We start from the raw sequence: 57671 nt of genomic DNA, 5'->3' as shown, positions 1-57671 counted from the left end.
TACTTCGCCGGATTCACCGCGATCTTCTTCATCTTCACGCTGTACCTGCAGAACGGACTCGGCTACAGCGCGCTCGGCGCCGGCCTGGCCATCGCCCCGTTCTCGGTGGGGTCGGGGGTGGCGGCCATCATCGGCGGGCGGATCGTCTCCAGGTTCGGCCGCCCGCTGGTCGCCGCAGGGCTCGGCGTGGTCACGGCCGGGCTCGCGGCCGCGTGGCTCGCGGTGGAGCTGGTGCCCGGGACGGGCGCGGGGTGGGCGACCGCGCTGCCGCTGCTCGTCGCCGGGTTCGGCAGCGGCCTGGTCATCTCGCCGAACCAGGCGATCACGCTGTCGGAGGTGCACCACGCCGAGGGCGGCAGCGCCGCGGGCGTCCTGCAGACCGGGCAGCGCGTCGGCACCGCCGCCGGCGTCGCCTGGGTCGGGACGGTGTTCTTCGAGACCGTCGCGGGGTCGGGCGACTGGGCCGCGGCGTTCCGCCACGGGCTCCTCGTCGTCCTCGCGTTCGTCGTCGCGGCGCTGGCGGCGGCGGCCGCCAACGTGCCCGGCGGCCGCCGCCGCGGGCGCCGCCCGCGCCCCGGCTAGCGCCGCGCCCGCGGCCCCGCCCGCACCGCCGCGCGCAGGGCCAGCCCGAGCACGGCGCCCGCACCGAGCACGGCGCCGCCGAGGGCCAGGTTCTGCCGCCTGATCCGGGCGGGGATCCGCGCGTACGGCATCGTCGAGAACGACACCAGCTCGTAGCGGGACACGTAGCGCCCCGCCAGCCGCCGCTCCAGCGCGTGCTGCGCCGCCTGCTTCGCCCGGTACACCGGCGACGACACCCGGTCCCGCATCTCGACGAAGTTGTCGAGCGCCATCTCGGCGATGGCGTCCGTGTTGGACTTCCGCCGCTCCTGGTAGCGGGCCAGCGCGCGCGCCCAGTCGCCGCCGGTCTCGTCCAGGCACCGGTCGATCTCGATGCAGTCCTCGAACGCGCAGTTGGCGCCCTGCCCGAAGAACGGGACGATCGCGTGCGCGGCGTCGCCGAGCAGCGCGACGGACGCGCCGGCGCCCCGCCGCACCCACGGCTCGCACCGGACGGTCACCAGCGACCCGACCGGGTTCCGCTCGTAGTCCTCCACCAGGCCGGGCATCAGGCCCGCGACGTCCGGATAGTGCTCGGCGAAGTACGCGGTGATCTCGCCGGGGGTCCGCAGCGCGGCGAAGTCGCCCCGCGGCCAGAACAGCGTGCAGGTGAACGACCGGTCGAGGTTCGGCAGCGCGATCATCATGGACGTCCCGCGCGGCCAGATGTGCAGCGCGTCCGGATCGAGCGCGAAGTCCCCGTTCCGCGGCGGGACGGTCAGCTCCTTGTAGGCGTGCTCGAGGAAGTCCGCGTCGTCGTGCGCGAGCCGCAGCGACCGCCGCACCGCGCTGAACGCGCCGTCCCCGGCCAGCACGACGCCCGCCGGCTCCGGTCCGGCGCCCTCGAGCAGCACCGCGCCCGACTCGGCGTCCACGCCGGTGACCCGCTCGCCGAACCGCAGCGCGACCCCGGGGATCTCCTCCGCGGTGTCGAGCAGGAACCGGTTCAGCTCCGCCCGGCCGATGGAGTTGATGGCCCGCGCGCGGTCCGCGCTGTACGGCTGGAAGTTCGGCTCGCCGCCCTTCGGGTGCACCATGCGCCCGTGCATGGGCAGCGCGTGCTCGAGCGCCCGCTCGCGCAGCCCCACCTGCTCCAGCGCCGCGAGGCCGCGCGCCGAGATCGCCAGGTTGATCGACCGGCCCCGCTCGGCGCCCGCGACGCGCGGGTCGGGCCGCCGCTCGTACACCGTCACCGCGATCCCGCGCCGTCCGAGCAGCACCGCCAGCAGGCACCCGGCCAGCCCGGCGCCGACGATCGCGACCCGCTCCCCGTCAGCCGCCATGGGACGCTTCCCCCGCCGGCGCCGCGTCCCCGGCGGGCTCCGTCTGCGACCGGACCTCCCACAGGTCCGGGAACGCGGGCGCGAACAGCGTCGAGCGCAGGTAGTCGGCGCCCGCCGAACCCCCCGTGCCGACCTTCGCGCCGATCGTCCGCTCCACCATCTTCAAATGCCGGTACCGCCACTCCTGGACGCCCTCGTCCACGTCGACGAGCGCCTCGCAGACCTCGGCGGCCGGGCCGCTCTCGTCCGCGTACACCTCCAGGAGCGCGCGCTGCACCCGCGGGTCGGGCTCCCAGGGCTCGGCGAAGTCCCGCTCGAGCGCGGACTCCGGGATCGCGTACCCGCGCCCGGCGAGGTAGCGCAGCAGGGAGTCCAGCAGGGACGGGCGGGACGCCGCCGCGCGCAGCCGCTCGTCGCCGCGCAGGTCCGACGCGGGGAAGGCGCGCCGCCCGAGCACCGCCTCCAGCTCGCGGAACTGGTCGCTCTGGAAGCCGCTGGAGCTGCCGAGCTCGTCGCGGAACGCGGCGAACTGCCGGGGCGTCATCGTCTCCAGCACGTCCAGCTGCCCGACCACCGTCTTGAGGATCTTGGCGATCCGGCGCGCGGTGTGCAGGGAGCCCCCGCTGTTGCCCTCCTCGAGGCGGCGCTGGAGCAGCGCGGCCTCGTGCAGGATCTGCTTGAACCACAGCTCGTACACCTGGTGGATGATCACGAACAGCAGCTCGTCGTGCGCGTCGGTCTTCGGCTCCTGGCACGACAGCAGCCGATCCAGTCGCAGGTACCCGCCGTACGTCATCGTCGGCGAATCCGCCATCACCGCCTCCTTGCGATCGCACGGATGTGACCCGCAGCATAAGGGAACGCCCATCGGGGCCCGGCACCCCGGTAAGCCCCACATACCCGGCATACCGCCCGGACGCGGGTCCGCGCCCGGGTTTGATGTCGCCGCCCTGTGGCAGGATCGTGCTGTGACCGGCAAGTCCTCCACCGACCAGCACCTGCGCGACCTCGCGCTGCTGCGCAGGGTCCGCGACCGCATCGACCGCGAGTACGCGCAGCCGCTGGACGTCGAGGCCCTCGCGCGCGGCGCGAACATGTCCGCGGGGCACCTCAGCCGCCGGTTCCGGAGCGCCTACGGCGAATCGCCGTACAGCTACCTGATGACGCGGCGCATCGAGCGCGCGATGGCGCTGCTGCGGCGCGGCGACCTCAGCGTCACCGACGTCTGCTTCGCGGTGGGGTGCTCGTCGCTGGGCACCTTCAGCACCCGCTTCACCGAACTGGTCGGGATCCCGCCGAGCGTCTACCGGGCCCGCGCGGCGGAGGCCACGGCGGGGATGCCGCCGTGCGTGGCCAAGCAGGTGACGAGACCGGTCAGGAATCGAGAAGCTTCCGTCGCCCGGTCCGCCTAGCGTGACGGCATGGACGTCACCATTTCCTCGAGCTTCCTTCCGCACGACGACGCCGACGCGGCGCTGGCGTTCTACCGCGACGCCCTCGGGTTCGAGGTCCGCAAGGACATCGGCTACGAGGGCATGCGGTGGATCACGGTCGGCCCGCCCGGGCAGCCCGGCACGTCGATCGTGCTGTACCCGCCGTCGGCCGACCCCGGCGTCACCGACGACGAGCGCCGCATGATCGCCGAGATGATGGCCAAGGGCACGTTCGCGAGCATCCTGCTGGCGGCGCCCGACGTCGACGGCGTCTTCGCGCGGCTGCGGGCCGTCGACGCCGAGGTCGTCCAGGAGCCGACCGACCAGCCCTACGGCGTCCGGGACTGCGCCTTCCGCGACCCCGCGGGCAACATGGTCCGCATCCAGGAGGCGGACTGAGCGCCCCGGACGGGGCCGGAGGCGGGATCCGGCGATCAGGTGCACAATGACCGTCGCCGCGACCGCGCCGATGAGGCCGGCGCCCGCCGAGGCGACGCAGACGGGGCCGCGACGGCGGCCCCGCCCGACATGATGGAGACACGATGACCAAGGCCCCGAGGACGGACGCCCCGGACGCCCCGGAGGCGCCGTCGGCCGCGTCGCACGCCGCCGACAGCCACGACATGATCCGCGTGCACGGCGCCCGCGTGAACAACCTCAAGGACGTCACCGTCGAGATCCCGAAGCGCCGGCTGACGGTGTTCACCGGGGTCTCCGGCTCGGGCAAGAGCTCGCTCGTGTTCGGCACCATCGCCGCGGAGTCGCAGCGGCTGATCAACGAGACCTACAGCGCGTTCGTGCAGGGGTTCATGCCGACGCCGGCGCGGCCCGAGGTCGACGTGCTGGACGGGCTGACGACCGCGATCATCGTCGACCAGGAGCGGATGGGCGCCGACCCCCGGTCCACGGTCGGCACCGCCACCGACACCAACGCGATGCTGCGCATCCTGTTCAGCCGGCTGGGCGAGCCGCACGTCGGGCCGCCCGCCGCGTTCGCGTTCAACGTGCCGTCGGTCCGGGCGAGCGGCGCGATCACGGTGGAGCGCGGCGACGGCAGCAAGGCCGTGAAGGCCACCTTCTCCCGCACCGGCGGCATGTGCACCCGCTGCGAGGGGCGGGGCAGCGTCAACGACATCGACCTCTCCCAGCTCTACGACGACTCGAAGTCGATCTCCGAGGGGGCGTTCACCATCCCCGGCTGGAAGTCGGACAGCTGGTGGACGGTGCGGACGTACGCCGAGTCGGGGCTGCTCGACCCGGACAAGCCGATCCGGGACTTCACGAAGAAGGAGATGCGGGACTTCCTCTACCACGAGCCGATCAAGGTGAAGGTGGAGGGGGCGAACCTCACCTACGAGGGGCTGATCCCCCGGATCCAGAAGTCGTTCCTGTCCAAGGACCGGGAGGCGATGCAGCCGCACATCCGCGCGTTCGTGGACCGGGCGGTCACGTTCACCGTCTGCCCCGAGTGCGGCGGCACCCGGCTCACCGAGGCGGCCCGGTCGTCGAAGGTCAAGGGGATCAGCATCGCGGAGGCGTGCGCGATGGAGATCCGCGACCTCGCCGAGTGGGTCCGCGGCCTGGACGAGCCGTCGGTGGCGCCGCTGCTCGCGGCGCTGCAGGGGACGCTCGACTCGTTCGTCCAGATCGGGCTCGGCTACCTCTCGCTGGAGCGCCCGGCGGGCACGCTGTCGGGCGGCGAGGCGCAGCGCACCAAGATGATCCGCCACCTCGGGTCCTCCCTCACCGACGTCACCTACGTCTTCGACGAGCCGACCATCGGCCTGCACCCGCACGACATCCAGCGGATGAACGACCTGCTGCTGCGGCTGCGGGACAAGGGCAACACCGTGCTCGTCGTGGAGCACAAGCCGGAGACGATCGCCATCGCCGACCACGTCGTCGACCTCGGTCCCGGCGCGGGTACGGCGGGCGGCACCGTCTGCTACGAGGGCACCGTCGAGGGGCTGCGGGCGGGGGACACCGTCACCGGGCGCCACTACGACGACCGGGCGCGGCTGAAGGAGGCGGTGCGCGAGCCGACCGGCAAGCTGGAGATCCGCGGGGCGGACGCCCACAACCTCCAGGACGTCGACGTCGACATCCCGCTGGGCGTGCTCACCGTCGTGACCGGCGTCGCGGGGTCGGGCAAGAGCTCGCTGGTGCACGGGTCGATCCCGGCCGGCGAGGGCGTGGTGGCGGTCGACCAGGGCGCCATCAAGGGGTCGCGGCGGAGCAACCCGGCGACCTACACCGGGCTGCTCGACCCGATCCGCAAGGCGTTCGCGAAGGCCAACGGCGTGAAGCCCGCGCTGTTCAGCGCGAACTCCGAGGGCGCGTGCCCCGAGTGCAAGGGCGCGGGCGTCGTCTACACCGACCTCGGGATGATGGCCGGGGTCGCCTCGGTCTGCGACGTGTGCGAGGGGCGGCGGTTCGCGGCGGCCGTCCTGGAGTACCGGTTCGGCGGCCGCGACATCTCCGAGGTCCTCGCGATGTCGGTGACCGACGCCGAGGAGTTCTTCGGCGCGGGGGAGGGCCGGATCCCGGCGGCGCACAAGATCGTGCGGCGGCTCGCCGACGTCGGGCTCGGCTACCTCACCCTCGGCCAGCCGCTCACCACGCTGTCCGGCGGCGAGCGGCAGCGGCTCAAGCTCGCCGTGCACATGGGCGATAAGGGCGGGATCTACGTCCTGGACGAGCCGACGTCGGGCCTGCACCTCGCCGACGTCGAGCAGCTGCTCGGCCTGCTCGACCGGCTGGTCGAGTCCGGCAAGTCGGTCATCGTCGTCGAGCACCACCAGGCCGTGATGGCGCACGCCGACTGGATCATCGATCTCGGGCCCGGCGCCGGCCACGACGGCGGCCGGATCGTCTTCGAGGGGACCCCGGCCGACCTGGTGGCCGCCCGCTCCACGCTCACCGGCGAGCACCTCGCGGCCTACGTCGGCGCCTGACCTGCGGTCCCCCCGCCGTCCGCGCCGGTCGGCCCCGGGCGGCGGGGGCGGCGGTCAGTCCTCGACGTCGCCGGTGACGCGGCGGACGGGGTGGAGGGCGGCGCGGATGGCGGCGGCCCCCTCGGCGGGCAGGCCGGCGATCCCGAAGCCGGACGCGTTCAGCGCGGCCGTCGCGTCCTCGGCGAGGTCGCGGCCCGCGGGGGTGATGGTCGCGAGGACGACGCGGCGGTCGTCGGGGGAGGGGGCGCGGCCGACGAGGCCGCGGCCCTCGAGCCGTCCGATCACGTTGGTGACCGAGGCGGGGTGGACCATGAGCCGGGTGCCCATCTTGCCCATCGGGAGGGTGCCGGAGCGGGCGAACGCCAGCAGGCGCAGCGCCTCGTAGGCGGCGAACGTGAGACCGTACGGCTTGAGGACGGCCTCGATGCGGCTCAGCAGGAGCTGCTGGGCGCGCATCACCGAGGTGACGGCCGCCATGTGGTCGGCGTGCTCGGGCCAGCGGGCGCTCCACTGGCGGTGGGCCTCGGCGATGGGGTCGGGGGCGGGCATCGCACCACCGTATGTCGTCTTGACCGATTCGCGCACGGAAACTATTTTAGCTTCCAAATATTGGATGTCCAAGGGTCCACGGTCGGCCCGAGGGGCGGGGGTGGAGACGGTGACGGGTTCCTCCGGGGAACTGCACGTTCCGGTGCATCCGGTGCGGTTCGTGACGGCGGCGGCGCTGTTCGACGGGCACGACGCGGCCATCAACATCATGCGGCGCATCCTGCAGGCGCAGGGCGCCGAGGTGGTGCACCTGGGGCACGACAGGTCGGTGCGCGAGGTCGTCGACGCCGTGCTGGAGGAGGACGCCCAGGGCGTCGCGATCAGCTCCTACCAGGGCGGGCACGTCGAGTACTTCGAGTTCCTCTCGCGCAGCCTCAAGGAGGCCGGCGCCGAGCAGGTGCGGGTGTTCGGCGGCGGCGGGGGCGTCATCGTGCACGAGGAGATCGCCCGGCTGGCGGCCTCGGACGTGCGGATCTTCTCCCCGGAGGACGGGCAGCGCCTCGGCCTCCCCGGCATGATCAACGAGCTGGTCCGGGACTGCGACGTCGACCTCGCCGCCGAGCCCGCGACCGCCGACGCCGTCATCGCGGGGGACCGGCGCGCCCTCGCCCGGACGATCACCTGCCTGCAGGCCGGGCGGCTCCCGGACGCCGACCGCGCCGCGCTCGCCGACGCCGCGGCGGCCCGCACCGTCCCGGTCCTCGGCATCACCGGCACCGGCGGGTCCGGCAAGTCCTCCCTCACCGACGAGCTGGTGCGGCGGTTCCGCGTCGACCGGCGCGACGGGCTCCGCGTCGCCGTCCTGGCGGTGGACCCGACCCGGCGGCGCGGCGGCGGCGCCCTGCTCGGCGACCGCATCCGGATGAACGCCCTGGACGGCGACCGCGTGTTCTTCCGCTCGCTGGCCACCCGCGGCGCCCGCGAACTGCCCGACGGCACCGCCGACATCATCGCCGCCTGCAAGGCCGCCGGATACGACCTGGTGATCCTGGAGACGCCCGGCATCGGGCAGGGCGACGCCGCGATCGTCCCGCTCGTCGACACGTCGCTGTACGTGATGACGCCCGAGTTCGGCGCCGCGTCCCAGCTCGAGAAGATCGACATGCTCGACTTCGCCGACGTCGTCGCGATCAACAAGTTCGAGCGGCGCGGGGCGCGCGACGCGCTGCGCGACGTCTCGCGCCAGCTCGTCCGCAACCGGGAGGCGTTCGGCAGCCGCCCCGAGGACATGCCGGTGTTCGGGACCAGTGCCGCGACGTTCGACGACGACGGCGTCACCGCCCTCTACCGGCACCTCGGCGGGCTCCTCGCCGAGCACGGGCTGCCGGCCGCGGACGGCGTGCTGCCGGAGGTCGACACCAAGGTCTCGACCGGCGCCGCCACCGTCATCCCGCCGAACCGCGTCCGGTACCTGTCGGAGATCGCCGACACCGTCCGCGGCTACCACGCCGAGACCGAGCGGCAGATGGCGGCCGTCCGGCGGGTGCAGCGGCTCGCCGAGGTCCGCGCCGAGCTCACCGACGCCGCCGAGGTCGAGGAGCTGCTCGAGCGGGCCCGCCGGGACGTCGACCCCCGCGACGCCGCGCTGCTCGAGGAGTGGCCGTCGGTCGTGGAGTCCTACTCCGGGGACGAGCAGGTCGTGCGGATCCGCGACCGGGAGCTGCGCACGCCGCTGACCCGCGAGTCCCTGTCGGGCAGCCGCATCCCCCGCGTCGCCCTGCCCCGCTTCACCGACCACGGCGAGCTGCTGCGGTTCCTGCGCAACGAGAACCTCCCCGGGAAGTTCCCGTTCACCGCCGGGGTCTTCCCGTTCAAGCGCGACAACGAGGACCCGGCGCGGATGTTCGCCGGGGAGGGCGACCCGTTCCGCACCAACCGCCGCTTCAAGCTCCTGTCGGAGGGGCAGCCCGCGACCCGGCTGTCCACCGCGTTCGACTCCGTCACCCTCTACGGCCGCGACCCCGACGAGCGTCCCGACGTCTACGGCAAGGTCGGCACGTCCGGCGTGTCCATCGCGACGCTGGACGACATGAAGGCCCTCTATGACGGCTTCGACCTGTCCTCGCCCACCACCTCGGTGTCGATGACGATCAACGGCCCGGCGCCGACGATCCTGGCGTTCTTCCTCAACGCCGCCATCGACCAGGGCCTCGACCGGTTCCGCGAGGAGGAGGGCCGCGAGCCGTCCGGCGCCGAGGCCGCGGAGATCCGCGCGCGGGTCCTGTCGACCGTCCGCGGCACGGTGCAGGCCGACATCCTCAAGGAGGACCAGGGGCAGAACACCTGCATCTTCTCCACCGAGTTCTCCCTGCGGATGATGGGCGACATCCAGGAGTGGTTCATCGCCAACCGCGTCCGCAACTTCTACTCGGTGTCGATCTCCGGCTACCACATCGCCGAGGCCGGCGCGAACCCCATCAGCCAGCTCGCGTTCACGCTCGCCAACGGGTTCACCTACGTCGAGTCCTACCTGGCGCGCGGCATGGACGTCGACGACTTCGCGCCCAACCTGTCGTTCTTCTTCTCCAACGGCATGGACCCCGAGTACAGCGTCCTCGGCCGCGTCGCCCGCCGCATCTGGGCCGTGGCCATGCGCGACCGGTACGGAGCCAACGAGCGCAGCCAGAAGCTCAAGTACCACGTGCAGACGTCCGGGCGCTCCCTGCACGCGCAGGAGATGCACTTCAACGACATCCGCACCACGCTGCAGGCCCTCATCGCCGTCTACGACAACTGCAACAGCCTGCACACCAACGCCTACGACGAGGCCGTCACGACGCCCACCGCCGAGTCCGTCCGCCGCGCCCTCGCCATCCAGATGATCATCAACCGGGAGTGGGGCCTGGCGATGAACGAGAACCCGCTGCAGGGCTCGTTCATCATCGACGAGCTGACCGACCTCGTCGAGGAGGCGGTGCTGACGGAGTTCGACCGGATCAGCGAGCGCGGCGGCGTGCTCGGCGCGATGGAGACCGGCTACCAGCGCGGCCGCATCCAGGACGAGTCGATCCTGTACGAGCACCGCAAGCACGACGGGTCCCTGCCGATCATCGGCGTGAACACGTTCCGCGCCCCGGACGGCGGCGACGGGACGCCCGACACGATCGAGCTCGCCCGCGCCACCGAGGAGGAGAAGCGCTCGCAGCTCGAGCGGGTCCGCGCCCACCGGGCGGCGCACCGCGACGAGTCCGGCGCGGCCCTCGCCGCCCTGCAGGACGCGGCCCGCTCCGGCGGCAACGTGTTCGCCGTCCTGATGGACGCCGCGCGGGTCTGCACCCTCCAGCAGATCACCGACGCGTTCTTCGAGGTCGGCGGCCAGTACCGCCGCAACGTATGACGGCTCCGCGGGGACCGGCGGGCGTTCCGCGCGACGACACCGGCCACCCGGTCCCCGTCCCGGACCGGGTGCGCCGCGTCGTGTCGATCGTCCCGTCCCTCACCGAGACCGTCGCGGCCGCCGCGCCCGGCCTGCTCGCCGGCGCCACCGACTGGTGCACGCACCCCGCGGACCTGGACGTCCCGCGCGTCCGCGGCACCAAGAACCCCGACGTGGACCGCATCGCCGCCCTGCGCCCGGACGTCGTCGTCGGCAACACCGAGGAGAACCGGCCCGCCGACGTCGACGCCCTGCGCGCCGCCGGTATCCCCGTGTGGATGACGCGGATCCGGACGGTCGAGGAGGCCCTCGGCTCGCTGCGCCGCATGCTCGCCGAGGGCTGCCGCGTCCCCGTCCCGTCCTGGCTGGACGACGCCGACCGGGCGTGGGCCGCCACCGCGCCCGGCCCGCCGCGCGCCGCGGTCGTCCCGATCTGGCGGCGCCCGTGGATGGTCGTCGGGCGCGACACCTTCACCGGCGACGTCCTCGCCCGCCTCGGCGTCGCGAACGTCTACGCCGACCACCCGGAGCGGTACCCGAAGATCCCGATCGGCGAGCTGAACGCGTCGGGGGCCGACCTCGTCGTCCTGCCGAACGAGCCGTACCGGTTCACCGCCGACGACGGCCCCGAGGCGTTCCCCGGCCTCGACTGCGTCCTCGTCGACGGCCGGCACCTCACCTGGTACGGGCCGTCGCTGGTCGACGCGCCGCGCGTGCTGGCGGAGCGGCTGGCCCGCTGACCCGGGCCGCGGCGGTCAGGGCGCCGCCGCGCGCCGGTGGTGCGCGACCGCGACGGCCGCGGTCAGCAGCCCGTCCGCCGTCGTGACGTCCACGCCGGTCAGCGCGTGCACGCGGGCCAGCCGGTTGTCGACGGTGTTGGGGTGCACGCCCAGCGCGCGGGCGGCGCCGCGCCGGTCGAGGTCCCGCGCGAAGTAGGCCAGCAGCGTCTCCCACAGCTCGGCGCGGCCCGCCAGCGGCGCCATCGCCGCGAGCAGGACGGGCGCGGCCCGCGAGTCGGCGCCGAGGTGGTACTCCAGCGCCACGTCCGCCAGCCGGTACGCGCCGGGCGGGCGGCCGGTGCCGCGCACGATCCGCAGGATCCGGCGCGCCGCGGCGGCCGCCGCCGGCGCCTCCCCGGGCGCCCGGACCGGCTCGGCGGCCAGCGTGACCGGCCCGCCCGCGGCCCGCCCGACCCGCTCGGCGAGCACCCCGGCGTCCACCTCGGCGTCCAGCGCCCCGGTGAGCAGCAGGACGCCGCCGGACGCGCGCAGGTCGGCGGGCGGCTCGGCACCGTAGAGCCGCTCCAGGGCGTCCAGGATCCGCCGGGCCCGGCGGTGCGCCGTGACGCGCCGCGCCGCCGGGTCGACCTCGTCCGCCGCGGCGGGCGGCGGCTCCGGCGGCAGCTCCACGACCACGAGGGTGAGCACGGCGGGCACCTCGCCCTGGAAGTGGGCGACCAGCGGGGACGGGTCCCCGGCGAGCAGCGCGGACACGACCCGGGCGCCGTCGCGGGCGTACTCGGCGGCCGCGGTGCGGGCGTGCTCGTCGTACCCCGCGGCGCCCGCCTCCTGGAGGGCGTCGTTCACGTCGTGGGCGCGCCGCATCGCGGGGGCGAGCGCCGCCGGCGCGTCCGCGAGGGCCGCGCCCAGCTCGTCCCACAGCGCGTTCAGGCAGCCGTGCAGCGCCCGGATGTACTCCTGGAACGGCACCCCCTCCGCCGCCCGCTCGCGGGCGCGTTCCCGCACGAGCCGCAGGTCCTCCTCCCGGACGTCGCGGTCCAGCAGCGAGCCGAGCATGAGCCGCAGCGTCAGCCGGCACGTGCTCGCCATGACCGTCTGGAGCTGGAGGGGGATCCGGTCCCCGTACAGCGGCGAGCGCGCGGCGTAGTCCGCGACCACCGCGCGCGCCAGCGTCGGCACGCGGGGTTCCAGCCGCCGCACGACCCCGGCGTAGCCCTCGGTCACGCGCACCTCCGTTTCTGTGAATCGTCACAGCATATTGAGCCGTGCGCTGTGCCGGATCCGGATGGTGGGGGCCGGTCCGCGTCGCGAGCCTGGTGTGCACGTGGAAGGAGGCCACCGCCTTGCCCGACACCGGCTCGTCCCCGACCGTCCTGTACGAAGCGGCGCACGGCGTCGCGACGATCACTCTCAACCGCCCCGGGCGCCGCAACGCGCTGTCCCGCGAACTGTCGGCCGCCCTGACCGCCGCCCTGGAGGAGGCCGCGGGCGACGACGCCGTCCGCGCCGTGGTGCTCACCGGCGCCGGCGGGGCGTTCTGCGTCGGCGCCGACCTCGCGGGCGCCCCCGGGACCCGCGCCCTGACCGGCACGTCGCCGGACGGCGACCGCACCCGGCTGCTCGCGGGCACCCGCAACGCCGTGCTGCTGCACGAGATGCCCAAGCCCGTCGTCGCCGCGGTCCCGGGCGCCTGCGCGGGCGCCGGGCTGGCGCTCGCGCTGGCCTGCGACCTGCGGTACGCCGCCGGCACCGCCGTGTTCAACACCGCGTTCGTGGACGCCGGCCTGCCCGGCGACCTCGGCACGGCCTGGTTCCTGACCCGCGCGGCCGGTCCCGCCCGCGCCCGCGAGCTGCTCCTGCTGCCCGGCCGGCTCGACGCGCGGGCCGCGGCGGACGCGGGGCTGCTGCACGGCGTCGTCCCGCCGGACGCCCTCGCCGCGCACGCCGCCGGGATCGCCGCGCGGCTCGCCGCGAAGGCGCCGCTGGCCGTCGCCGACGCCAAGCGCGGCCTGCTCGACGCGCAGACCCTCCCGCTGGGCGACTACCTGCGCGCGGAGGCCGACCGGATGGTCCGCTGCGCCCACAGCGCCGACGCCCGCGAGGCCGCCGCCGCGTTCCTGGACAAGCGCGCCCCGCGCTTCGAGGGCCGGTGAGCGGCATGGCCGGAACGAGCGGAACGAGCGGAACGGAGGAAACGGCCGGGACGGGCGGGACGGGCGCGGGCGCGCCGCTCGCCGGGACCAGGGTCGTCGACTTCGGCCAGTACATCGCGGTCCCCGGCGGCACCCAGACGCTCGCCGACCTCGGCGCGGACGTGATCAAGGTGGAGCCGCCGGGCGGCGACCAGGCCCGCGGCATCGGCGCCTACGGCGAGGCGATCATGCGCGGCTACAACCGGGGGAAGCGCGCCGTCGTGCTCGACCTGCGCGACCCCGCCGACCGGGCCGCGGCGCTGCGGCTCGCCGCGTCCGCCGACGTGGTCGCGCAGAACCTGCGGCCCGGCGTGCTCGCCCGCTTCGGGCTCGGACCCGCCGACGTCCGCGCCGTCAACCCCCGCGCCGTGTACCTCACCGTCACCGGCTTCGGCACCGGCGGCCCGTCGCGCGCCCGTCCCGGCCTGGACATCGCCGCGCAGGCCGAGAGCGGCATCATGGCCGTCACCGGCGCCGCGGACGGCGAGCCGCAGCGCGTCGGGTTCCCCGTCGTTGACCACGCGGCGGCGCTGGTGGTCGCGCAGGCGGTCCTGGCCGCGCTGCTGCGCCGCGAGCGGACCGGCGAGGGCGACGAGATCGAGGTGTCCCTGCTGGAGGTCGCCGTCCACCTGCAGACGGTCAACTGGGGCGAGTACGGCGTGACCGGCGCCGAGCCCGTCCGCACGGGCAACGGGCAGCCGAGCGCGGCGCCCGCCGCCGACGTGGTCGGCACCGCCGACGGCGCCGTCGTCGTCTCCGCCTACACCCGGGAGCGGTTCGCCCGGCTGTGCGAGCTGATCGGCCGCCCGGACATGGCCGCCGACCCGCGGTTCGCCGACAACGCCGCGCGCGTCGCGCACCGCCCCCTGCTGCTGGCCGCGCTGAGCGCGGCGTTCGGCGCGATGACCTCCGAGGAGGCCGTCGGGACGCTGGCCGCCGCCGGGATCGTCGCGGGCGCCGTCCGCGGCTACCGCGCGGTCCGCACCGCCCCGGACGTCGCGGCGTCCGGCGTCTTCGTGCCCGCGACCGCCGCCGACGGCACCCCGTACGAGGTGCCCGGCCTGCCCTACCGGTCCGTCCGGTACGGGCGCCACGCGGCGCCCGGCCGCGTGCCGGCCCTCGGCGAGCACCACGACGCCGTCCTCGCCGAACTGGACGGGACCGGCCCCGCCGCCGGACCGGACGCCGGACCGGACGCCGCCGGACCGGACGGGCGCGGCTGACGGCCGTCCCGTACCCTCCCACCCCTCGGAGACCTCATGGCTGTGAAAGACCGGGCCCGCGCGGCCCGCGACGACGGTGCCCGCGCGACGCGCCGGCGCGGCTGGACGATCACCGTCCTGTTCCTGCTGTTCATGCTCATCAACTTCGCCGACAAGGCCGTCACCGGCCTCGCCGGCGTCGAGATCAAGCGCGACCTCGGGCTGAGCGCCGAGCAGTTCGGGCTCGTGCAGAGCAGCTTCTTCTGGCTGTTCGCGGTCGGCGCCGTCGTCGTCGGCGGGCTCAGCGACCGGATCCGGGCCCGCTGGCTCGTCGCGGGCCTGATGGCGGTGTGGTGCCTGAGCCTGCTGCCGCTCGCCGCGCCGATCGGCCTCGGCATGCTGATGGCCTGCCGCATCCTGCTCGGCTTCGCCGAGGGCCCGGCCGCCGCGCTCGCCAACCGCGTCGTGCACACCTGGTTCCCCGCCCGCGAGCGCGGCCTGCCCAGCTCGGTCGTCATCACCGGCGCCGCGCTCGGCCCGCTGCTGGCCGCCCCGACCCTGAGCTGGGTCATCGACGCCTACTCGTGGCATGCCGCGTTCCTCGTCCTGGCGGCGGCCGGGGCGCTGTGGCTGGTGCTGTGGCTCCTGCTCGGCGGCGAGGGCCCCGAGGGCACGGCGGCCGAGGAGCCGTCCGGCGCGGAGGCGGACCGCCTGCCCGCACGGGTCCCGTACCGGACGCTCCTCACGTCCGGGACCGTGCTCGGCCTGACCGCCCTCGCGTTCTTCTCCTACATGAGCACGACGCTGAAGGTGAGCTGGCTGCCGGTCTACCTCGAGGAGGGCCTGGCGTACGACTCCCGCACCGCGGGCCTCCTGGTCGCCTTCCCGTACGCGGCGGCCGTGGTGCTGACGCTCGCCGTCGGCTGGTACTCGGGACGGCTGGTGCGGCGCGGCGTGCCGAGCCGCCTCGCGCGCGGCGCGCTGTCCGGGGCGCTCATCGCCGCGTCCGGGGCGTCGATGGTGCTGTTCACCCAGCTCGACCGGGGCTGGCTCCAGATGGCGTTCCTGACGTTGGCGTTCTCCCTCAACACCTCGGCGTGGGGCATCGTCGTCGCGGCCCTGTCGGACGTCGTCCCGCGCGCCCAGCGGGGAACGGTGCTCGGCGCGTTCATCGCCGTCTACAGCATGGGCGGGGTGCTCGCCCCGATGATGCTCGGCGGGTTCGTGGGCTCCGCCGCGACCGAGGCCGACGGGTACGGCACCGGGTTCCTCGTCACCGGCGTGGCCATGCTGGCCGGCGTGCTGGCGGCGCTGCCGTTCGTCGACCCCGAGCGCGACGCGCGCGGGTTCGCGAGGTTCGCCGCGGACGAGGGGAGCGACCGGTGACGCTCGCGATCACCCCGGAGCGGCGGGCGCTGCGCGAGGCGCTGCGCGACCTGCTCGCCCGCGCCTGCCCGCCCGCGGCGGTCCTCGCGGCCATGGAGACGCCGGACGGCACCGACCGCGCCCTGTGGGACGTCCTGTCCCGGGAGCTGGGGCTGCCCGGCCTGCTCGTCCCCGAGGACCTGGGCGGCGCCGGACTCGGCCTCCCCGAGCTCGTCGTCGTGCAGGAGGAGCTGGGACGGGTGCTCCCGTGCGTCCCCGCGTTCTCGACCGCCGTGCTCGCGCCGCTCGTCCTGCTGCACGCCGCCCCGGCGAGCGGCGCCGCGCGCGACCGCCTCGCCCGGATCGCGGCGGGCGGGACGACGGTCGCCGTGGCCCTCGGCGACGACCCGTCCCGCTGGGGCGGCGGGTACGGCGACGTGACCGCCGCGCCCGCGGGCGCCCTCACCGGGTGGGCGTCGTACGTACCGGACGGCCACATCGCCGACGTCCTGCTGGTCACCGCCCGCGACCCCGGCGGCGCGACCGCGCTGTACGAGGTCGACGCGCGCGAAGCCGTCCGGTCCGTGCTGCCCGCGCTGGACCTGACCCGCCCGATGGCGCGGATCGTGCTGCGGGACGCCCCCGGACGCCTCCTCGCCCGCGGCGCCGGGGACGGGCTCGCGCGGGCGCTCGACCTCGCCCTCGTCGCGCTGGCCGCCGAGCACGTCGGCGGCGCCCGGCGCTGCCTGGACCTCGGCGTGCGGCACGCCGGGACGCGGGAGCAGTTCGGCCGCCCGATCGGAGCGTTCCAGGGGGTCAAGCACCTGTGCGCCGACATGCTCCGCGCCATCGAGCCCGCGTGCTCGGCCGTCCGCCACGCCGCCGCCTGCGACCCCGCCGACCTGCCCGAGCAGGCCGCGCTCGTCAAGGCGCACTGCCCCGGCGTGCACTTCGCGGCGGCGTGCGAGGCGATCCAGATCCACGGGGCGCTCGGCTTCTCGTGGGAGCACGAACTGCATCTGCACTACAAGCGGGCCAAGTCCGGGCAGCTGCTGTTCGGCGAGACCGGCCACCACCTGGACGTGGTGGCGGCCCGCGCCGGATTCGGGGAGGACGGCCGATGACCGCCGAGGACCTGCGCGCCGAGGCGCGCGCGTGGATCGCCGCGCACCGCGACGCCGCCGTCCCGGCGGCCGGCGCGCACCCGCCGCACGACCACGTGCCGGACGAGCGCGACCGCCGCTGGCTGGACGCGGCCCGCGACGGCGGCTGGGTGTGCCTGTCGTGGCCCGCCCGGTACGGCGGCCGCGCCCTGTCCGAGCTCGAGATCATCGCGGTGAACGAGGAGTTCGCCCGCGCCGGGGTGCGGCGGCCCGACCTCGGGATGGGCGAGGCGCTCGTCGCCCCGGCGCTCCTCGCGCACGGCACGCCCGGGCAGAAGGACCACTTCCTGCCGCGCATCCGGTCCGGCGCGGACGTGTACTGCCAGGGCTTCTCCGAGCCCGAGACGGGCTCCGACCTGGCGGGCCTGCGCACGCGGGGGACCGTCGAGGGCGGCACCGTCCGCGTCACCGGCCACAAGATCTGGACGTCGCACGGGCTCCAGGCGAACATGATGTTCCTGCTGTGCCGCACCGATCCGGACGCGCCGCGCCACCGGGGCCTGTCGTACGTCCTGCTGCCGCTGGACGGCGGCGGCGTGGACATGCGCCCGATCCGGCAGCTCACCGGCGGCGCGGGCTTCTGCGAGGAGTTCCTCGACGGCGCGGCCGCCCCGCTGTTCAACGTGATCGGCGGGGTCGGCGGCGGCTGGCGCGTCGCGATGACGACCCTCGGCGCGGAGCGCGCGGGGGAGATCACCGGGCAGTACTTCGGCTACCGCCGCGAGTTCGAGGCCCTCGTCGCGCGGCTGCGGGGGCGGGGGCGCCTGCGCGACCCGCACGTCCGGCGGGCGCTGGCCGAGGCGTACGTCCGCGTGGAGCTGATGCGGTTCACCGGCCGGCGGGTCGCCGACGAGATGGCGGCGGGCGGGGACGTGTCCGCGCCCTTGGCCGTCGACAAGATCAACTGGTCGGAGTACCACTGCGACTTCGGCTCCCTGGCGCTGGACGCGCAGGGCCCGGCGGGGCTGCTGCGGCCGCCCGGCGACGGCTACCCGGTCGACGAGTTCCAGCAGGTGATGCTGGGCAGCCGCGGCCGCCGGATCGCCCGCGGCACCAACCAGATCCAGCGCGACATCATCGCCGAGCGGGTCCTCGGACTGCCCCGGTGAGACCCGGCGCGCCCCGGCCGTCCGCGCGGACGGCCGGGGCGCGGGGGCGGCCGGTGGCGCGGCGCCCGCGGGAACGGTCCCGTCAGGCGCGGGGACCGCCCGCCACGTAGATGACCTGCCCCGAGACGAACGAGGCGTCGTCGCTCACCAGGAACGCGACCGTCCCGGCGATGTCCTCCGGGCGGCCGACGCGGCGCACCGGGATCTCCTTGGCCGCGGCGGCCTTGAAGTCCTCGAAGTCGACGCCGACGCGGGCGGCGGTCGCGGCGGTCATCTCGGTCTCGATGAAGCCGGGCGCGATCGCGTTCGCGGTGACCCCGAACTTGCCGAGCTCGATCGCGAGGGTCTTGGTGAAGCCCTGGAGGCCCGCCTTGGCCGCCGAGTAGTTCGCCTGCCCGCGGTTGCCGAGCGCCGACACCGACGACAGGTTCACGACGCGGCCCCAGCCCGCCTTCGTCATGTGCTCCTGCGCGGCGCGGCTCATCAGGAAGGAGCCCCGCAGGTGCACCGAGACGACCGAGTCCCAGTCGTCGTCGGTCATCTTGAACAGCAGGTTGTCGCGGGTGATGCCGGCGTTGTTCACCAGCACGACGGGCGGGCCCAGCTCGGCCGCGATCCGCGCCACGGCGGCGGTGACGGCGGCCGAGTCGGCGACGTCGACGCCCACGGCGAGCGCCGTCCCGCCGTCCTTCGCGATCGTCTCGACGGTGCCCGCGCAGGCGGCCTCGTCGAGGTCGCAGACCGCGACGGCGAAGCCCTCGCGGGCCAGCCGGACGGCGACGGCGGCGCCGATGCCGCGCGCGGCGCCGGTGACGACGGCGACCCGCGGGCCGCCGGTGGGGGTGTCGGTCATGGTGGGCCTCCCGTCAGACCTGGATGTCCTTGGCGATGATGGTCTTCAGCACCTCGCTGGTGCCGCCGTAGATCCGCGTGACCCGGGCGTCGGTGTACAGGCGCGCGATCGGGTACTCCAGGATGTAGCCGTAGCCGCCGTGCAGCTGCAGGCACTTGTCGACGACGCGCTGCTGCACCTCGGTGCAGAACAGCTTGGCGACGGCGGCGTCGGCGGGGGTGAGCTCCCCGGCGTCCAGCGCCTCGATCGCGCGGTCGATCAGGGAGCGGGCCGCCTCCACCTCGGTGGCGCACTCGGCCAGGACGAACTTGGTGTTCTGGAACGAGGACACGGTCTTGCCGAAGACGGTGCGCTCCTGCACGTACTTGCGGGCGAACTCGACGGCGGCGGCGGCCGACGCGTAGGAGCTGGTGGCGATCCCGAGGCGCTCCTCGGCGAGGTTGTGGGTGAGGTACTCGAACCCGCGGCCCTCCTCGCCGAGCAGGTCCTCGACGGGGACGCGCACGTCGCTGAAGGACAGCTCGGCGGTGTCGGAGCTGCGCAGCCCGATCTTCTCCAGCTTGCGGCCGACCGCGTAGCCCTCGCTCTTGGTGTCGACGACCAGGATCGACAGGCCGGCGCGGCGGTTCTCGGGGGTGGCGGGGGAGGTGCGGGCGACGACCAGCATCCGGTCGGCGAGGACGCCGCCGGTGATGAACGTCTTGGCGCCGTTCAGGATGTAGTGGTCGCCGTCGCGCTTCGCGGTGGTCTGGATGCCGGCGAGGTCGGAGCCGGTGCCGGGCTCGGTCATCGCGATGGCGGTCATCATCTCGCCGGAGATGAACGGCGGCAGCCACCGCTTCTTCTGCTCCTCGCTCGCGTACTTGAGCAGGTAGGGCAGGACGAGGTTGACGTGGACGCCGTAGCCGCCGAAGCTCACCCCGGCGCGGGCGCACTCCTCGGAGACGACCGCCTGGTACTTGAAGCTGGTCTCCCCGGCGCCGCCGTACTCCTCGGGCACCTGGATGCCGAAGACGCCCAGCTCGCCGAGCTTGTTGTAGAAGCCGCGGGGCGGGTGCCCGGCGGCCTCCCACTCCTCGTAGTACGGCGCGACCTCGGCCTCGATGAAGTCCCGGATCGTGTCCCGGAAGGCTTCGTGGTCCTCGTTGAACAGGGTGCGGCGCACGCTGTGCCCCTTTCGCGGTAACTGCGGATCGCGTCACCGGCGGAACGCCGGCAGTTTTCGAACTTCGTTCTAGAACGGCATTGTAGCGTTCGCGGCCGCTGCGGCCGCCCCCGCCGAGGCCGCGGCGGCGGCGCCCCGGGACGGGCGCGCGGAGGAGCGCCTCGGATGACCGGGTGGTCGCACGCGCGGCGCTCGACCCGTCCCGGGGTGCCGGAGGGGTGGGCGGGGCCGCTCCGGAGTGCGGAGGGCCGACGGCCGGGCGCCGGCCCGCCGCCGGTTCCCGTGTGCGCGGGCTGCACCGGTGCGCGGATCGTCCGGGAATGGATCACTGCCCTTCCGAACGAGCGCTTGTGAATTCCACTCCGCCGTCGTGCGGACGGCCCTCAGGAAAGGTTCGGACGGCGGCGGTTCCGGTCCCTGGCCGGAGCCGGACACGGCCGGCGGTTGCGCGGGCGGGCGCTGTGTGCGGCGGCGCGCAGGGCGCCGCGCCGCGCGTCAAGCCCGCGGCGAGCGCGGGTCACGGGGAGGTGCCGGGAGATAAAAAGCGGCGCCGGGTGGATACGGGGGCAATCCACCCGGCGCCGCGTCATCGGTGTTCCGACGGGGGCCCGGAACACCGGCACGGGCGCTCCGACGGGGGACCAGAGCGCCGGTACAAATCGTACACCGAAACCCCCCGCGGTTAGTCAAGAGAATGTCACGACCCGATTTCCGGTCGCCGACCGGAAATCGGCTTCTGTTCCGCTCCCTCGGCGTCGTCGAAGCGGGCCGCCGGCGTCGGCTCCCGCCCGCCGTTCGCGAAGATCACGCTGACGTAGGGCAGGAACAGCGCGCCGACCACCATGAGCGCCACGAGCCAGAACGGGGCGCCGGCGATCGCGCTGAGCACCGCGCCGGCGAAGCAGCCGGTCCGGACGGCCATGGACACCAGGTAGCGGCGCTGCCGGTACCCGATGTCCTCCGACATCGGCCGGGGCGCGTTGGTGACCGTGTAGACCTGCTCGGCCTCCCGGCGGTGATTGAGCTTCACGTTTCCAAGGTAAGCCCATGACGTCCGACATACGACAGCAGGACGGTCAAGACATCGGGAGGATCGAGATGACCGATCGCACCTACCGGGTGACCGAGATCGTGGGCACCTCGCCGGAGTCGGTGGAAACCGCCATCCGCAACGGCATCAAACGCGCGAACGAGACCCTGCGCCACCTGGACTGGTTCGAGGTGAAGGAGGTTCGCGGGCAGATCGAGGACGGCGACGTCGCCCACTACCAGGTCACGATGAAGATCGGCTTCCGCCTCGAGGACGCCTGAGGCGCGCGGCCCGGCACCGCACGGCGCCGCACGGCGTCACGCGGCGCCCCACGGCCCCGCACCGTGCCGGCACGGCGCGGCCGGACCCCCGGTGCCACCGGGGCCCGGCCGCGCCGTGCGGCGCGCCCTCAGGACGCCTGCGACACCGTCGACATGTTGAAGTCGGGAACCCGCAGCGCCGGCATGGCGGCGCGGGTGAAGTAGTCCGACCACTCGCGCGGCAGCGTCGGCTCGGTCCGGCCGGCCTCGGCGATCCGGCCCAGCAGGTCCACCGGGCTCTCGTTGAACCGGAAGTTGTTGACGGCCCCGACGACCTCGCCGTCCTCGACGAGGTACACCCCGTCGCGGGTGAGTCCGGTCAGCAGCAGGCTCTGCGGGTCGACCTCCCGGATGTACCACAGGCAGGTCAGCAGCAGCCCCCGCTCGGTGCGGGCCACCATCTCCTCCAGGGACGCGCCGCCGCCCGGCGCCGTCATCGCCAGGTTGTCGATCGGCGGTGTGACGGGCAGGCCGGTGCGGTCCGCGGACCGCCGCGTCTGGGTCAGCGCGGCCAGCTCGCCGTCGCGGATCCAGTCGGTGGCGCCGAGCGCGACACCGTTGTCGAACACCGACGACTCCCGGCCCGACGCGTGCGCCACGACGAACGGGGCGCATTCCATGCCCGGCGCGGCCGGGTCGCTCGACAGCGTGATCGGCAGGTTCGCCAGCCGCTCCCCGACGCGGGTGCCGCCGTCCGGCGCGCTGAACACCGTCCGCCCGTCCGCGGCGTCCTGCGCGCCCGCCGACCAGTACAGGTACACCATGAGGTCGGACACGGCGCTCGGCGGCAGGATCGTCTCGTAGCGCCCGGCGGGCAGGTCGAGGCGCCGCTTGCCCCAGTCGAGGCGCCGCGCGAGCCCGGCGGCGAGCCCGTCGACGTCCACGTCGGTGAAGTCGCGGGTGCCGACGCCCGCCCACGCCGAGCCGCCCTCGCCCTTGGCGTTGAGCTCCAGCAGCCCCGTCGGCTGGTCGTGGCGGGCGCGCAGCCCGGCCGAGCTCCCCACGAACGTGGACGTCAGCACGTGGTTCGCGAACCCGTACAGGCGCCGGTCGGCGGCCTGCGCGGCGGCGAACGCCTCGCCGAGCGCGGGCGCGACCCGCTCGAACACGCCGATGCCGGTCTCGGCCGGCCCGGCGTCCCAGTCGCCGGCCCCGGCGGGCGCCGCGGCGACGAGCGGGGCGGCGTCCTCGGCGGGCGCGTTCCCGGCGGCGTCGGCCTCGGCGGCGCGCACCAGGTCCTCGATGCCGCCGGCGTCGACGGCCGCCCGGGACACCACGCCCGCGGCGACGCCGCCGCCGGTCTCGCGCAGCGCGATGACGGTGAGGCGGCTGGAGCGGGTGACGCCGTTGGTGGTGAGGGTGTTGCCGGCCCACCGCAGGTTCGCGGTGCCGGTCTCGTCGGCGATGACGATGCAGTCGTCGGCGCGCGACAGCTCGAGCGCCTTCTCGACGGCGTCCTGCGGCCTGATCGTGCTCACTGCCCGCCCTCCTTCACCGTGTTGAGGATGTTGACGCCGCGGAACAGCGCGGACGGGCAGCCGTGGCTGACCGGCGCGACCTGCCCGGGCTGGCCCTTGCCGCAGTTGAACGCGCCGCCCAGCACGTACGTCTGCGGGCCGCCGACGGCCTCCATCGAGTTCCAGAACTCGGTGGTGGTGGCCTGGTAGGCGACGTCGCGGAGCTGCCCGGCGAGGCGGCCGTTCTCGATCCGGTAGAAGCGCTGCCCGGTGAACTGGAAGTTGTACCGCTGCATGTCGATCGACCAGCTCTTGTCGCCGACGATGTAGACGCCGTTCTCCACGCCGCCGATCAGCTCGTCGGTGGACGGCCCGTCCGGCGCGGGCGCCAGCGACACGTTCGCCATCCGCTGGATCGGCATGCTGGACGCGGCGTCGGCGAACGCGCACCCGTTGGAGCGGTCCGCGCCGGTGAGGCGGGCGATGCGCCGGTCGGTCTGGTAGCCGGTGAGGACGCCGCCGGAGATGATGTCGAACGACCGCGTCGCCACGCCCTCGTCGTCGTAGCCGATGGTGGCGAGGCCGTGCTCGGCGGTGCGGTCGCCCGTCACGTTCATGGCGTCCGACCCGTACTTCAGCGTCCCGAGCAGGTCGGGGGTGGCGAACGAGGTGCCCGCGTAGGCCGCCTCGTAGCCGAGGGCCCGGTCGAGCTCGGTGGCGTGCCCGATGGACTCGTGGATCGTCAGCCACAGGTTGGACGGGTCGACGACGACGTCGTAGCGGCCCGGCTCGACCGACGGCGCGGCCAGCTTCTCGGCGAGCAGCTCGGGGATGCGCGCCAGCTCCCCGTCCCAGTCCCAGTGCGCCCCGGTCAGCCACTCCCACCCGTATCCGGCGGGCGGCGCGATCGTCCGCATCGTGTCGAACGCGCCATCGGCGATCCCGACGGCGTTGACGACCGGGTGGAGCCGCACCCGCTGCTGGGTGGTGACGGTCCCGGCGAGGTCGGCGAAGAACTTGTTCTCCTTGACCTGCAGCAGCGTGGCGTCCACGTGGTCGACGCGGTCGTCGGCCAGCAGCCGCCGCGACCAGTCGGTCAGCAGCGCGACCTTGTCGCCGGTGGGGACGGCGAACGGGTCGGTCTCGTACGCCGACACCCACGTCCGCTCCCCGTGGACGGGTTCGGGCGCCAGCTCGATCGGCTCCCGGTTGACGGGACGGGCGACGGCGGCGACCTCGACGGCCTGCTCGGCGACGCGGGCCGCGCCGTCCGGCGTCAGGTCGATGCCGGCGGCGAACCCCCAGGTGCCGTCCTTGACGACGCGGACCGACAGGCCCACGTCGTCGGCGTCCAGCGCGGTCTCCAGGGCGGCGTCGTGCAGGCGGAGGGTCTGGCTGCGGATGCGCTCGAGGCGGAAGTCGGCGTGCTCGGCGCCCAGTTCGCGGGCCCGGGTGAGGGCCGCGTCGGCCAGCGCGCGCAGCGGCAGCGCGGTGAAGGCGGGATCGATGTCATGCACTCTTCGCAACCTACCGCCCGGGCCGCCGCCCCGGCCCGCAAGCGCGGCCGAACAAAGCGGCCCGGCGGATCTTGTCGGTTCGGCACATCTTCGCCGCCCCGCGCCGGCCGCTAGGTTGGTGCGCTGTCATCACCGGACGACGGGTCGCGACGGCCCGCGCACCGCAACAAGTCGACGAGAGGGTCGTGATGAGTCGCTCTGTCCTCGTGACCGGGGGTAACCGGGGCATCGGCCTGGCGATCGCCCGCGAGCTCGCCGCCGCCGGAGACGCGGTCGCCGTGACGTACCGGTCCGGCGAGCCGCCGGAGGGCCTGTTCGGCGTCAAGTGCGACGTCACCAGCGCCGAGGACGTGGACGCGGCCTTCGGCAAGGTCGAGGCCGAGCAGGGGCCCGTCGAGGTGCTCGTGGCCAACGCCGGGATCACCAAGGACACGCTGCTGGCGATCATGAGCGAGGAGTCGTTCACCTCGGTCCTGGACACCAACCTCACCGGCGCGTTCCGGGTCGCCAAGCGCGGCGTGAAGGGCATGATGCGCAAGCGGTCCGGGCGCATCGTGCTGGTGTCGTCGGTCGTGGGCCTGATGGGCTCCCCGGGGCAGGCGAACTACGCGGCGTCCAAGGCCGGCATGGTCGGGTTCGCGCGGTCGCTGGCCCGCGAGCTGGGGTCGCGCGGCATCACGGTGAACGTGGTCTCGCCCGGGTTCGTCGACACCGACATGACGCAGGTGCTGACCGAGGACCAGCAGAAGGGCATCCTGTCGGCGATCCCGCTGGGGCGGATGGCGCAGCCGGAGGAGGTCGCCAAGGCCGTCCGGTTCGTGGCGGGCGAGGACGCCGCCTACATCACCGGGGCCGTGATCCCGGTGGACGGCGGCCTGGGAATGGGGCACTGAGGTCATGGGAATCCTCGAAGGCAAGCGCATCCTGGTCACCGGTGTCCTCACCGACGCCTCGATCGGCTTCCACATCGCCCGGATCGCGCAGGAGCAGGGCGCCGAGGTCGTGCTGACGGCGTACCCGCGCCCGACCCTCACCCAGCGCACCGCGAAGCGGCTCCCGTCCGGTCCCGACGACGTCCCGCCGGTGCTGGAGCTGGACGTCACCGACAGCGCGCAGCTCGAGGGCCTCGCCGACAACCTGCGCGGCGTCGGGTTCGACCGGCTCGACGGCGTCGTCCACGCGATCGGGTTCGCGCCGCAGACGGCGCTCGGCGGCAACTTCCTCGACACCCCGTGGGAGGACGTCGCGACCGCCGTGCACGCGTCGACGTACTCGCTGAAGTCGCTGACGATGGCGTGCCTGCCGCTGATGAAGGACGGCGGCTCGGTCGTCGGCCTCGACTTCGACGCGACCAAGGCGTGGCCGGTCTACGACTGGATGGGCGTCGCGAAGGCGGGCCTGGAGTCGTGCGCCCGCTACCTGGCCAAGTACCTCGGCCCGCAGGGCGTCCGCGTCAACCTGGTCGCGGCGGGCCCGCTCGCCACGATGGCCGCCAAGAGCATCCCCGGGTTCGAGGGCATGACGGAGCTGTGGCCGAAGGCGGCGCCGCTCGGCTGGGACATCAAGGACTCCGAGCCGACGGCCCGCGCCTGCGCGATGCTGCTGTCGGACTGGTTCCCGGCGACCACCGGCGAGATCGTCCACGTGGACGGCGGCCTGCACGCCATCGGCGGCGTCTCCGACTGACCCGGCGGCCTCCGGGGCGTCTTCCGGGCCCGGCTCCCGCGCGGGGGCCGGGCCCGTGCCGTTCCCGGGAGCGCCGGACCTCAGCGGCGTGCGCGGCTCCGGGTCCGGTTCCGGGCGGGGACCGGCGCGGTGGCGTGGCGGGCGCGCAGGACGCGCCCGGTGACGCTGAGGTGGAGGGCGGCGACGGCGCCCGCGGAGGCGGCCGCGGCGGCGACCCACACGGCCCGGTCGGTCTGTTCGCCCGTCGCGGCCACGGGCGCGACGAGGCGGGTCTGCGGCCGGGCCGCCGCGACCGGCTCGGGCGCGACCTCCGGTGCGGGCAGGACGCCGCCCGCCGGTTCGGGCGCGGGGACCTCGCCGTCCGCCGCGGCGGGCGGCGCCTCCCCGGCCGGGATCTCCGGGTCGGGCGGCGGCGCGCCGCCGCCCCCGGCTCCCGCCGCCTCGCCGCGCCGGTTCGGGTTCGGGCGCGGGCTCCTCCGGCTCGCCGGCGGGCTCGGACGGCTGCGCCGGCGCCGACGACGAGGGAGGCGACGAGGGAGGGGGCGTCGGGTCGGGGGAGGGGGTCTCGGGGCTCAGCGACTCGCGAATGTTGCCGAGCCGGCACTTCCAATTCTCGATCGTGCTCGCCGGGTCGGTGCCCTCCTTGCACACCTCCGGTTCCCCGGCCGCGTGCGCGGCGGGGGCGGTGAACAGCAGGGCGAGGGCGCCGGCCGAGACCGCCGCCGACGCGGTCCCCGCGCGCACGAGCCGCCTGGCTCCGGATCGCCGTTCGGGCATGTCGCTTCCTCCGCCTGGGGGTCGACGCCGTGCCCGGCGGGCCCGGGGCGGGCTCGGGACACGGCGGTCACGGTCAGGTCCGCGCCATCGGCCCGATCCTGCCCCGGGAGACACCTCCCGTAAACCTCCCGCGCCAGTGACCGCTTACTTCGACGGCCGCCGCGTCCCGAGCCGCCGCGTCCCGTGTCGCGTCCCGTGTCGCGTCCTCGCGGTCACTGTGCGACGAGGCGGGCGAGGCGGGTGCGCCGCTCGGGGGACTCCGTCTCGCGGACGGCGCGTGCCAGCGCGGGCCCGGCGGCCTGCACGACCGACAGGTGCCGCACGGCCCGGCCGAACGCGGTGACGGCCAGCGGCCGCGACAGGCCCGCGTCCGGCAGGACGGCCACGACGGCGGGCCGGCGCGCGCCGCGCGCCTGCGCGACGGTGACGGCCCAGCCGTGCCGCAGCCGCGCCGCGTCGGCGGGGGAGAGGACGGCCGCGCCGCCGGGGAACTGGACGTCGAGGCCGTGCGGCCCGCCGCCCGCCACGACGCCGGTCTCACCGAGCGCGGCGTGCGTCAGCGGCGCCGCCACGACCACCCGGTCGCCGGCGTCGAACCCGCCGAACGCGCCCGGGCCGGGGTTCAGCCGCTCCTTCAGCGCGGCGTTCAGCGCGCCGGTGCCCGCCGGGCCGCCCGCCGCGACCGCGACGACCTGGACGTCCTCCACGGGGATCTCCAGGGCGCGCGGGATCGAGTCGGTCACCAGCTGGACGGCGCGGTGCACCGCCTCGGCCGGATCGGCGGCCGGGACGATCACGACCTCCCGCCCGGGGGCGTCCACGGCGGGCAGTTCCCCGGCCCGGACCGCCTCGGTCAGCTCCGCGACGGGGTCGCCGGGCGGCGTCGCGTCCAGTTCCACGACCGGGACGGTCTCCGACGCCTCCAGGTCGTCCAGCGGGCGGCCCGGCCCGGCGGGCGGCAGCGCGCCGGGCTCCCCGCACAGCACCAGGTGGGTGCCGTCGGGGCACGCCTCGGCCAGCACGGCGCACAGTTCGACGTCGAGCCCGGCGGCGTCCGCGACGATGACCAGGTCGAGGTCGAACGGGTGCCGCTCGCCGCGCCCGTACACGACCGCGCCGGGCGCGGCGGACGGGTCGCCGACCGGTTCGAGCAGCCGGTGCAGGCTCGCGATCACCGGTCCGCCGCCCGCGCCGCCGGGCTCCGCGGGCAGCGCGGCGGCCAGGTCGGCGGCGGCGCGGTCGGTGGGCGCGGCGACGGCGGCCCGCACGCCCCGCGACGCGGCGGCGCGCGCGATCCCGACGGCGGTGCGGGCGAGGTCGCCGGGCGTGCCCCGCAGGACGCTCACGCCGGTGCCGAGCGCGGCGGTGAGGGCGAGGGAGCGGTCCTCGGCGAGGCGGGCGCGCAGGTCCTTGACGGACGCGTCGTCCAGCAGCGGCCCGGCGGTGACGGTGAGCCGCTGCAGGCCCTCGGCGGCGGCCTCCTCGGCCAGCGCCCACCGGGCGGCGCCGAGGGACTCCTCGGGCTCGGGCGGCGCGGCGTCCTCGCCGTCGTCCCCGAAGTCCTCGTCGAACCGGGGCTCCTCGGTGAGCGGCACGACCTCGCCCTCGTCCAGCGCGGCCTCGACCGCGCGGGGCGGGTCGGCGACGCCGAGCCGCGCGAGCCCGTCGAGCACGTCGGGGAGCGGCGTGACGGTGTGCCCGTCGCGGGCGGCGCCGGTGAGCAGGTGCAGCACGAGGGCCCCGCCGCGGCGCGGGTCGTCGGGGCGGGCGTCCGGGCCGAGGACGGCGCGGGCGAAGTGGTCGGCCTGCTCCGGGCGGACGCCGGGGACGCGCAGCAGCCGCCACGGGTCGGCGCGCAGCCGCGCGGCGGCGGCCGGGCCGAGCCGCGCGGCGGTGCGGGCGGTGAGCGCCGGGGGCGCGCCCGCCTCGGCGAACAGCTCGGTGAGGGCGCGCAGGCCCTCCTCCGCGCTGGGCAGCGGCCCGGACGGCTCCGCGGCGGGGGCGGGCGGCGGCGCGGGGGCCGCCGCCGCGGGCGCCCCGGCGGGCGGCTCCCCGGCGGGCGCGGCGGGCCGGGCAGGCCCGTCGGAGGGCGCCGGGTGGTTGCGCCGCGCGCTCTCCTCGGCGGCGCGCATGACGGCGGCGGCGCGCGCCGCGCGCTCGGCGGCGGACTCGCCGCCGCCGAAGCCGCCGCCGGAGCCGTCGTCGGCGGCGGGGTGGTCTGCGGGTTCAGGGGTGTCGGTCACGTGCTTCCCGTCACGGCTGTTCACGGTGGGCGGTGGACCGTCCTGAGGGTGCCACGGACGGCCCGTGCGGTCACGGAGGGGGAGGGGACATGTCGGAGACGTCGTCCAGCGCGGCGCGGATCTCGCCCGGCAGCGTCAGGTCCTCGCTCTCCAGCGCGGCCGCCAGCTGCGCGGCCGTCCGGGCGCCGACGATCGGCGCGGCGACCCCGGGCCGGTCGCGGACCCACGCCAGCGCCACGCTCAGCGGGGAGACGCCGAGGCCCTCGGCGGCGGTCACCACCGACTCCACGATCCGGCCGCATTCCTCGTCGAGGTAGGGGCGGACGAAGTCGCCGTACTGGTCGCCCGCGGCGCGGGACCCGGCGGGGATCCCGGTGCGGTACTTGCCGGTGAGGACGCCGCGGCCGAGCGGCGACCACGGCAGCAGGCCCGCGCCCGCGTCCAGCGCCGCCGGGACGACCTCCCGCTCGATGTCGCGGCGCAGCAGCGAGTACTCCAGCTGCGCCGACACGATCGGGGCGCGGCCCGGCCACGCCTTCTGCCACGCGGCGGCCTTCGCGATCTGCCAGCCCGCGAAGTTCGACACGCCCGCGTACCGGGTGCGGCCCGACACGACCGCCTCGTCCAGCGCCGACAGCGTCTCCTCCAGCGGCGTCGCCGGGTCGTACACGTGGAGCTGCCACAGGTCGACGTGCTCGAGGTCCATGCGGTCCAGGGAGGCGTCCAGGGCGCGCAGCAGGTGCCGCCGCGACCCGTCGTAGCGGCCGTCCGGGCGGATCGCCGCCTTGGTGGCGACGACGAGGCGGTCGCGGTCGACCAGCTCCCGCATCAGGTGCCCGAGGATCTGCTCGCTGCGGCCGTCGCAGTAGACGTCGGCGGTGTCGACCAGGGTGCCGCCGGCTTCGACGAACGCGACGAGCTGCGCCGCGGCCTCGTCGGGTTCGGTGTCCTCGCCCCAGGTCATGGTGCCGAGGCCCAGCCGGGACACCAGCAGCCCGCTCCGCCCCAGGTGACGCTCCTTCATAGGCGGCCAATGTATCGGTCATCGCCGACGCGCATTCCCGCGCCCGGTCCCGGCGCCGCCCCGGCGGGCCCGCGCGCCGCGGGCCGTCCCGGCCGGTCCCGGGCGGCGTTTTTCGTCGCCGGGTGAGCGTTCCGGCGGCGCGTTTGATCACCCGCGCACGAACCGGCGGCGAACCCGGCGCCGAGGCTATTGCCGCGGGACATCGCCGGGTTAGAGTGCGGCGCCATGGCACCACCCCCGTTCTCGATGTACTCGCCGAAGGACCCCGGGGGCGACGGCGCGGCCGACGTCGCGGCGGGCCTCGCGCCGGTGTACGGGGCCGGCCCGGACGACGACCCGGGCTACGTCGCGTCGCTGCGCGGCGGCACGGTGCTGGGGCGGCTGCGCGCGGGGATGCTGGTGCTGCTGGCCGCGCCCGTCCTCATCCTCGCGATCATGCCGCTGATCGTCCAGGGCGACGCGGGCCTCGCCGGCGACGGCGGGCCGTGGCCCTACCTGGTGCTCGCGGCCCTCGCGCTGCCCGCGGCGCTCGCCGCGCCCCGCACGCCGCGCCCGATGCCGCCCGGCGGGACCCGCGGCGACGCGGCGGGGCGGGCGCTGCTGCTGTTCCGGCAGGCGGTCCTGCTGCGCCTCGCGCTGGCGCTGGGCGTCGTCCTGGCGGGGCTGCCGCTGGCGATGGTCGGCCACGGCGAGCTGATCTTCCTCGCGGGGTTCGCGGCCGGGTACCCGCTGCTGCTGGGGCTGGCGGTGCCCACCCGCGGCGGCGTGGAGCGGCTCCGGCGGCGGCTGGAGCGGGACGGCGCCGAGTCGCACCTGTGGGCCGTCCTGCTCGCCGCCGAGCCCGGCCCGGACGACCGGTGATCAGAGCCAGCCGCTCTTGCGGAGCCGCCGGAACAGGACCGCGCACACCGTCGCCATGACCGCCAGGACCGCCGGGTACCCCCACGTCCAGTGCAGCTCGGGCATGTGGTCGAAGTTCATGCCGTAGATCCCGGCGATCGCCGTCGGCACCGCGATGATCGCCGCCCACGCGGAGATCTTCCGCATGTCGGCGTTCTGCCTGCTGCCCACCAGCGCCAGATGCGCGGTCAGGACGCTGTTCAGCAGCTCGTTGTGCGCGTCGACCTGCGCGTCCACGCGCAGCAGGTGGTCCAGGACGTCCCGGAAGTACTCCCGCGTCCCCGCGCACTCCGGCACGCGGCCCTTGACGATCTCCTGCAGGACCGGGACGAGCGGGTCCTCCGCGCCGCGGAACTCCAGCACCTCCCGCTTCAGCGAGTAGATATCGGCGGTGACGTCGGGCGCGTCGGGGTCGAACACCGACCGCTCGAGGCCGATGATGTCCACCTCGACCTCGTGCGCGATGACGCCGTACCGGTCGACGACCTCGTCGCACACCGCGTACAGCACGGACGTCGCGCCGTGCCGCAGCATCCCGGGGTCGCGCTCCAGCCGGTCCCGCACCGGCCCGAGCGGGTTCCCGGCGCCGTGCCGCACCGTCACGACGAAGTCGGCGCCGAGGAACACCATGATCTCGCCGACCTCGATGTCGGACGTCGCGTCGATGTAGGTCAGCGTCTTCAGCACGACGAACAGCGTGTCGCCGTACCGCTCCATCTTGGGCCGCTGGTGCGCCGCGACGGCGTCCTCGGCGGCCAGCGGATGCAGCTCCAGCTCGTCCTTGACCAGGTCGAACTCCGCCGCGCCGGGCTCGAACAGCCCGATCCAGACGAAGCAGTCGCCGTCCCGGCGCGCGGTCCGGATCGCGTCGCCGATGTCGCCGTCGATCTCGTGCCGGGTCCCGCCCGCGTAAATGGCCTTGTCGACGATCACGGGACGCATTGTCGCGCATCCGCCGGCGCCGCGCCTCCCCTCGGCGGGGCGTCCCGCCCGACCGCCCCCGCCCGATCATGGCGGCGCCCCGCATTGCGTAGAGTTGCCGACTGTGACGACCCTTCTCCTGGTACGGCATGGCCTGACCGCGATGACCGGGCCGGTGCTCGCCGGGTGGACCCCCGGGCTCGGCCTGGACGAGCGCGGCCGCGCGCAGGCGGCGGCCCTCGCCGACCGCATCGCGGAGCTCCCCCTGGCCGCGATCGTGTCCAGCCCCCTCGACCGCTGCGTGCAGACCGCCGAGGCCGTCGCCGCCGGCCGCCCCGGCGCCGCCGGCGCCGTCCGCACCGACGACCGGTTCGGCGAGGTGCACTACGGCGACTGCCCCCCCCCCCCCGGCCCCCGGGCCGCCGCCGGCCGCCCCGGCGCCGCCGGCGCCGTCCGCACCGACGACCGGTTCGGCGAGGTGCACTACGGCGACTGGACCGGCCGCCGCATCGAGGAGCTCGCGAAGGAGCCGCTCTGGCGGGTCGTGCAGAGCCACCCGAGCGCCGCGGTGTTCCCCGGCGCGGACGGCGAGTCCCTCGCCGCCGCGCAGCACCGCGCCGTCGCCGCCGTCCGCGACTGGAACGCGCGGATCGCCGCCGAGCACGGCCCGGACGCCCTCTACGCGGTGTGCAGCCACGGCGACGTCATCAAGGCGATCGTCGCCGACGCGCTCGGCCTGCACCTCGACCAGTTCCAGCGGATCCACGCCGACCCCGCGTCCCTCACCGTCGTCCGCTACACCGAGCTGCGCCCGTTCGTCGTCCGGCTCAACGACACCGGCGGGGACGTCTCCGGCCTCGTGCCCGAACCGCCGAAGGAGGGCGACCGGGAGCGCGCGGGCGACGGTTCCGGGAAAGCCGGACTCGGGTCGAGTGACGCGGTCGTCGGCGGCGGCGCGTAGGGTCGGTGTCATGCCCGTCATCTCCTACGATCTGCCGGAGCGGTTCGTGGCCGGCGCCGTCGGGCGGCCCGGCGACCGCGCGTTCTACCTGCAGGCGCGCTCCGGCCGCCGCGTCACCAGCGTCGGCCTGGAGAAGTTCCAGGTGACGCTGCTGGCCGAGCGGCTGGAGGAGCTGCTGGACGAGGTGCTGCGCCGCAGCGGCGGCGACGCGCCCGTGCCCGCGGCGGCCCCCGCGGAGCTGCGCGACGACGGCCCCCTCGACCAGCCGGTGGAGGAGGAGTTCCGGGTCGGCACGATGGCGCTCGCCTGGGACCCCGACGGGCAGCGCGTCGTGATCGAGGCGCAGGAGGTCACCGAGGGCGAGGACGCGGAGGTCGGCGAGGACGACCCCGCGATCGCGGTGCTGCGGGTGCAGATCAGCCCCGCCCAGGCCCGCGCGTTCACCGAGCGGGCCCTGAAGGTCGTCGCGGCGGGCCGCCCCCCGTGCCCGCTGTGCGGGCTGCCGCTGGACGCCGAGGGGCACGTCTGCCCCCGGCAGAACGGATACCTCGGCTGACATGGCGCACCGCCCCCCGACCCCCGCCGCCGGGCGCCGTCCCGCGACGCGCCGTGCGGGGACACCGGCGTACTGGATCATGAAGGCGGATGCCGGGAGAATGAGCGCATGACCCAGTCCTCCCGGGATCGGGCGCCTGCCGGCGACGGCGCGCCCGGCCGCCCGGTGCCGCCGGGCGACGTCGCCGCCGCCGAAGGGCTCCTGCTCGCCGGGCGGCTGACGGTCGAGGGCCGGCTCGTCCAGGCGTCCAACGCCACCCTGTACTGCTCGATCGAGCACGAGGGCCGGTCGGCCGCCTGCGTCTACAAGCCGGTCGCGGGGGAGCGCCCGCTGTGGGACTTCCCCGACGGCACGCTCGCCGAGCGGGAGGTCGCCGCCTACGAGGTGTCCCGCGTCATGGGCTGGAGCACCGTCCCCCCGACGGTGCACCGCGACGGACCCTACGGCCCGGGCATGGTGCAGCTGTGGGTCGAGCCCGACCCCGACATCGACCTCGTCGCGCTGTCGCGGTCGGACGACGAGGCGGTGCGCCGGATGGCGGTGTTCGACGCCGTCATCAACAACGCCGACCGCAAGATCGGGCACCTGCTGCCGCCCGGCGGCGGCCACGTCTACGGCTGCGACCACGGCGTCACCTTCTCGGTCGAGTACAAGCTGCGGACCGTGCTGTGGCAGTGGCGCGGCAACCCGCTGACCGCCGAGGCGCTCGAGGCGCTCGCCCGCGTCGACGCGGGCCTGCGCGGCGGCCCGCTGGCGGCGCGGCTGGCGGAGCTGCTCACCGCCGAGGAGGTCGACGCGACCCGCCGCCGCGTGGAGCTGATGCTCAAGCACCGCATCCACCCCTACCCCCCGGAGGACTGGCCCGCCGTCCCCTGGCCGCCGCTCTGATCCGCCCCCGCCGTCGCCCCGTTCCGGGCAAGATGCTCAAATTGGGGCATGTGCACGGCGATCATCAGCGTCGACCCGTCGTCCCCGGTCCCGGTCCTGCTCGCGGGCGTCCGCGACGAGTTCGTGAACCGCGCGTGGGAGCCCCCGGCCCCCCACTGGCCGGACCGCCCCGGCGTGGTCGGCGGCCGTGACCTGCGCGCCGGCGGCACCTGGCTGGCGGTCGACCCCGCCGCGCCCCGCGCCGGGGTGGTGCTGAACGGCCGCGGACGGCCCGCGCCCGAGGACCGCCGCGCCAGCCGCGGCGAGCTGCCGCTGCTCGCGGCGTCCGGCGGCGACCCGGGCGCGCTGCCCCTGGACGTCTTCGACCCGTTCCACCTGGTCGCGGCCGAGCCCGGCCGAGTGCGGCTGTGGAGCTGGGACGGCGGCGCCCTCGCCGCGCACGACCTCGGCCCCGGCGTCCACCTCATCGTCAACAGCGGCCTGGAGGGCGGAGGCGGCCCCGGCAGGACCGACGGCGACGTGCGGGAGGACGCCTACATGGCCGCCCGCCTCGCCCACTTCCGGCCCCGGATGCTCACCGCGCCGCGCCCGGAGCCCGGCTTCGGCGGCGAGCCCTCCGCCGAGGCGTGGGGCGCCTGGCTGCCGCTCGTCGACGGCGACGGCCTCGCCCGCGCCGACCACCGGGCCCTGCTGCCGCTGCTCGACCTCGGCGAAGGGCGGGTGTGGGGCACCACCTCCGTCAGCCTCGTCGCGCTCGCCGAGGACGCCGCCCGCTACGACTTCTCCGCCGTCCCGGGCGACCCCGCCGCCTGGACGCGCGTCCTCTGACCCGGCTTCCGCCCCCGGTTCCCGCTCACCGCCCGCGGCGCGCCGCCCGGCGCGCCGGGAGACCGTTTTGCCGCAACGGACCGCCCCTCCGTGACGCCCGGTGCTAGTTTGACTACCTATTGCGATCTTTGTCGGCGGTGCTGTGGGGGCGGGACCCGTGTTCAAGCAGGAGGTCGCGGCGCGCGCTCGGGGCTCCGGGCGCGGCGCCCGCCGGCGCGCCCGCCGCGCCGCGCGGGCGGCGCCCCCGCCGGTGCTCCCGCTTTCGGTCCGTCCCGTCGGGGACGGCGACGCCGCGGACGTCCTCGGGGAGCGGCCCGGCGCCGGCGCGGGACGCACCCCCGCCGGGCTCGCCGTCGCCCGGTTCCGCCGCGACCGGTCCGCCCTGGCCGCGGCCGCGGTCCTGCTGGTGATCGCCCTGTTCGCCGCCCTGGCGCCGCTGTGGGCGCACCTGACCGGGCACCCCTACGCCGCGGCGTTCCCCGACACCGGCCTCGACGCGGCGGGGCAGCCGCGCGGGCCCGGCCGCGAGTTCTGGCTGGGCGCCGACCAGCTCGGCCGCGACGTCCTGGTCCGCACCGCCTACGGGGCGCGGATCTCGCTGGTCGTCGGGCTGGGCGCGGCGGCGCTCGCCGCGGCCGCCGGAACGCTCATCGGGGTCGTCGCGGGGTTCTGCGGCGGCGTCGTCGACACCGTCCTCGCCCGGCTGATGGACGTCATGCTCGCGCTGCCGTACCTGCTCGTCGCGATCACCCTCGCCACCACGTTCCCGGTGCCGTCGGTCGCGGGCGGCCTGGCGATGACGATCCTGGTCGTCGCGTTCTTCTCGGTGGCCTCGTTCGGCCGCGTCGTGCGCGGGCAGGTGCTGGCGCTGCGGCGGCGCGCGTTCATCGAGGCGGCCCGCGCGCTCGGCGCCTCCAACGCGCGGATCATGGTGTCGGAAGTGCTGCCGAACCTGACCGCGCAGCTCACCGTGCTGACGTCGCTGCTGGTCCCCGGCGCGATCGTCGCGGAGGCGACGCTGTCGTTCCTGGGCGTCGGGGTCCGGCCGCCGATGCCGAGCTGGGGCTCGATGCTCGGCGAGGGCTCCGACGTGTTCCAGACGGCCTGGTGGCTCCTCGCCGTCCCGGGCGCCCTGCTGCTGCTGACCACGCTCGCGTTCAACCTGCTCGGCGAGGGCGTCAGGGACGCGCTCGACCCGCGCGCCGACGCCGCCCCCGGGGACGGGTGACCGCCCGTGCCGTGCTTCGTGCTGCGCCGCCTGATGTTCGCCGCGCTGGTGATGTGGCTGGTGTCCACGCTGGTGTTCGCGTTCCTGCACCTGTCGCCGGTGTCGGTCGAACGCGTCGTCGCCGGGCCCCGCGCCACCCCCGACGCCCTCGAACGGGTCCGGGAGAGCCTCGGCCTGGACCGCCCCGTCCCCGTCCAGTACACGGCGTTCCTCGGCCGCCTGCTGCGCGGCGACCTCGGCGACTCCCACGTCAGCGGCGCCCCCGTCGCCGCGCTCATCGCCGACCGCCTCCCCACGACGCTGCTGCTGGTGTTCGGCGCGGCGGTGCTGTGGTTCGCCGGGGGCGTCCTCGCCGGGACGCTGGGCGCCGCGCGTCCCCGCGGCCCGTGGGACCGCGCGACGGCGGTGTTCACGCTGGTGGGGCTGTCCACGCCGCCGTTCGTCGCGGCGCTCGTCCTGCTGCACGTGTTCTCGACCCGGCTCGGCGACGCCGGCCTGCGGTTCTTCGAGGCGGGGCCGCCGCTGCAGGAGCACTTCCTGCAGCGGATGATCCTGCCGTGGGCGGCGCTGGCGCTGCTGATGGCGGCCGCCTACACCCGCCTGACCCGCGGCGCCCTGCTGGACGCGCTCGGGGAGGACTACGTCCGGACGGCCCGCGCGAAGGGCCTCACCGAGCGCCGCGTCGTCGTCCGGCACGGGCTGCGGTCCGCGCTGACCCCCGTCGTCACCCAGTTCGGCGTGGACGTCGGCGCGCTCATCGGCTCCACGGTCGTCACCGAGAAGGTGTTCGGGCTGCAGGGCGTCGGGCAGCTCGTGACCCGCTCCATCGCCACCGGTGACACCCCGGTCGTCATCGGCGTGACGCTGACCGTGACGTTCGTCGTGATCGTCGCGAACCTGCTGGTGGACCTCGCGTACTCGGTGCTCGACCCGCGCGTGCGTCCCGCCTGACCCGGCGCGCCCGCACGGCACGTCCGCACGGCGCGCCCGCCGGCCGCCCGTCCGGCGCGTCCGTCCGGCGTTCGCCGCATCTCACGGGAAGTTCCGACCAACGCGCATCAAAGGCGCGACCCGCCCACGGATAAGCTTTCCGTATGCGATCGTGGCACGCCTCCGATGTCCCCAGCCTCTCCGACGCGGGACTGCCCGCCGCGGAGCGGCCGCTCAGCCTGTACGACACGGGGACGGGCGCGGCGCACCCCACGCTCCCCGGCGGCGTGCGGGACGGCGGCTCCGCCCGGATGTACGTCTGCGGGATCACCCCCTACGACGCGACCCACCTCGGGCACGCCAACACCTACCTGGCGTTCGACCTGGTGAACCGCGTGTGGCGCGACCTCGGCCACGACGTGCACTACGTGCAGAACGCGACCGACGTCGACGACCCGCTCCTGGAACGTGCCCGCGAGACCGGGGAGGACTGGCGGGAGCTCGCCGACCGGGAGATCGAGCTGTTCCGCGAGGACATGACCGCGCTGCGGATCCTGCCGCCGGACCGCTACATCGGCGCGGTCGAGGCGATCCCCCTGGTCATCGAGATGATCGAGAAGCTGCGCGGCCGCGACGCCGCCTACGACGTGGACGGCGACGTGTACTTCCCCGTCGCCGCCGACCCCGCGTTCGGCCGGGTCAGCCGGCTCGCCCGGGAGGAGATGGCGCCGCTGTTCGCCGAGCGCGGCGGCGACCCGGACCGCGCCGGCAAGCGCGACCCGCTGGACGCGCTGCTGTGGCTGCGGCGCCGCCCGGACGAGCCCGGCTGGGACTCGCCGTTCGGAGAGGGCCGCCCCGGCTGGCACGTGGAGTGCTCCGCGATCTCCGTGGAGTACCTCGGCATGGGCTTCGACGTCGAGGGCGGCGGCTCCGACCTGGCGTTCCCGCACCACGAGATGAGCGCCTCGCACGCGCAGGTCGCGACGGGGGAGCGGCCGCACGCCCGCGCGTACGTCCACGCCGGGATGGTCGGGCTGGACGGCGAGAAGATGTCGAAGTCGCGCGGGAACCTCGTGTTCGTGTCGAAGCTGCGGCAGTCGGGCGCCGACCCGATGGCGATCCGGCTGGCGCTGCTCGCCCACCACTACCGGTCCGACTGGGAGTGGACGGGCGCGCAGCTCGGCGCCGCCGCGGACCGCCTCGCCCGGTGGCGCGCGGCCGCCGCCCGCCCGTCCGGGCCCGCCGCCGGGCCCGTCGCCGCGGCCGTCCGCGCCCGCCTGGCCGACGACCTGGACGCGCCCGGCGCGCTCGCGGCGATCGACGCCTGGGCCGCGGCGGACGGCGACGACCCGGCCGCGCCCCGGCAGGTCGCGGCGGTCGCCGACGCGCTCCTCGGCGTCGCCCTCTGACCGTGCGGTGACCCGCGCGCCGCGCCCCGGCGCGGCGCGCGGCCCGGGTCACAGCAGCCCCGCCAGCTTGTAGAGGACGAGCGACCCGGCGACCGCGACGTTCAGGCTGCTGCCGGTGCCGACCATGGGGATCTCCACGGCGGCGTCGAGCAGCCCGAGGGCCTCGCCGGGGATGCCGTGCTGCTCGTGGCCGAGGACGGCGACGGTGCGGCCGCGCGCGGCGGGCAGGTCGGCGAGCCGGACGGCCTCGTCGGCCAGCTCCACGCCGACGACGCGGGCGCCCGCCTCCCGCTGCCGCGCGAGCCACCCGAGCGGGTCGCCCGTCCAGTGCACGCACGCCGGGCGGCGGAGCGTGTTGCCGCGCTCGAGGGCGTCCGGCACCCAGGGGAAGCGCGGCACGGCCAGGCAGGCGCCCACGGCGTCGCAGGTGCGCAGCAGGGTGCCGAGGTTCGCGCCGTGCAGCGGCCACAGCGGCGCGGCGATGAGATGGTCCCAGCAGGAGTGGGCGCGGGCCCGGCGCCGGCGCCGCAGTTCGCGGGCGGGCCGGACGCGGATCGCCGGCCCCGACGGGGACCGGGCGGCCCGGCGGGTCACCGGTGCGGGGCGCTGCCGCCCTCCGGAACACGAGAGGTCATGAGGGGCGCACTTCGCGGCGTGCGCGGGCCATCGCCGAGAACGGGGGATCCGACGGCCCCAGTGTAACCCGCGCCCCGCGCGGCGGCCGCTCCGCGGCGATCGGCGCGGCGGGGGCCGCGGTCACCCGGGGTCGCGGCGCCGCAGGTACCGCTCGAACTCGCGGGCGATCGCGTCGCCGCTGGCCTCCGGCAGCTCGGTGGCGTCCTTCTGCTCCTCCAGCGTCCGGACGTAGTCGGCGACCTCGGAGTCCTCCTCGGCGAGCTCGTTCACCCCGTTCTCCCAGGCCCGCGCCTCCTCCGGCAGCTCGCCCAGGGGGACGGTGACGTCCAGGAGGTCCTCGACGCGGCGCAGCAGCGCCAGCGTCGCCTTCGGGGACGGCGGCTGCGCCACGTAGTGCGGCACCGCCGCCCACAGCGACACGGTGTCGAGGTCGGCGCGGGCGCAGGCGTCCTGCAGCACCCCGAGGATCCCGGTCGGCCCCTCGTACCGGGCCGGTTCCAGGTTCAGGGTGCTGACGATCGACGCCTGCGACGCCGCGCCGGTGACCGGGACGGGGCGGGTGTGGGGCGCGTCGGCGAGCAGCGCGCCGAGCAGGACCACGTTGCGGACGTCCAGCTCGAGCATCAGCCCGACCAGTTCCCGGCAGAACGACCGCCACCGCATGTTCGGCTCGATGCCGTGCACCAGGACGACGTCGCGGCCGTTCGGCAGCCGCGCCCACGAGACCCGCGTCGTCGGCCAGGTGATGCCGCGGGTCTCCCCGTCGGTCATCTCCACGATCGGCCGCGTGACCTGGAAGTCGTAGTAGTCGTCGGGGTCGAGCTCGGCGATCGGGACGGCGTCCCAGCTGCTCTCCAGGTGCCCGATCACGCCGCTGGCGGCCTCCCCGGCGTCGTTCCATCCCTCGAAGGCGGCCACGAGCACCGGCTCCACGAGTTCCGGCACGCTTTCGAGCTCGATCACGCGCTGCTCCTTCCGACGCCCAGGTACAGCGTCACCGCGGGGGGCCGTCATTCCCGGGGGTCGGGGTCCCCCGGCGATGATCGGTGGCCGTCAGCCTACGTCCTGACGGTGACGTACCCCGCCCGTGCGCCGCCAGACGCCCGCCGTGTACGCCCGCGGCGGAAAGCGGGTCACGATCCGATCACTTCCGACGGATCACTTCCCGTCGGTCGTGTGCACGATCAGGACGTCGCACGGCGACCGGTGCGAGAGGTTCGCCGGGACGGAGCCGAGGATGCGGCCCGCGAGGCTGTTGAGGCCCCGGTTGCCGATCACGACGAGGCCCGCGGCGCGGTCCTTGGCGAGCTTGGAGATCACGTCGACGGCGTCGCCCTCGACCGCGACCTGCTCGATGTCGGTGGCGCCGGCGGCGACGGCCCGCTCCCGCGCGGCGCGCAGCGCGTCGTCGGCGGGCGTGGACCCCTGCACCTTGTAGGCGAGGTCGCCGAGCCGGTCCGCCGTGCGGGCCCGCTCCCGCTCGGGCATCGGGCTGTAGGCGGAGGCGAGCAGGAGCCGCGCGCCGGTGGCGGCGGCCAGCTGCGCCGCGCGGTCCACGGCGCGGAACGAGGAGTCCGAGCCGTCGGTGCCGCAGAGGATGATGCCGTACGCGCTCATACCGCTCCTTACTCGTTGGTAGTTCTCGAATGGGCACGTTAGCGGTCCAGCATGTGGACACGGAAGAGGAAACCGGGACGGCGCGGTTATGGTGGGACGTGCGTGCCGTGGAGTCCCGTGCCCGCCGAGAGGAGACGCGTGTCCCCCCAGACCCCCGACGCCGTGCTGTTCGACATGGACGGCCTGCTGATCGACTCCGAGCGCCTCTGGCTGGAGGTGGAGTCGGAGGTCATGGCGTCGCTGGGCGCGACCTGGTCGGCCGAGCACCAGGAGAAGCTGGTCGGCGGGTCCCTGGACGTCGGCGTCGCGTACATGCTCGAGGTGAGCGGCGCGGACGCCTCGCCCGAGGAGGTCGGGCGGCGGATGCTGGACGGGATGCACGAGCGGCTGAGCGCCTGCGCGCCGATGATGCCGGGCGCGAAGGAGCTGCTCACCGAGCTGCGCACCGCCGGGGTCGCGACGGCGCTGGTGTCCTCGAGCTACCGCCGGCTGATCGAGCCGGTCCTGGACGCGGTGGGCCGCGAGCATTTCGCGCTCAGCGTCGCGGGCGACGAGGTCGCCCGCACCAAGCCGGACCCCGAGCCCTACCTGACCGCCGCCGCGCGGCTCGGCGCCGACCCGTCCCGCTGCGTCGTCCTGGAGGACTCGCCGAACGGGGTCGCCGCGGGGGAGGCCGCGGGCTGCGCGGTCGTCGCCGTCCCGGGCGTCCTGCCGATCCCGCCCGCGCCCGGCCGGACGGTCGTGGCGTCGCTGCGGGAGATCGACCTGGCGCGGCTGCGCGACCTGGTCGGCTGACCCGTTCCCCTCGCCGCCCCCGCGGGCGGCGGGCCGCGGCGGCTCGATCGGGGCGTTTCCCGCGGGGAGGGGCCCGTCCGGCTCCACCGTCCCGTCATCATTCCGTTGCCGGACGTTGACATGCGTTCCGCTCGCCTACGCTGGAAGCGACGGCGTCCCGTGCAGGGCGGCCCGCGGCGGGCGCGGCCCCTGATACCGGAGGGGCACCTTTCTCAGGGGAGGGTCCCGCGGAAGGAGGAGGTCGCGCGGCCCGCAAACCGTCCGCCGGGAGGAGCGGCGCCCGGGCCGGGACGTGTGACCATGGGAGCGGCAGCACCACACGGATGAGGGGCCGGCATGAGCGACGCAGCCATTTTCGCGATCAGTCTCGGGGTGACCCTGGTCGGGTTGGTGATCAGCTGGGGGGTGGCGCGCCGCCGCGGCGCGGCGACCGGTGTACGCGGCGCGGCGCTGTCGCTGGTGCCGATCGGCGCCGCGCTGACCGGGGTGACCGCCTTCCTCGCGGACCTGGTGTTCGACCCCGAGAAGTGGGCGGGGGTCGTGGTGCTCGGCCTCGCCGTCGTCCTGTACCTGACGTCCGGCGCGATGCTGGCCCGCAGGTCGGGCGGCCGCAAGGGCGGCGCGGACGCGGGCGGCGGCGGCAAGTCCGGCGGGAAGTCGGGCGGGAAGGGCGGCGAGTCCGGCGGCCGGCGCGCCGCGGCCGGCAAGGCGCCCAAGGGCGAGGTCGGCGGCGCGCAGAACGTCGACCCCGAGATGGCGGAGATCGAGCAGATCCTCCGCAACCGCGGCATCTCCTGACCGGGCCGGTCCCCCCGCGGCGCCCCCGGCGCCCGGCGGGACCGCGCGCGTCCGGCCGGGGCCTCCGGCCAGGGGCCCCGCCCGGTGCGCGGACCGCCCGGTTCCGCGTTCTCGCGAAGCGGCCCTGACAGAACCTGTCAGGGCCGCTTCGCGGTTTTCGTCCGGTCGCCGCGGGGCGGCGCGCTCCGGGGCTCCCGCCGGAGCCCCGGAGCGTCTCGCGGCGCGCGTCCGTGCCCTTTGGGGCCCGTGTGTACTAGCGTGCTGACCTGCGGAGAAAGAGTCTCAGAACGGACTCGGTCCGGTAAAGGTTCCTGGCCTTCGGGCCGCTGAGTTGCAACTCACTCTGACGGTGGCCGTACTATTCGGGCGATTTGTCCGACGAGTTGCGTATGACACGTGTGCCCGAGATGACGACGAGATCACAAGTCAGATACGGGTACTGGCGCAGCCCGCTTCACGGATGGACAGTCGTGCCCGAAGGACTACGTTTCCCTTCAGCAAACGCGGCGTAACGGGCACGGGGGCTGCGGATGATCTCCGCGATCGCCGGTCGCACGCCGGCGACATGGCCTGAACCCAGTGGCCGGACGGTAGGAGGTAGAGCGTGGCCGCACCCATCGAGGTGACCGGTTCCGACAGCGAGGCGCAGCCCGAATCGGTCCTGGAGGGCATGCAGGGCAAGAAGATCCAGGGCCGGTCCCTCGGCCAGATCGCGTGGATGCGCCTCAAGCGGGACAAGGTCGCGCTCACCGGCGGCGGCGTGGTCATCCTGCTGATCCTCATCGCGATCTTCGGGCCGTTCTTCGTGCAGGACCCGCTCGCGTACAACCAGAACCTGATCGACCCGACCTACAGCCGTCCCAAGGACGGCGTCTGGCACTCGGGCATCAGCGCCGAGCACCTGCTGGGCGTCGAGCCCGGCACCGGCCGGGACATGCTCGCCCGGATCGTGTACGGCGCCCGGATCTCGCTGCTGGTGTCGTTCCTGGCGACGCTGCTGTCGGTGCTCCTCGGCACCATCCTCGGCATCACCGCCGGCTACTTCGGCGGCTGGGTCGACTTCATCATCAGCCGCGCGATGGACGCCTTCCTGGCCTTCCCGCTGCTGCTGTTCGCGATCGCCCTGGTCGGCGTCGTCACCGACGGCTCGTTCGGGCTGAGCGGCAACGGGCTGCGGGTGTCGGTCCTCGTCTTCGTGATCGGCTTCTTCAACTGGCCCTACATCGGCCGGATCGTCCGCGGGCAGACGCTGTCGCTGCGGGAGCGCGAGTTCGTCGACGCCGCACGCAGCATGGGCGCGCGCAACGGCTACATCCTGTTCAAGGAAGTGCTGCCGAACCTCGTCGCGCCGATCCTCGTGTACTCCACGCTGCTGATCCCGACGAACATCCTCTTCGAGGCCGCCCTGTCGTTCCTCGGCGTGGGCGTCATCCCGCCGACCCCGTCGTGGGGCGGCATGCTCACCCTGGCCGTCCCGCTCTACGCGACCGCCCCGATGTACATGATCATCCCGGGCATGGCCATCTTCATCACCGTCCTCGCCTTCAACCTGTTCGGTGACGGGCTGCGGGACGCTCTCGACCCCCGGGCCAAGTGACCTCGGGTTTATCCGACCCGTCTAAGTGAAGGGGTGCGCCTGCACATGAAACTGATGAGATCGATCTCGGCCCTCGCGGCCGGGGTGCTCGCCGCCGGGGCCCTCGCGGCCTGCGGCGGCGGCGACTCCGACGGCTCGGGGGACGCCCCCGGCTTCAACGCCGCCGTCAACGAGGTCGCCAACGTTTCGGACAAGAAGGGCGGCACGCTCCGCCTCGCGAGCTCCGACGACTGGGACTCCCCGGACCCGGGCAACACCTACTACGCCTTCTCGCAGAACTTCGCCCGCCTGTACGGCCGCGCGCTGACGACGTTCAAGCCGGCCGCGGGCAAGGAGAGCCTGGAGGTCATCCCGGACCTCGCCACGGGCCTGGGCACGCCCAGCAACGACAGCAAGACCTGGACGTACAAGATCCGCACCGGCGTGAAGTACAGCGACGGGACGACGGTGACGTCCAAGGACGTGAAGTACGCCGTGGAGCGCAGCAACTTCTCCAAGGAGCTGCAGCTCGGGCCGAAGTACTTCCAGCAGTACCTGGTCGACAACGAGAAGCCGTACAAGGGCCCCTACGAGGACGACTCCGAGCAGGGTCTGAAGTCCATTGAGACCCCGGACGACCAGACGATCGTCTTCAACCTGAACGAGCCGTTCTCGGAGTTCGACTACCTGGTCGCGATGTCGCAGACCATGCCGGTGCCGAAGGCCAAGGACACCGGTCTGAAGTACGAGACCGCGATCGTCTCCTCCGGCCCGTACAAGGTCGACAGCTACCAGCGCGGCAAGCAGATGACGCTGTCCCGCAACCCGCACTGGGACAAGAACACCGACCCGATCCGCAAGGCGCTGCCGGACAAGATCACGGTCGAGCTGAAGCAGAACGGCGACGACATCGACCAGCGCCTGCTCAGCGGCGAACTGGAGATGGACATCGCCGGCGTCGGCGTCCAGGCGGCCGCGCAGCCGAAGGTGCTCGCGGCCGACCAGAAGCCGTACGTCGACAACCCGGTCCAGGGCTACCTGCGGTACATGGCCCTGAGCCAGGAGGTCAAGCCGCTCGACAACGTGCACTGCCGCCGCGCCGTGCAGTACGCGACCGACAAGGTCGCCGCGCAGACCGCCTACGGCGGCCCGCTCGCCGGCGGTGACGTCGCCACCACGGTCCAGCCGACGAACCTCGAGTCGTACCAGAAGTTCGACCTGTACCCGCAGCAGCAGGCCGAGGGCGGCGGTCTCGACGAGGCCACCATCGCCAAGGCCAAGCAGGAGCTGAAGGAGTGCGGCAAGCCGAACGGCTTCAGCACCAAGATCTCGGCGCGGTCCGACCGGGACAAGGAAGTCGCGATGGCGCAGGCCATCCAGCAGGCGCTGAAGAAGGTCGGCATCAACGTCAGCATCGTGCAGTTCCCCGCCGGTGACTACTTCAACAAGTACGTCGGCGTCCCGGACTACGTCCACGAGCACGGCGTCGGCATGATGCTGATGGCGTGGGCCCCGGACTGGCCGACCGGCTACGGGTTCCTGCAGCAGATCGTGCACGGCTCGGCGATCAAGCCGTCCGGCGGCACGAACCTGTCCGAGCTGGACGACCCGAAGATCAACCAGGCGCTCGACAACGCCATCTCCAACACCGACAAGGCCGCCCGCACCAAGATCTACGGTGAGGTCGACAAGATGGTGATGGAGAACGCCAGCATCGTCCCGCTGATCTACGCGAAGGCGCTGCTCTACCGCCCGGCGAACGTCACGAACGTCGGCATCACCGGCGGCTACGGCGGCATGTACGACTACCTCAACATGGGCGTGGAGTGACCTACCGCTCGCTCGCCGATTCATCCGAAGGCAGGTGAAGGCGACGTCCGCCGGCCGGGAACGGGCCCACAGGTCCGCCCGGCCGGCGGGCCGGGCCGCGCATAGTGTTCGCATACATCATCCGGCGCCTCATCGGGGCCGTCATCATGCTGCTGGTGGTCACGCTGGTGACCTTCGGCATCTTCTTCGGTCTGCCGAAGCTGGCGGGTCAGACCACCGACCAGCTCGCGGCCGCGTACGTCGGCAAGGCCCCGAGCCCGCAGGCGATCCAGGACACCAAGGAGCGCCTGAAGCTGGACGAGCCGATCGTGGTCCAGTACGCCGACTTCCTCAAGGGGGTCGTCGCCGGCAAGGAGCTCGATCTCGGTCCGACCACCGAGCACTGCTCCGCGCCCTGCCTCGGGTACTCGTTCAACTCCAGCCAGCAGGTGCTGCCGACGCTGCTCGACCGCGCCCCGGCGACGCTGTCGCTGGCGCTCGGCGCGGCCGTGGTCTGGCTGGCGGTCGGCATCACCACCGGCGTGGTGTCGGCGCTGCGGCGCGGCAGCAAATGGGACCGCGCCGCGATGGTGATCGCGCTCGCGGGCGTGTCGCTGCCCATCTACTTCACCGGACTGGTGTCGCTGGCCCTGTTCTCCTACACCTTGGAGATCTTCCCGGGCGGCGGCAGTTACCGGCCGTTCACCACTGATCCGGTGGCGTGGTTCCAGTCGCTGGTGCTGCCGTGGGTGACGCTCGCGTTCCTGTACGCCGCGATGTACGCGCGGCTCACCAGGGCGGGCATGCTGGAGACGATGAACGAGGACTACATCCGCACGGCCCGCGCCAAGGGCCTGCCGGAGAAGACGGTCGTCACCCGGCACGCGCTCCGCGCCACCCTCACGCCGATCATGACGGTGTTCGGGCTGGACCTCGGGCTGCTGCTCGGCGGCGCGGTGCTGACCGAGAACACCTTCGGCATCCACGGGCTGGGGCAGCTCGCCATCAGCTCGATCAACAGCAGCGACCTGCCGATGGTCCTCGGGGTCACGCTGGTGACCGCCACCTCCATCGTCGTGATCAACCTGATCGTCGACCTCCTCTACGCCATCGTCGACCCGAGAGTGAGGCTGGGCTGATGACCGAGAAGACGCCCGCCGCCGCGGACAAGGCGACCCGCGAGTCCGCCCGCGAGGCGGCCGCCGCCGCGGACGGTGCTCCCGAGGCGTTCCTCGAGGTCCGCGACCTCAAGATCCACTTCCCGACGGACGACGGCGTCGTCAAGTCCGTGGACGGCCTGTCGTTCAAGCTGGAGCAGGGCCGCACCCTCGGCATCGTGGGGGAGTCCGGGTCGGGCAAGAGCGTCACCAGCCTGGGCATCCTCGGGCTGCACAACCGCCGCAACGCGGACGTGTCCGGCGAGATCTGGCTGGACGGCACCGAGCTGGTCGGCTCCTCGCAGACCGAGGTCCGCCGCCTCCGCGGCCGCAAGATGGCGATGATCTTCCAGGACCCGCTGTCGTCGATGCACCCCTTCTACACGGTGGGGCAGCAGATCGTCGAGGCGTACCGGGTCCACAACGACGTGTCCAAGCAGGTCGCGCGCAAGCACGCGATCGACATGCTGGGCCGGGTCGGGATCCCCAAGCCCGACAAGCGGGTCGACGACTACCCGCACCAGTTCTCCGGCGGCATGCGGCAGCGCGCGATGATCGCGATGGCGCTGTCGTGCGACCCGGAGCTGCTGATCGCCGACGAGCCCACGACGGCGCTCGACGTGACCGTCCAGGCGCAGATCCTCGACCTCATCCAGGACCTGCAGCAGGAGTTCAACTCCGCCGTCATCATGATCACCCACGACCTGGGGGTGGTCGCCGAGCTGTCGGACGACATCCTGGTGATGTACGGCGGCCGCTGCGTCGAGTACGCGTCGGTGGACGACGCGTTCCACAACCCCATGCACCCCTACACGTGGGGGCTGCTCGGCTCCATGCCGCGGCTGGACCGGGAGCGCTCGGAGCGGCTGATGCCGATCACCGGTTCGCCGCCCAGCCTGATCAACGTCCCGCAGGGGTGCGCGTTCAACCCGCGCTGCCCCTACAGTGACCAGACCGACGGCAAGAGCACGGGCGTCCGGCCCGAACTGGTGGAGGTCCGGCCCGGTCACCGCGCGGCGTGCCACCTGCCCGCCGACCGGCGGCGGGAGCTCTGGACCGACGAGATCCGGCCGAAGCTGTGACGAGCACGGGGAACGAGACTGTGAGCACTTCCAAGAGCAAGGCCCCGGGCGACGAGGTTCCGGGGGGCAAGGGTCCCGAGGCCGGCGACGCGGGCGTCCCGGCGCCCGCGGAGAAGCCCCGCGAGGACGCGCCGAAGCGGCGCGACGGCGAGGTGCTGCTGGACGTCGACGGGCTCGGCAAGCACTTCCCCGTCACGGCGGGGCTGCTGCGCCGGCAGGTCGCGGCGGTCAAGGCCGTCGACGGCGTGTCGTTCTCGGTCCGCAAGGGCGAGACGCTCGGGCTGGTGGGGGAGTCGGGCTGCGGCAAGTCCACCACCGGCCGGATGATCATGCGGCTGCTGGACCCCAGCTTCGGCAAGATCACCTTCGAGGGGCAGGACATCACGAAGATGTCCCAGGGGCGGCTGCGGCCGCTCCGCCGCGACCTCCAGATGATCTTCCAGGACCCGTACTCGTCGCTGAACCCGCGCAAGACGGTCGGCTCGATCGTCGGGGCGCCGTTCCGGCTGCAGAACATCAGCACCGAGCAGGGCGTCAAGAAGGCCGTCCAGGAGATCCTGGAACTCGTCGGCCTCAACCCCGAGCACTACAACCGCTACCCGCACGAGTTCTCCGGCGGCCAGCGGCAGCGCATCGGGATCGCCCGCACCCTCGCCCTCAAGCCCAAGATGATCATCGCGGACGAGCCGGTGTCGGCGCTGGACGTGTCGGTGCAGGCCCAGGTCGTCAACCTGCTCGAGGACCTGCAGGACGAGCTCGACCTCACCTACGTGGTGATCGCCCACGACCTGTCGGTGGTGCGGCACATCTCCGACCGGGTCGCCGTCATGTACCTCGGCAAGATCGTCGAGATCGCGGACCGCGACGACCTGTACGAGCGGCCGATGCACCCCTACACCAACGCGCTGCTGTCGGCGGTGCCGGTGCCCGACCCGTCCAAGCGCGGGGACCGCAAGCGGATCCGGCTGCAGGGCGACGTGCCCAGCCCGCTGGACCCGCCGCCCGCCTGCCGCTTCCACACCCGCTGCTGGAAGGCGCAGGACATCTGCAAGCAGGTCGAGCCGCCGCTGGTGCAGCTCAGCCCCGGCCACCAGGCCGCCTGCCACTTCCCGGAGAACACCACGGTCAGCGCGACCGACGCGGTCGCCAAGGCCACGGTGGCGGCGGGCCACGACGCCGACGCGGACGGCGCCGTCGGCAAGTCGGACGGCTGACCGCCGCCCGAGCCCCGCGCCCCGCCTTCCGCGCGGACGGCGCGACCGAACGCGAAGACCCGGCCCCCGCAGGGGACCGGGTCTTCGCGTTGCCGGGGGACCGGCCCGGCGGCCCTCAAGGGGCGTCGCCCCCGCAGCCGCCGACCCGAAGAAGAGAAACCGGACGGACGGCCCGAGGAGGCGGCCTCCGGGGCGGAGACCGACCCCCCGGGCACCGGTCACTCGGTGGAGATGGCCTCCAGGACGTCCATCCGCCCTGCCCGCCACGCCGGCCACAGCGCCGCCAGCACCCCGATCACCGCCGCGACCACCACGTACACGCCCAGCGTCACGAACGGCACCGACAGCACCGTCAGCCCCTGCTCGGCCAGGGCGTTCTGCAGCGCCGCACCGAACGCCACCCCGATCCCGATGCCCAGCACGGCACCGAACACCGCGATCACGATCGACTCCACCCGGACCATCCGGCGCAGCTGCCGCCGGCCGAGCCCGATCGCCCGCAGCAGCCCGATCTCCCGCGTCCGCTCGATCACCGACAGCGCCAGGGTGTTCACCACCCCCACCGCCGCGATGATCACCGACATCATCAGCAGCGTGGTCAGCCCGGTCACCATCATGTCGACCTGCCCGCGCGCCTGCTCCTTCAGCGCCGCTTGGTCCGACACCTCCAGGTTCGGGTACGCGGCCAGCGCGTCCTCGATCGCCTTCGTGGTGGACGCCCCGGTGTCCGCGGCGTTCACCAGCAACAGGTCGATCTGCGGCTTCACCGTGTGCGCCAGATACACGCGCGGGTCGAGGACGTACCCGCCGACCAGGCCGTTCTCCGCGTAGATCCCGGTGACCCGCAGCGTCGCGCCCTTCCCGTCGGGGAACCGGACCGGCACCGGCGTCCCCACCGTCCAGCCGCGCTCCTTCGCGTCGTCCTCACCGACCAGGAACCCGTCCGACCCGAACTCGGCCTTCCCCGCGACCGTCTCCAGCCGCCCGGCCCGCTCCACGGCGGCCGCTTCGCCCGCCACGTACCGGACCTCCTCGCCGCCGATCTCGGCGCGCCCCCCGTAGACCGTCGCGGCGTCCTCCACGCCCGGCACCTTCTCCAGCGTCCCGGCGACGCCGTCGCCCACGGACGCGCCCGCCATGGCGCCGCCGGCCGCCTGCACGATGTAGTCCGCGCCGAACTGCTCCTCGATCTGCCGGTCGACCGACGTCCGCATCGTGGCGCCCAGCACGTTCACCACCGTGATCAGCGCCAGGCCGATCATCAGCGCCGCCGCCGTCGCCGCCGTCCGCCGCGGGTTCCGCAGCGCGTTGCGCCGCGCCAGCCGGCCCGGCGCCCCCAGCAGCCGCGCGAACGGCGCGCCCAGCACCGTCACGACCGGCACGCTGATCACCGGCGCGAGCATCGTGACACCGATGAACACCGCGAACGCGCCGCCGCCGACCAGCGCCACCGCGCCGTTGCCGGACCCCGCGAGCCCCGCCGCGATCAGCGCCGCGCCCGCCGCCGTCAGCAGCGACCCGAGCGCCACCCGGATCCGCAGCGACCGCTGCGGCAGCGCGACGTCGTCCCGCATCGCCGCCACCGGCGGGATCTTCGCGGCGCGCCGCGCCGGGAAGTACGCCGACACGACCGTCACGACGATCCCGACCGCGTACGACCAGATCACCGGCGACGCCGTGAACACCAGCGCCGCGTCCAGCCCGGCGACGCCCTGCAGCGCCACCGCCAGCCCGGCCCCGGCCGCCAGGCCCAGCGTGGACCCCACGACGCCGACCGCGACGGCCTCGCCCAGCACCGCCCGCGTCACCTGCGGGCGGGCCGCGCCGATCGCCCGCAGCAGCGCCAGCTCACGCGTCCGCTGCGCCACCAGCATCGAGAACGTGTTGAAGATGATGAACGCCCCGACGAACACCGAGATCAGCGCGAACACCAGCATGAACGTCCGGAAGAACCCCATGGCCGCCGCGATGTCGGACTTGGTCTCCTCGCGCAGCTGATCCCCGGTGATCGCCTCGAACCCGTCCGGCAGCACCGCGGCGACCCGGTCGCGCAGCTCGCTCTCCGACGGCCCCGCAGACTCCATCTGCAGGTCGGTGAAGTACCCGGGCCGCAGCAGCAGCTTCTGCGCCGTCGCCGTGTCGAACGCGGTGACCGACGCGCCCATCAGGTCGCCGGTGTCGATCAGCCCGACGACCGTCATCGGCCGCACCGGCCCGGACGTGACGACCTGGACGGTGTCGCCGATCCCGAACCCGGCGTCCTCCGCCGTGGCGGAGTCCAGCGCCACCTCCGCCGGCCCGCGCGGCGCGCGTCCCGACGACATCGTGAACGCGGGGTCCTCGGCCCAGTTCACGCCGATCTTCGGCACCCCCTGCTCGGCGGGCGGCCCGGCGAGCTTCCCGTCGCGGCCCAGCACCCCCGCGAACCCGGTGACGTTGCCGATGACGTTCTCCGCGCCGTCGACCCGCCGCACCGACTCCACGACCGCCGCCGGCAGCGGACGCCCGCCGCCGCCCTCGTCGGTCGCCCGGACGCTCACCGCCACGTTCTGCCCGATCCGGCTGAACATGTCGTCGAACTGGCGGTTCATGCTGTCGGTGAAGATCAGCGTGCCGGCCACGAACGCCACGCCGAGGATCACCGCGACGGCCGTCAGCACCAGCCTGATCTTGTGCGCCGCGAGGTTGCGGAGCGTGACCCTCGCCATCATCGGGCCGCGCCCTCCGCCCCGTCCTCACCCGCACGGGCCGCCCCGGCCCCGCCCGCGGGGGCCGCGTCGAAGCCCTTCATCCGCTCCAGCACCCGGTCCGCGGTCGGCTCCGCCATCGTGTCCACGATCCGCCCGTCGGACAGGAACAGCACCTGGTCGGAGTACGCCGCCGCCGACGGGTCGTGCGTCACCATCACGATCGTCTGGCCCATCTCCCGCACCGACGCCCGCAGGAACGCCAGCACCTCCGCGCCCGACCGCGAGTCCAGGTTCCCCGTCGGCTCGTCCGCGAAGATGATCTCCGGGCGGGACGCCAGCGCCCGCGCGCACGCCACCCGCTGCTGCTGCCCGCCCGACAGCTCCGTCGGCCGGTGCTTCAGCCGCGGCCGCAGCCCCACCGTGTCGATCACCCGGTCCAGCCACGCCGCGTCGGGCCTGCGGCCCGCGATGTCCATCGGCAGCGTGATGTTCTCCAGCGCCGTCAGCGTCGGCACCAGGTTGAACGCCTGGAACACGAACCCGATCTTGTCGCGGCGCAGCCGGGTCAGCTGCTTGTCCTTCAGCCGGGTCAGGTCGGTGTCGCCGACGAAGACCGAACCCGAGTCGACCGAGTCCAGCCCCGCCATGCAGTGCATCAGCGTCGACTTCCCCGACCCGGACGGCCCCATGACCGCCGTGAAGCGCCCGCGGGGGATCCCCACCGACACCGCGTCGAGCGCGACGACGCGGGCGTCCCCGCGCCCGTACACCTTCGAGATCTGCTCCGCCCGCGCGGCGACATCGCCCGTCCCGGGGCCGGTCCCCGGCGCGGATCGCGCATCGGCGGTCGATGGGGCGGTGTTCGTCACGAGAACTCCTGTAGGGGTGAGATGAGCGGTGAACACGGAAACCGCCGGATCGTCCGGCGGTCCGCTACCGAAAACCCTAGGAGTCCGGGACGCGCGAAAGATGCCCCCACGGAAGGGAATCGGCCGTCCACCCAACGCAGGACGGCGCTCCGGGCCACTCGTCCTCCCGGAGTAGGAAACCCCTGCCCCGAAGGCAGGGGAACCCTCCGGGAACACCCCCGGCCCCCGCCCCGTCACCGCAGGCCACGGGCCCGCGGCGCCCCTGAGGCCCGCCTTCCCCCGGCCGCCCCGCCCCCTTCGACACGGGGGAGAGGGCGGGGGAGGGAAGCGGAGACTCAGGACTGGCCGGGCCGGCTCATCCCCGTCTCGTAGGCGTACACCACCGCCTGCACACGGTCGCGCAGCCCCAGCTTCGCCAGCACGTTCCCCACATGCGTCTTCACCGTCGTCTCGCTGACCACCAGCTCCGCCGCGATCTCCGCGTTCGACTGCCCGCGCGCCACGTGCGCCAGCACCTCCCGCTCCCGCTCGGTCAGCGTGTCCAGCCCCGGCGGCGGCGCCGAGTCCCGCGCCGCGGGAAGCCGCGTCGCGAACTTGTCCAGCAGCCGCCGCGTCACGCTCGGCGCCACGATCGCGTCCCCCGCCGCCACGATCCGGATCGCCTGCACCAGGTCCTCCGGCGGCGAATCCTTCAGCAGGAACCCGCTCGCCCCCGCACGGACCGCCTCGATCACGTACTCGTCCAGATCGAACGTCGTCAGGATCAGCACCCGCGGATCGTGCGACGCCGCACCGTCCCGGATGATCCGCCGCGTCGCCTCGATCCCGTCCACGCCCGGCATCCGGATGTCCATCAGCACCACGTCCGGCAGCAGCGACCGCGTCAGCTCCACCGCCGCCGCGCCGTCCCCGGCCTCGCCCACCACCGCGATGTCCGGCTCGGCCTCCAGAATCAGCCGGAAACCCGTCCGCAGCAGCGGCTGGTCGTCCACCAGCAGCACCCGCACCGCGCTCATCGCGCCGCCCCGTCCATCGTCCCGGCTCCTCGCCTCACACCGTTCACCACCGGCATCCGCCGCCCGACCCCGATCCGTCCGCTCCCGGCCCGGCCACTCCCGAACCGCCGCCCGCCGCCGGCCCGCTCACCGCCGGCCCCCTCACGCCTGCTCATGCCCGTCCCCGCTCATGCCCGACAACCTACGCCTCCAGCGGGAAACGGGCCCGCACCCCGAAACCGCCGCCCACTCGCGGCCCAATCCGCAGCTCGCCACCGTACAGCGCCACCCGCTCGTACATCCCGACCAGCCCGTGCCCCGGACGCGCCTCGTCCCCCGCCATGATCGTCGCCGTCCCCGGCCCGTCGTCCTCGATCTCCACCGTCAAATGATCATCGGTGTAGTACAGCCGCACCCACGCCCGCGCCTGCGCCCCCGCGTGCTTCAGCGTGTTCGTCAACGCCTCCTGGATCAACCGGAACGCCGCGACGTCCACCCCCGGCGACGGCGTCCGCGCCTCACCCTCGATCCACAGCTGCACCGACAACCCCGTCTCCCGCACATGGTCCAGCAACTCGCCCAGATCACCCAGCCCCGGCTGCGGCGCCAACTCGCCCCCCGCCCGCTCCATGTCCCGCTCCGTCCGCAGCACCCCCACGATCCGCCGCATCTCGCTCAGCGCCGTCCGCCCCACCTCCTCGATCGTCGACATCGCGTCCCGCGCGCTGTCGGCGTCCCGATCGATGATCCGCCGCGCCGCCCCCGCCTGCACCGTCATCACGCTCACATGATGCGCCACCACATCGTGCAGCTCCCGCGCGATCCGCGAACGCTCCTCGATCCGCGCCGCCCGCGCGTCCGTCCCCCGCGCCCGCTCCAACCGCGCCGCCCGATGCTCCAACTCCGCGAAATACGCCCGCCGCAACCGCAGATTCCGCCCCAGCATCCACACACCGATCACCAGCGCGCAATCCGTCAAGAACACCATCGGCGACATCGGAACCGGCAACGCCACCAGCAGCACCACGAAATACACGACCGCCAGCACCCCGCCGAGCGCGCTCTGCGCCAACCCCCGATGCGCCGCCACCCCGTACACCGCCACCAGGAACGCCACCACATCCGGCACCGACGGCGGATACCCCAGCGCCGCCAGCACCGCCCCGCCCGCCACGATGAACAGCAGCACCGGCAGCGGCGCCCGCCGCCGCCACGTCAGCGCCATCGCCACCACCGCCACCAGCGCACCGCACAGCACGTCCGGCGGCGTGAACACCGACCCGTACCCCTCCGCCCCCACATCGGAGAGGTACAACTGCGGCAGCCCCACCAGCAGCAACCCAGCCGCCAGCAGCGCGTCGGCGGCCGACGGACGCGCCTGCAACCAGGCGCGGAAGGCGAGAAGACCACGGATGCGGGGTGACACGATTCTCACCCTAGGACGTCACGCCAGGTCGAGACCCCTCCTGAACGCGGATCTGCGGTCATCCCCAAGAAGGAGACCGCACCGCCCCGACCGACCCGCACGGGTTACAGATCGTCCCGCTCACCCGCCGCACCGCCCGGCACCGCCGCGGCCCCGCCCTCCAGATCGGCCGGCGACGGACGCCCCACCGGCACCACCGGCAACGGCGGGGGAGTGCCCCCGAACTCCGGGCACCGCTCGCGATGGTCGCACCAGTCGCACAACCGCCCCCGCCGCGACCGCCACTCCCCGGTGTCCATCGCCCGCCGGATCGCCTCCCACAGCGCCTCCACCTTCCGCTGCGTCGCCCGCAGATCCGCCTCGTCCGGCTCGTACCGCAGCACCTCGCCGTTCCCCAGATACATCAACTGCAGCAACCGCGGCACCCGCCCCCGCAGCCGCCACAACACCAGCGCATAAAACTTCATCTGGAACAGCGCCCGCGCCTCGAAATCCGCACGCGGCGCCGTCCCCGTCTTGTAATCCACGATCCGCACATCACCGGTCGGCGCCACGTCCACCCGGTCGATGTACCCCCGCAGCTTCAACCCCGAGTCCAGCACCGTCTCCACGAACAGCTCGCGCTCCGCCGGCTCCAGCCGCCGCGGATCCTCCAACGTGAAATACCGCTCCACCATCCGCCGCGCCTGCGCCAGCCACTCGTCCCGCTCGGCGTCCCCCGCCTCGCCCTCCCCGAACAACCCCGCCAGCTCCGGCTCCGCCTCCAGCAGCCGCTCCCACTCCGGCCCCAGCATCGCCAGCGCCGCCTCCGGCGTCCGCCCGCCCGTCGGCAGATCGAACAACCGCTCCAGCACCGCGTGCACCAGCGTCCCCCGCACCGCCGCCGCACTCGGCCGCTCCGGAATCCGATCGATCACCCGGAACCGGTACAGCAGCGGACACGTCATGAAATCGCCCGCCCGCGACGGCGACAACGACCCCACCACCGGCACACCCCCCGGCCCGCCGCCCCCCGCAGGAGAAGGAGAAGGAACATCAGGCCCACCCGCGCGCCGGCCACCGGCCTCGGTCGTCGTCATGGCACAGCAGCGTAGGCGACCACCCCGACGAAACACCGCAACCCCGCGCCCCCACCGGACGCGCGACACCCCCAACAGGGCCGTAGCATCGGTGACGTGACACACAGCGCGCCCCCGAACCCGGGCAAGACCCCGCCCACCGGCCACGACGACGGCCGCACACCCCGCCCCGGCCTCTACTTCGGCCGCCCCTTCGGCGTCCCCGTCTTCGTCTCGCCGAGCTGGTTCCTGGTCGCCGTCCTCGTCACCGTCATGTTCGAAGGACAAGTCAACGACATCGTCGAACGCCCCGCCAGCTACGCCGTCGCGTTCGCCTACGCCGTCCTCCTCTACGGCTCCGTCTTCGTCCACGAACTCAGCCACGCCGTCACCGCCCGCGTCCTCGGCCTCCCCGTCCGCTCCGTCACCCTCCACATCCTCGGCGGCGAGACCTCCATCGAACGCGAAGCCCCCACCCCCGGCCGCGAATTCCTCATCGCCTTCGCCGGCCCCCTCGTCAACCTCGTCCTCGCCGGACTCGGCCTCCTCGCCCACGCCCTCCTCCCCCTCCCCGACGTCGCCCTCCTCCTCGTCGACGCCCTCACCTTCGCCAACCTCCTCGTCGGCGTCTTCAACCTCCTCCCCGGCCTCCCCCTCGACGGCGGCCGCCTCGTCCGCGCCGCCGTCTGGAAAGCCACCGGCCACAGCCGCAGCGGCGCCATCATCGCCGGCTGGGTCGGCCGCGCCGTCGCCGTCGCCGCCCTCCTCGCCGGCGCCTACCTCGCCGCCTACCCCGCCTCCGACCAGACCACCGGCGGCGGCACCGGCTTCGGCTGGCTCGCCCTCCTCTGGTCCGCCCTCGTCGCCTCCTTCATCTGGGTCGGCGCCACCCAGGCCATCCGCGCCGAACACGTCCGCGACCGCATCCCCCTGCTGTCCGCCCGCCGCCTCGCCCGCCGCGCCACCCTCGTCACCCCCGACACACCCCTCGCCGAAGCCGTCCGCCGCGCCCACGCCGACCACGCCGGCGCCCTCGTCGTCGTCGACCACGACGGCGCCCCCCGCGGCCTCGTCAGCGAGAAAGCCGTCACCCAGACCCCCGAACACCGCCGCCCCTGGATCACCGTCGCCGACCTCTCCCGCGCCGTCGACCCCGACGACGCCCTCCCCGCCGACCTCCGCGGCGAAGCCCTCCTCGAAGCCCTCCGCCGCGCCCCCGCCGCCGAATACCTGCTCCTCGAACCCGACGGCCGCGTCTACGGCGTCCTC

General features: G+C 74.4%; 51 protein-coding genes (1 of these 51 running past the window's edge). 30 read left to right on the top strand and 21 right to left on the bottom strand.

Annotated elements, in window-relative coordinates; genetic code table 11:
- Nucleotides 1-582, top strand: the end of a protein-coding gene (locus H505_RS0137055; RefSeq protein ID WP_026405993.1) for an MFS transporter. 837 nt of this gene lie to the left of the window's left edge; 582 of the gene's 1419 nt are visible here — the last part of the coding sequence; the start codon falls outside the window, past its left edge; it ends in the stop codon at nucleotides 580-582.
- Here H505_RS0137055 and H505_RS0137050 read toward each other — a convergent pair.
- Both H505_RS0137050 and H505_RS46775 read right to left on the bottom strand, forming a co-directional pair.
- Nucleotides 579-1904, bottom strand: coding sequence for an FAD-dependent oxidoreductase (locus H505_RS0137050; protein WP_026405992.1), 1326 nt, complete (start codon nucleotides 1902-1904; stop codon nucleotides 579-581). The genes H505_RS0137055 and H505_RS0137050 overlap by 4 nt on opposite strands.
- Nucleotides 1894-2718: a tryptophan 2,3-dioxygenase gene (locus H505_RS46775; protein WP_051301590.1), complete on the bottom strand. Its 825-nt coding sequence runs from the start codon at nucleotides 2716-2718 to the stop codon at nucleotides 1894-1896. The genes H505_RS0137050 and H505_RS46775 overlap by 11 nt, the downstream gene beginning before the upstream one ends.
- Before the next feature lie 154 nt (nucleotides 2719-2872).
- Between H505_RS46775 and H505_RS0137040 the strand changes: the two genes are divergently transcribed.
- The 3 genes from H505_RS0137040 to H505_RS0137030 all read left to right on the top strand — a co-directional run bounded on the left by H505_RS0137040 (nucleotide 2873) and on the right by H505_RS0137030 (nucleotide 6291).
- A complete protein-coding gene (locus H505_RS0137040; RefSeq protein WP_026405991.1) occupies nucleotides 2873-3316 on the top strand; it encodes a helix-turn-helix transcriptional regulator in 444 nt (147 codons plus the stop codon).
- A 9-nt stretch (nucleotides 3317-3325) separates the two neighbouring features.
- Entirely contained in the window at nucleotides 3326-3736 is a 411-nt protein-coding gene (locus H505_RS0137035; protein ID WP_026405990.1) for a VOC family protein, read from the top strand.
- Nucleotides 3737-3879: 143 nt separating this feature from the next.
- Complete coding sequence (locus H505_RS0137030; protein ID WP_026405989.1) at nucleotides 3880-6291, top strand: ATP-binding cassette domain-containing protein; 2412 nt, start codon at nucleotides 3880-3882, stop codon at nucleotides 6289-6291.
- 54 nt (nucleotides 6292-6345) lie between these two features.
- Here the strand turns inward: H505_RS0137030 and H505_RS0137020 are convergent, their stop codons facing one another.
- Nucleotides 6346-6840 carry a MarR family transcriptional regulator gene (locus tag H505_RS0137020; RefSeq protein WP_026405988.1) on the bottom strand — a complete coding sequence of 165 codons (495 nt, stop codon included), beginning with the start codon at nucleotides 6838-6840 and terminating at the stop codon, nucleotides 6346-6348.
- A gap of 100 nt (nucleotides 6841-6940) precedes the next feature.
- On the opposite strand from H505_RS0137020, the gene icmF reads away from it, so the two are divergent.
- A complete protein-coding gene (gene icmF / locus H505_RS0137015) occupies nucleotides 6941-10177 on the top strand; it encodes a fused isobutyryl-CoA mutase/GTPase IcmF (RefSeq protein ID WP_026405987.1) in 3237 nt (1078 codons plus the stop codon).
- A complete protein-coding gene (locus tag H505_RS0137010) occupies nucleotides 10174-10956 on the top strand; it encodes a helical backbone metal receptor (protein WP_157433267.1) in 783 nt (260 codons plus the stop codon). The genes icmF and H505_RS0137010 overlap by 4 nt, the downstream gene beginning before the upstream one ends.
- 15 nt (nucleotides 10957-10971) lie before the next feature.
- On the opposite strand, the gene H505_RS0137005 is transcribed toward H505_RS0137010, so the two are convergent.
- Nucleotides 10972-12180 (bottom strand): helix-turn-helix domain-containing protein, encoded by a 1209-nt coding sequence (locus H505_RS0137005; RefSeq protein WP_026405985.1) that lies wholly within the window; start codon nucleotides 12178-12180, stop codon nucleotides 10972-10974.
- Between the two features lie 41 nt (nucleotides 12181-12221).
- Between H505_RS0137005 and H505_RS0137000 the strand changes: the two genes are divergently transcribed.
- Genes H505_RS0137000 through H505_RS51315 form a run of 5 tightly spaced genes read left to right on the top strand, consistent with a single transcriptional unit; the run spans nucleotide 12222 to nucleotide 17987 of the window.
- Nucleotides 12222-13109, top strand: a complete 888-nt coding sequence (locus H505_RS0137000) for an enoyl-CoA hydratase-related protein (protein WP_199747939.1) — start codon at nucleotides 12222-12224, stop codon at nucleotides 13107-13109.
- A gap of 5 nt (nucleotides 13110-13114) precedes the next feature.
- On the top strand, nucleotides 13115-14371 hold the full coding sequence (locus H505_RS46770) for a CaiB/BaiF CoA transferase family protein (RefSeq protein WP_084551321.1): 1257 nt from the start codon (nucleotides 13115-13117) through the stop codon (nucleotides 14369-14371).
- 36 nt (nucleotides 14372-14407) lie between these two features.
- Nucleotides 14408-15736: an MFS transporter gene (locus H505_RS46765; protein ID WP_034521782.1), complete on the top strand. Its 1329-nt coding sequence runs from the start codon at nucleotides 14408-14410 to the stop codon at nucleotides 15734-15736.
- Nucleotides 15733-16839 (top strand): acyl-CoA dehydrogenase family protein, encoded by a 1107-nt coding sequence (locus H505_RS51320; protein ID WP_026405983.1) that lies wholly within the window; start codon nucleotides 15733-15735, stop codon nucleotides 16837-16839. The genes H505_RS46765 and H505_RS51320 overlap by 4 nt, the downstream gene beginning before the upstream one ends.
- On the top strand, nucleotides 16836-17987 hold the full coding sequence (locus H505_RS51315) for an acyl-CoA dehydrogenase family protein (RefSeq protein ID WP_026405982.1): 1152 nt from the start codon (nucleotides 16836-16838) through the stop codon (nucleotides 17985-17987). Before H505_RS51320 ends, H505_RS51315 begins: the two co-directional genes overlap by 4 nt.
- A gap of 82 nt (nucleotides 17988-18069) precedes the next feature.
- Here H505_RS51315 and fabG read toward each other — a convergent pair whose 3' ends face one another.
- From fabG to H505_RS46760, 3 genes are all read right to left on the bottom strand, one after another.
- The gene (gene fabG / locus H505_RS0136975; protein ID WP_026405981.1) at nucleotides 18070-18840 is read right to left on the bottom strand and encodes a 3-oxoacyl-ACP reductase FabG; all 771 of its coding nucleotides are present in this window, start codon (nucleotides 18838-18840) and stop codon (nucleotides 18070-18072) included.
- 13 nt (nucleotides 18841-18853) lie between these two features.
- Nucleotides 18854-20005, bottom strand: a complete 1152-nt coding sequence (locus H505_RS0136970) for an acyl-CoA dehydrogenase family protein (RefSeq protein ID WP_026405980.1) — start codon at nucleotides 20003-20005, stop codon at nucleotides 18854-18856.
- Nucleotides 20006-20702: 697 nt separating this feature from the next.
- Nucleotides 20703-21035: a DUF3099 domain-containing protein gene (locus H505_RS46760; protein WP_034521779.1), complete on the bottom strand. Its 333-nt coding sequence runs from the start codon at nucleotides 21033-21035 to the stop codon at nucleotides 20703-20705.
- A gap of 68 nt (nucleotides 21036-21103) precedes the next feature.
- Here H505_RS46760 and H505_RS0136960 point away from each other — a divergent pair, with 68 nt between their 5' ends.
- Complete coding sequence (locus tag H505_RS0136960) at nucleotides 21104-21316, top strand: dodecin (RefSeq protein ID WP_026405979.1); 213 nt, start codon at nucleotides 21104-21106, stop codon at nucleotides 21314-21316.
- A 128-nt stretch (nucleotides 21317-21444) separates the two neighbouring features.
- On the opposite strand, the gene H505_RS0136955 is transcribed toward H505_RS0136960, so the two are convergent.
- Together H505_RS0136955 and H505_RS0136950 are read right to left on the bottom strand one after the other, a co-directional pair.
- Nucleotides 21445-22824 carry a metallopeptidase TldD-related protein gene (locus H505_RS0136955; RefSeq protein ID WP_051301635.1) on the bottom strand — a complete coding sequence of 460 codons (1380 nt, stop codon included), beginning with the start codon at nucleotides 22822-22824 and terminating at the stop codon, nucleotides 21445-21447.
- A 5-nt stretch (nucleotides 22825-22829) separates the two neighbouring features.
- Entirely contained in the window at nucleotides 22830-24329 is a 1500-nt protein-coding gene (locus H505_RS0136950; RefSeq protein ID WP_026405977.1) for a TldD/PmbA family protein, read from the bottom strand.
- A 188-nt stretch (nucleotides 24330-24517) separates the two neighbouring features.
- On the opposite strand from H505_RS0136950, the gene H505_RS0136945 reads away from it, so the two are divergent.
- Both H505_RS0136945 and fabI read left to right on the top strand, forming a co-directional pair.
- On the top strand, nucleotides 24518-25222 hold the full coding sequence (locus tag H505_RS0136945) for a beta-ketoacyl-ACP reductase (protein ID WP_026405976.1): 705 nt from the start codon (nucleotides 24518-24520) through the stop codon (nucleotides 25220-25222).
- A 4-nt stretch (nucleotides 25223-25226) separates the two neighbouring features.
- Nucleotides 25227-26015, top strand: a complete 789-nt coding sequence (gene fabI, locus H505_RS0136940; protein WP_026405975.1) for an enoyl-ACP reductase FabI — start codon at nucleotides 25227-25229, stop codon at nucleotides 26013-26015.
- Between the two features lie 80 nt (nucleotides 26016-26095).
- On the opposite strand, the gene H505_RS50430 is transcribed toward fabI, so the two are convergent.
- From H505_RS50430 to H505_RS0136925, 3 genes are all read right to left on the bottom strand, one after another.
- Nucleotides 26096-26269 (bottom strand): hypothetical protein, encoded by a 174-nt coding sequence (locus H505_RS50430; RefSeq protein ID WP_157433266.1) that lies wholly within the window; start codon nucleotides 26267-26269, stop codon nucleotides 26096-26098.
- A gap of 735 nt (nucleotides 26270-27004) precedes the next feature.
- Complete coding sequence (locus H505_RS0136930; protein WP_245592731.1) at nucleotides 27005-29035, bottom strand: helix-hairpin-helix domain-containing protein; 2031 nt, start codon at nucleotides 29033-29035, stop codon at nucleotides 27005-27007.
- A 70-nt stretch (nucleotides 29036-29105) separates the two neighbouring features.
- The gene (locus H505_RS0136925; RefSeq protein ID WP_026405973.1) at nucleotides 29106-30059 is read right to left on the bottom strand and encodes an aldo/keto reductase; all 954 of its coding nucleotides are present in this window, start codon (nucleotides 30057-30059) and stop codon (nucleotides 29106-29108) included.
- Between the two features lie 225 nt (nucleotides 30060-30284).
- On the opposite strand from H505_RS0136925, the gene H505_RS46755 reads away from it, so the two are divergent.
- Nucleotides 30285-30920, top strand: coding sequence for a hypothetical protein (locus H505_RS46755; RefSeq protein ID WP_034521776.1), 636 nt, complete (start codon nucleotides 30285-30287; stop codon nucleotides 30918-30920).
- On the opposite strand, the gene H505_RS0136915 is transcribed toward H505_RS46755, so the two are convergent.
- Nucleotides 30921-31892 (bottom strand): magnesium and cobalt transport protein CorA, encoded by a 972-nt coding sequence (locus H505_RS0136915; RefSeq protein WP_026405972.1) that lies wholly within the window; start codon nucleotides 31890-31892, stop codon nucleotides 30921-30923.
- A gap of 112 nt (nucleotides 31893-32004) precedes the next feature.
- Between H505_RS0136915 and H505_RS0136910 the strand changes: the two genes are divergently transcribed.
- From H505_RS0136910 to mshC, 7 genes are all read left to right on the top strand, one after another.
- On the top strand, nucleotides 32005-32841 hold the full coding sequence (locus H505_RS0136910; RefSeq protein WP_026405971.1) for an MSMEG_4193 family putative phosphomutase: 837 nt from the start codon (nucleotides 32005-32007) through the stop codon (nucleotides 32839-32841).
- Between the two features lie 10 nt (nucleotides 32842-32851).
- On the top strand, nucleotides 32852-33397 hold the full coding sequence (locus H505_RS0136905) for a DUF3090 domain-containing protein (RefSeq protein ID WP_026405970.1): 546 nt from the start codon (nucleotides 32852-32854) through the stop codon (nucleotides 33395-33397).
- A gap of 108 nt (nucleotides 33398-33505) precedes the next feature.
- Nucleotides 33506-34285, top strand: coding sequence for an SCO1664 family protein (locus tag H505_RS0136900; protein ID WP_026405969.1), 780 nt, complete (start codon nucleotides 33506-33508; stop codon nucleotides 34283-34285).
- Between the two features lie 48 nt (nucleotides 34286-34333).
- The gene (locus H505_RS0136895; RefSeq protein WP_026405968.1) at nucleotides 34334-35113 is read left to right on the top strand and encodes an NRDE family protein; all 780 of its coding nucleotides are present in this window, start codon (nucleotides 34334-34336) and stop codon (nucleotides 35111-35113) included.
- 157 nt (nucleotides 35114-35270) lie between these two features.
- Entirely contained in the window at nucleotides 35271-36341 is a 1071-nt protein-coding gene (locus H505_RS46750; RefSeq protein ID WP_245592730.1) for an ABC transporter permease, read from the top strand.
- Nucleotides 36342-36347: 6 nt separating this feature from the next.
- Nucleotides 36348-37292 carry an ABC transporter permease gene (locus H505_RS0136885; RefSeq protein WP_026405967.1) on the top strand — a complete coding sequence of 315 codons (945 nt, stop codon included), beginning with the start codon at nucleotides 36348-36350 and terminating at the stop codon, nucleotides 37290-37292.
- Between the two features lie 143 nt (nucleotides 37293-37435).
- Nucleotides 37436-38680, top strand: a complete 1245-nt coding sequence (gene mshC / locus H505_RS0136880) for a cysteine--1-D-myo-inosityl 2-amino-2-deoxy-alpha-D-glucopyranoside ligase (protein WP_026405966.1) — start codon at nucleotides 37436-37438, stop codon at nucleotides 38678-38680.
- Between the two features lie 48 nt (nucleotides 38681-38728).
- Here the strand turns inward: mshC and H505_RS0136875 are convergent, their stop codons facing one another.
- The 3 genes from H505_RS0136875 to H505_RS0136865 form a co-directional block, all read right to left on the bottom strand.
- A complete protein-coding gene (locus H505_RS0136875) occupies nucleotides 38729-39274 on the bottom strand; it encodes a TrmH family RNA methyltransferase (RefSeq protein WP_026405965.1) in 546 nt (181 codons plus the stop codon).
- A 162-nt stretch (nucleotides 39275-39436) separates the two neighbouring features.
- On the bottom strand, nucleotides 39437-40279 hold the full coding sequence (locus H505_RS0136870) for a PAC2 family protein (RefSeq protein WP_026405964.1): 843 nt from the start codon (nucleotides 40277-40279) through the stop codon (nucleotides 39437-39439).
- A 195-nt stretch (nucleotides 40280-40474) separates the two neighbouring features.
- Nucleotides 40475-40933 (bottom strand): universal stress protein, encoded by a 459-nt coding sequence (locus H505_RS0136865; protein WP_026405963.1) that lies wholly within the window; start codon nucleotides 40931-40933, stop codon nucleotides 40475-40477.
- Between the two features lie 138 nt (nucleotides 40934-41071).
- Between H505_RS0136865 and H505_RS0136860 the strand changes: the two genes are divergently transcribed.
- The 7 genes from H505_RS0136860 to H505_RS46745 all read left to right on the top strand — a co-directional run bounded on the left by H505_RS0136860 (nucleotide 41072) and on the right by H505_RS46745 (nucleotide 49364).
- Nucleotides 41072-41728, top strand: a complete 657-nt coding sequence (locus H505_RS0136860) for an HAD family hydrolase (protein WP_026405962.1) — start codon at nucleotides 41072-41074, stop codon at nucleotides 41726-41728.
- A 336-nt stretch (nucleotides 41729-42064) separates the two neighbouring features.
- On the top strand, nucleotides 42065-42526 hold the full coding sequence (locus H505_RS0136855; protein ID WP_034521773.1) for a hypothetical protein: 462 nt from the start codon (nucleotides 42065-42067) through the stop codon (nucleotides 42524-42526).
- A 604-nt stretch (nucleotides 42527-43130) separates the two neighbouring features.
- Nucleotides 43131-44123 (top strand): ABC transporter permease, encoded by a 993-nt coding sequence (locus H505_RS0136850; protein ID WP_026405960.1) that lies wholly within the window; start codon nucleotides 43131-43133, stop codon nucleotides 44121-44123.
- 45 nt (nucleotides 44124-44168) lie between these two features.
- The gene (locus H505_RS0136845; RefSeq protein ID WP_034521917.1) at nucleotides 44169-45932 is read left to right on the top strand and encodes an ABC transporter substrate-binding protein; all 1764 of its coding nucleotides are present in this window, start codon (nucleotides 44169-44171) and stop codon (nucleotides 45930-45932) included.
- A gap of 104 nt (nucleotides 45933-46036) precedes the next feature.
- Nucleotides 46037-47050 carry an ABC transporter permease gene (locus H505_RS0136840; RefSeq protein ID WP_026405958.1) on the top strand — a complete coding sequence of 338 codons (1014 nt, stop codon included), beginning with the start codon at nucleotides 46037-46039 and terminating at the stop codon, nucleotides 47048-47050.
- On the top strand, nucleotides 47050-48150 hold the full coding sequence (locus H505_RS0136835) for an ABC transporter ATP-binding protein (protein WP_026405957.1): 1101 nt from the start codon (nucleotides 47050-47052) through the stop codon (nucleotides 48148-48150). Before H505_RS0136840 ends, H505_RS0136835 begins: the two co-directional genes overlap by 1 nt.
- A gap of 152 nt (nucleotides 48151-48302) precedes the next feature.
- Nucleotides 48303-49364 (top strand): ABC transporter ATP-binding protein, encoded by a 1062-nt coding sequence (locus H505_RS46745; RefSeq protein ID WP_233617862.1) that lies wholly within the window; start codon nucleotides 48303-48305, stop codon nucleotides 49362-49364.
- A gap of 218 nt (nucleotides 49365-49582) precedes the next feature.
- On the opposite strand, the gene H505_RS0136825 is transcribed toward H505_RS46745, so the two are convergent.
- The 5 genes from H505_RS0136825 to H505_RS46735 all read right to left on the bottom strand — a co-directional run bounded on the left by H505_RS0136825 (nucleotide 49583) and on the right by H505_RS46735 (nucleotide 56336).
- The gene (locus tag H505_RS0136825; protein WP_245592729.1) at nucleotides 49583-52075 is read right to left on the bottom strand and encodes an ABC transporter permease; all 2493 of its coding nucleotides are present in this window, start codon (nucleotides 52073-52075) and stop codon (nucleotides 49583-49585) included.
- A complete protein-coding gene (locus tag H505_RS46740) occupies nucleotides 52072-52923 on the bottom strand; it encodes an ABC transporter ATP-binding protein (protein ID WP_051301587.1) in 852 nt (283 codons plus the stop codon). Before H505_RS46740 ends, H505_RS0136825 begins: the two co-directional genes overlap by 4 nt.
- A gap of 335 nt (nucleotides 52924-53258) precedes the next feature.
- Nucleotides 53259-53939 carry a response regulator gene (locus H505_RS0136815; protein ID WP_034521769.1) on the bottom strand — a complete coding sequence of 227 codons (681 nt, stop codon included), beginning with the start codon at nucleotides 53937-53939 and terminating at the stop codon, nucleotides 53259-53261.
- A 181-nt stretch (nucleotides 53940-54120) separates the two neighbouring features.
- Nucleotides 54121-55344, bottom strand: coding sequence for a sensor histidine kinase (locus H505_RS0136810; RefSeq protein ID WP_026405954.1), 1224 nt, complete (start codon nucleotides 55342-55344; stop codon nucleotides 54121-54123).
- Between the two features lie 104 nt (nucleotides 55345-55448).
- Complete coding sequence (locus H505_RS46735) at nucleotides 55449-56336, bottom strand: RecB family exonuclease (protein WP_051301586.1); 888 nt, start codon at nucleotides 56334-56336, stop codon at nucleotides 55449-55451.
- Nucleotides 56337-56519: 183 nt separating this feature from the next.
- Between H505_RS46735 and H505_RS46730 the strand changes: the two genes are divergently transcribed.
- Nucleotides 56520-57671 (top strand): site-2 protease family protein (locus H505_RS46730; protein ID WP_034521767.1); only part of this gene is annotated, 1152 nt, incomplete at its 3' end.

It is taken from the genome of Actinomadura rifamycini DSM 43936 (assembly GCF_000425065.1).
In the GTDB taxonomy this organism is placed as follows: Bacteria; Actinomycetota; Actinomycetes; order Streptosporangiales; family Streptosporangiaceae; genus Spirillospora; species Spirillospora rifamycini.
The sequence above is the reverse complement of the archived record's forward strand: the minus strand, read 5'-3'. Positions and strand labels throughout refer to the sequence as shown.

Excerpts from the sequence above, each read along its gene's own strand:
- H505_RS0137050 (WP_026405992.1), bottom strand. The coding sequence starts at position 1,904 with ATGGCGGCTGACGGGGAGCGGGTCGCGATCGTCGGCGCCGGGCTGGCC.
- H505_RS46775 (WP_051301590.1), bottom strand. The coding sequence starts at position 2,718 with ATGGCGGATTCGCCGACGATGACGTACGGCGGGTACCTGCGACTGGAT.
- H505_RS0137035 (WP_026405990.1), top strand. The coding sequence starts at position 3,326 with ATGGACGTCACCATTTCCTCGAGCTTCCTTCCGCACGACGACGCCGAC.
- H505_RS0137030 (WP_026405989.1), top strand. The coding sequence starts at position 3,880 with ATGACCAAGGCCCCGAGGACGGACGCCCCGGACGCCCCGGAGGCGCCG.
- H505_RS0137020 (WP_026405988.1), bottom strand. The coding sequence starts at position 6,840 with ATGCCCGCCCCCGACCCCATCGCCGAGGCCCACCGCCAGTGGAGCGCC.
- H505_RS0137010 (WP_157433267.1), top strand. The coding sequence starts at position 10,174 with ATGACGGCTCCGCGGGGACCGGCGGGCGTTCCGCGCGACGACACCGGC.
- H505_RS46770 (WP_084551321.1), top strand. The coding sequence starts at position 13,115 with ATGGCCGGAACGAGCGGAACGAGCGGAACGGAGGAAACGGCCGGGACG.
- H505_RS46765 (WP_034521782.1), top strand. The coding sequence starts at position 14,408 with ATGGCTGTGAAAGACCGGGCCCGCGCGGCCCGCGACGACGGTGCCCGC.
- H505_RS51315 (WP_026405982.1), top strand. The coding sequence starts at position 16,836 with ATGACCGCCGAGGACCTGCGCGCCGAGGCGCGCGCGTGGATCGCCGCG.
- fabG (WP_026405981.1), bottom strand. The coding sequence starts at position 18,840 with ATGACCGACACCCCCACCGGCGGCCCGCGGGTCGCCGTCGTCACCGGC.
- H505_RS0136960 (WP_026405979.1), top strand. The coding sequence starts at position 21,104 with ATGACCGATCGCACCTACCGGGTGACCGAGATCGTGGGCACCTCGCCG.
- H505_RS0136945 (WP_026405976.1), top strand. The coding sequence starts at position 24,518 with ATGAGTCGCTCTGTCCTCGTGACCGGGGGTAACCGGGGCATCGGCCTG.
- fabI (WP_026405975.1), top strand. The coding sequence starts at position 25,227 with ATGGGAATCCTCGAAGGCAAGCGCATCCTGGTCACCGGTGTCCTCACC.
- H505_RS0136925 (WP_026405973.1), bottom strand. The coding sequence starts at position 30,059 with ATGAAGGAGCGTCACCTGGGGCGGAGCGGGCTGCTGGTGTCCCGGCTG.
- H505_RS46755 (WP_034521776.1), top strand. The coding sequence starts at position 30,285 with ATGGCACCACCCCCGTTCTCGATGTACTCGCCGAAGGACCCCGGGGGC.
- H505_RS0136905 (WP_026405970.1), top strand. The coding sequence starts at position 32,852 with ATGCCCGTCATCTCCTACGATCTGCCGGAGCGGTTCGTGGCCGGCGCC.
- H505_RS0136900 (WP_026405969.1), top strand. The coding sequence starts at position 33,506 with ATGACCCAGTCCTCCCGGGATCGGGCGCCTGCCGGCGACGGCGCGCCC.
- H505_RS0136895 (WP_026405968.1), top strand. The coding sequence starts at position 34,334 with ATGTGCACGGCGATCATCAGCGTCGACCCGTCGTCCCCGGTCCCGGTC.
- mshC (WP_026405966.1), top strand. The coding sequence starts at position 37,436 with ATGCGATCGTGGCACGCCTCCGATGTCCCCAGCCTCTCCGACGCGGGA.
- H505_RS0136865 (WP_026405963.1), bottom strand. The coding sequence starts at position 40,933 with ATGAGCGCGTACGGCATCATCCTCTGCGGCACCGACGGCTCGGACTCC.
- H505_RS0136855 (WP_034521773.1), top strand. The coding sequence starts at position 42,065 with ATGAGCGACGCAGCCATTTTCGCGATCAGTCTCGGGGTGACCCTGGTC.
- H505_RS0136845 (WP_034521917.1), top strand. The coding sequence starts at position 44,169 with ATGAAACTGATGAGATCGATCTCGGCCCTCGCGGCCGGGGTGCTCGCC.
- H505_RS0136835 (WP_026405957.1), top strand. The coding sequence starts at position 47,050 with ATGACCGAGAAGACGCCCGCCGCCGCGGACAAGGCGACCCGCGAGTCC.
- H505_RS0136825 (WP_245592729.1), bottom strand. The coding sequence starts at position 52,075 with ATGATGGCGAGGGTCACGCTCCGCAACCTCGCGGCGCACAAGATCAGG.
- H505_RS0136815 (WP_034521769.1), bottom strand. The coding sequence starts at position 53,939 with ATGAGCGCGGTGCGGGTGCTGCTGGTGGACGACCAGCCGCTGCTGCGG.